This window comes from Shinella pollutisoli (genome assembly GCF_024609765.1).
Taxonomy (GTDB): domain Bacteria; phylum Pseudomonadota; class Alphaproteobacteria; order Rhizobiales; family Rhizobiaceae; genus Shinella; species Shinella pollutisoli.
The window spans coordinates 1-52,927 of the sequence record NZ_JANFDG010000014.1; the positions used below are offsets into that span (position 1 = coordinate 1).

Consider the following 52,927-nt stretch of genomic DNA (forward strand, 5'->3'; position numbering starts at 1 on the left):
TTCGCCATCCGCGAAGGCGGCCGCACCGTCGGCGCCGGCATCGTCGCCTCGATCGTCGAGTAAGACGTAAAGGCTTCAAGCCGCTGAAATAGGAAGGGCAGGGGTCCACCCTGCCCCTCCGGTCTTTGAAAAGAGAGCGGACTGGCCTTTCGGCAATTGTGTTTTCGTGTGCGTTCCGTTATGGGAACCGCCAGAATCAAAGAGCGCGCATTCCCGCAAGAATCGCGCGGATAACGAACTAAGGAATAGTCGTATGAACGGCCAGAACATCCGCATCCGCCTCAAGGCGTTTGACCACCGGATTCTTGACGCCTCCACGCGCGAAATCGTGTCGACGGCCAAGCGCACCGGCGCCAGCGTCCGCGGCCCCGTTCCGCTCCCGACCCGTATTGAGAAGTTCACGGTCAACCGGTCGCCCCACGTCGACAAGAAGAGCCGCGAACAGTTCGAGATGCGCACCCACAAGCGCCTGCTCGACATCGTAGATCCGACGCCCCAGACGGTCGATGCCCTCATGAAGCTCGACCTTGCGGCCGGTGTAGACGTAGAGATCAAACTCTAAGTCCGGCGCAAGCCGAAATAACAAGGAAGGTACGTGGCGAAAGCCGACGTCTTCTGAAAACGGGAAACCCGAGGGCCGAGAGGCCCGAGCGGAATCCTTAAACCAAGAGGCATGACGGGACGTCACGATCCCGCCAGGACTTCTAAGAGGATTGAACCATGCGTTCAGGTGTGATTGCACAGAAAGTAGGGATGACTCGCGTCTACAACGACGCAGGTGAGCACATCCCGGTAACAGTATTGCGACTGGACAACGTCCAGGTCGTGGCCCAGCGCACGCAGGACAAGAACGGCTACACGGCCGTCCAGCTCGGCGCCGGCACCTCCAAGGTGAAGAACACGACGAAGGCCGAGCGCGGCCAGTTCGCCGCGGCAAGCGTCGAGCCGAAGGCGAAGCTCGTCGAGTTCCGCGTCTCCGAGGACAACCTGATCGACGTCGGCGCGGAACTGACCGCCAGCCACTTCGTCGCGGGCCAGCTCGTCGACGTTACCGGCACGACGATCGGCAAGGGGTTCGCGGGCGCCATGAAGCGCCACAACTTCGGCGGTCTGCGCGCCACGCACGGCGTGTCCATCTCGCACCGCTCGCACGGTTCGACCGGCTCCAACCAGGATCCGGGCCGCGTCTGGAAGGGCAAGCGCATGGCCGGCCACATGGGCCAGACCCGCGTCACCACCCAGAACCTCGAAGTCGTCTCCACCGACGAAGAGCGCGGTCTCATCCTCGTCAAGGGCGCGGTTCCGGGTTCCAAGGGTTCCTGGATCGTCGTTCGCGACGCCGTCAAGTCCGGCACCCCGGCCGACGCTCCGCGTCCGGCTGGCGTTCGCGCCGCAGCCAAGTAAGGGAGCCTGATCATGGATCTCAAAGTCACGACCCTCGAGGGCAAGGACGCCGGCAAGGTTTCCCTCTCCGACGCGATCTTCGGCCTGGAGCCGCGCGAGGACATCATCGCCCGCGTCGTCCGCTGGCAGCTCGCCAAGAAGCAGCAGGGCACCCACAAGTCCAAGGGCCGCTCGGAAATCGCCCGCACCGGCTCGAAGATGTACAAGCAGAAGGGCACCGGTCGCGCCCGCCACCATTCGGCCCGCGCTCCGCAGTTCCGCGGCGGCGGCAAGGCCCATGGCCCGGTCGTCCGCAGCCACGCCCACGACCTGCCCAAGCAGGTCCGCGCGCTCGGCCTGCGCCATGCGCTCTCGGCCAAGCTGAAGGCCGATGAGGTGATCATCGTCGACGACCTCGTCGCGGCGGAAGCCAAGACGAAGGCGCTCGCCGGGGCGTTCGCCTCGCTCGGGCTCACCAACGCGCTGATCATCGGCGGCGCCGAGCTCGACGGCAACTTCAAGCTCGCCGCCCGGAACATCCCGAACGTGGACGTTCTGCCGGTCCAGGGCATCAATGTTTACGACATCCTGCGCCGCGGCAAGCTGGTCTTGTCCAAGGCTGCTGTAGAGGCTCTGGAGGAGCGGTTCAAATGACGGATCTTCGCCACTACGATGTGATCGTCTCGCCGGCGATCACCGAAAAGTCGACGCTGGTCTCCGAACAGAACCAGGTCATCTTCAACGTCGCCAAGCGTGCTTCCAAGCCTGAGATCAAGGCTGCCGTCGAAGCGCTGTTCGGCGTCAAGGTCAAGGCCGTCAACACGCTGCTGCGCAAGGGCAAGATCAAGCGTTTCCGCGGCTTCTCCGGCCGGCAGGGAGATGTCAAGAAGGCGATCGTCACGCTTGCCGACGGTCAGTCGATCGACGTCTCCACCGGGCTCTGAGCCTGTAGCCGGACCCAAAAGGGAACAAGAAAATGGCATTGAAACATTTCAATCCGACCACTCCGAGCCAGCGCCAGCTGGTCATCGTCGACCGGTCGAGCCTCTACAAGGGCAAGCCCGTCAAGGCCCTGACCGAAGGCCTTTCGCAGAAGGGCGGCCGCAACAACCTCGGCCGCATCACCGTCCGCTTCCGGGGCGGCGGGGTCAAGCGCACCTATCGTCTGGTGGACTTCAAGCGTCGCAAGTTCGACGTCGAGGCCACCGTCGAGCGGCTCGAATATGACCCGAACCGCACCGCCTACATCGCGCTGATCAGCTATGCCGACGGCGAGCAGGCCTACATCCTGGCGCCGCAGCGCCTGGCCGTCGGCGACAAGGTGATCTCCTCGGACAAGGCCGTCGACGTCAAGCCCGGCAACACCATGCCGCTGCAGTCGATCCCGGTCGGCTCGATCGTGCACAACGTCGAGATGAAGCCGGGCAAGGGCGGCCAGATCGCCCGTTCGGCCGGCACCTTCGTCCAGCTCGTCGGCCGCGACCAGGGCATGGCGATCCTTCGGCTCAACTCGGGCGAGCAGCGCCTCGTGCACGGCTCCTGCCTTGCCACGATCGGCGCCGTCTCCAACCCGGACCACGGCAACATCAACGACGGCAAGGCCGGCCGTTCGCGTTGGCGCGGCAAGCGCCCGCACGTCCGCGGCGTCGTCATGAACCCGGTCGACCACCCGCACGGCGGTGGTGAAGGCCGCACCTCGGGCGGCCGCCATCCGGTCACGCCGTGGGGCAAGCCGACCAAGGGCAAGCGCACGCGTTCGAACAAGTCGACCGACAAGTTCATCATGCGTTCGCGCCATCAGCGCAAGAAGTAAGAGAGGTAGTCAGGAATGGCTCGTTCAGTATGGAAAGGCCCGTTCGTCGACGGCTATCTTCTCAAGAAGGCTGAGAAGGTTCGCGAAGGCGGTCGCAACGAGGTTATCAAGATCTGGAGCCGTCGCTCCACGATCCTGCCGCAGTTCGTCGGTCTCACCTTCGGCGTCTACAACGGCTCCAAGCACATCCCGGTCGCCGTCAACGAAGACATGGTCGGCCACAAGTTCGGTGAATTCGCTCCCACCCGGACCTATTACGGTCACGGTGCGGACAAGAAGGCGAAGAGGAAGTAACGATGGGTAAGGCTAAAGCCGAACGTCGGCTGAAGGATAACGAGGCGCAGGCCGTTGCGCGCACGATCCGCGTCAGCCCCCAGAAGCTCAACCTCCTTGCCGCGCTCATCCGCGGCAAGAAGGTCGACCGCGCTCTCGCCGATCTCGAGTTCTCGCGCAAGCGGGCCGCCGAGACGGTGAAGAAGACGCTCGAATCCGCGATCGCCAACGCCGAGAACAACCACGACCTCGACGTCGACTCGCTCGTCGTCGCCGAGGCCTATGTCGGCAAGTCGATCGTCATGAAGCGTTTCCACGTCCGTGGCCGCGGCCGCGCATCGCGGGTCGAGAAGCCCTTCTCGCACCTGACGATCGTCGTCCGTGAAGTCGAAGCCAAAGGGGAGGCCGCATAATGGGCCAGAAAATCAATCCGATCGGTTTCCGCCTCGGCATCAACCGCACCTGGGACAGCCGCTGGTTCGCCGACAACGCCGAATACGGCCAGCTGCTGCATGAAGACCTGAAGATCCGCACGTTCGTCATGAACGAGCTGAAGCAGGCCGGCATCTCCAAGGTGGTCATCGAGCGTCCGCACAAGAAGTGCCGCGTGACGATCCACTCGGCCCGTCCGGGCCTCATCATCGGCAAGAAGGGCGCCGACATCGAGAAGCTGCGCAAGAAGCTCTCCGAGATGACGCGCTCCGAGACGCACCTCAACATCGTCGAGGTGCGCAAGCCCGAGACCGACGCGACGCTGGTCGCCCAGTCGATCGCCCAGCAGCTCGAGCGCCGCGTGGCCTTCCGCCGCGCGATGAAGCGCGCCGTGCAGTCGGCGATGCGTCTCGGCGCCGAAGGCATCAAGATCACCTGCGCCGGCCGTCTCGGCGGCGCGGAGATCGCCCGGACCGAATGGTATCGTGAAGGCCGCGTTCCGCTGCACACGCTGCGCGCCGACATCGACTACGGCACGGCCGAAGCCGAAACCGCGTTCGGCATCTGCGGCATCAAGGTCTGGATCTTCAAGGGCGAAATCCTTGAGCACGATCCGATGGCCTCCGAGCGCCGCGCGAGCGAAAGTGACAACCAGGGCGGTGGTGGCCGCGATCGCGACCGCGATCGTGATCGTCGTCGCGAAAACGCGTAAACGTCGCGTTTGGCAGCCAATATCGGAGAAGTAAAAAAATGTTGCAGCCAAAGCGTACCAAGTACCGCAAGCAGTTCAAGGGCCGCATCAAGGGCGTCGCCAAGGGCGGCTCCGAGCTCGCCTTCGGCGAGTTCGGCCTGAAGGCTCAGGAACCGAACCGCGTCAACGCCCGCGAGATCGAGGCGGCCCGCCGCGCGATCACCCGCTACATGAAGCGTGCGGGCCGCGTGTGGATCCGCGTGTTCCCCGACGTACCGGTCACGGCCAAGCCCACCGAAGTCCGCATGGGCAAGGGCAAGGGCTCGGTCGAATACTGGGCCTGCAAGGTCAAGCCCGGCCGGATGATGTTCGAGATCGACGGCGTCTCCGAGGAAATCGCGCGTGAAGCGCTGCGCCTCGGCTCGGCCAAGCTCTCGGTCAAGACGCGCTTCGTACAGCGCATTGCAGAGTAAGGAGCAAGACGCGATGAAAGCCGCAGACGTCCGGGCGCTCAGCGCCGACCAGCTCAACGAGGAGCTCGCCAAGCTGAAGAAGGAGCAGTTCAACCTGCGCTTCCAGAAGGCCACCGGCCAGCTCGAAAAGACCTCGCGCATCAACGAAGTCCGCAAGGACATCGCGCGCGTCAAGACCATCGCCCGCCAGAAGGCGGCAGAAGCCAAGGCCTAAAGGAAGAACAACATGCCGAAACGCATTCTGCAGGGCACCGTAGTCAGCGACAAGAACGACAAGACCGTCGTCGTTCGCGTCGAGCGCCGTTTTGCGCACCCGCTGCTTCAGAAGACCGTCCGCCGGTCGAAGAAGTACAAGGCGCATGACGAGAACAACCAGTACAAGGTCGGCGACGTCGTTTCCATCCAGGAATGTGCGCCGATCTCCAAGGACAAGCGCTGGACCGTCGTCTCGGCCCACGCTTAATTCCGACGATTTCCCGCCCGGGCCTTGCGTCCGGCGGGAAAATCTGTATGAAGCAGCGCAAGGACGCTCGGAATCACGAGCGTTCTTTTGCTTTGAGCGCAGGGAAGGTCCGTCGGGGAGCCGACAAGGAAACCACCTTGGCAAGACACCATCCCGCGCGAAAACATGAATTTCCATAAGCTGGAACAGGGGGTTAGCGCCCAACCGGTCCGGTAAAACAAGAAGGCGACCTGACATGATTCAGATGCAGACTAACCTCGACGTCGCGGATAATTCCGGCGCGCGTCGTGTCATGTGCATCAAGGTGCTGGGCGGCTCCAAGCGCAAGTACGCTTCGATCGGCGACATCATCGTCGTCTCGATCAAGGAAGCGATCCCGCGCGGCCGCGTGAAGAAGGGCGACGTGATGAAGGCGGTCGTCGTGCGCACCGCCAAGGACATCCGCCGTCCCGACGGCAGCGTCATCCGTTTCGACAACAATGCTGCCGTCCTGATCGACAACAAGAAAGAGCCCATCGGCACCCGTATCTTCGGACCGGTTCCGCGCGAGCTGCGCGCCAAGAACCACATGAAGATCATCTCGCTGGCTCCGGAAGTACTGTAAGGAGCGATGGCCATGCAGAAGATTCGTAAGGGCGACAAGGTCGTCGTGCTCACCGGCAAGGACAAGGGCCGCACCGGCGAGGTCGTTCAGGTCATGCCGAAGGAAGACCGCGCCGTGGTCAAGGGCGTCAACCTGGTGAAGCGTCACCAGCGCCAGACCCAGAGCCAGGAAGCCGGCATCATCACCAAGGAAGCCCCGATCCATCTCTCCAACCTCGCGATCGCCGACCCCAAGGACGGCAAGCCGACCCGCGTCGGCTTCAAGATCGAGGGGGACAAGAAGGTCCGGGTTGCAAAGCGTTCGGGAGTGTCGATCGATGGCTGACACCAAGTATGAGCCGCGGCTCAAGAAGGAATATGTCGAGCGCATCCGCAAGGCGCTGAAGGAGCAGTTCTCCTACGCCAACGAGATGCAGATCCCGAAGCTCGACAAGATCGTCATCAACATGGGCGTGGGCGAAGCCACGGGCGACTCCAAGAAGCCGACCGTTGCCGCCGCCGACCTCGCCGCGATCTCCGGCCAGAAGCCGGTCATCACGCGCGCCCGCAACTCCATCGCGGGCTTCAAGGTCCGCGAAGGCATGCCGATCGGCGCGAAGGTCACGCTGCGCGGCGCCCGCATGTATGAATTTCTGGATCGCCTCGTGAACATCGCGCTGCCCCGCGTGCGCGACTTCCGCGGTCTGAACCCGAAGTCCTTCGATGGCCGCGGCAACTTCGCCATGGGCATCAAGGAGCACATTGTGTTCCCGGAGATCAACTACGACAAGGTTGATCAGATGTGGGGCATGGACATCATCGTTTGCACGACGGCAAACACGGACGACGAAGCCCGGGCTCTTTTGAAAGAGTTCAACTTCCCGTTCCGCCAGTGATCCGTAACGACAAGCGTAAAGAAGGATAACTGTTATGGCGAAAACGAGCGCAGTCGAAAAGAACAAGCGCCGCCGCAAACTGGTCGCCAGCCAGGCCGCCAAGCGTGCCGCCCTGAAGGCGATCATCCAGAACCAGGCTCTTCCGATCGAAGAGCGCTTCAAGGCGACCTTGAAGCTTGCCGCCCTGCCGCGCAACGGTTCCAAGACCCGCATCCGCAACCGTTGCGAAGTCACCGGTCGCCCGCGCGCCTTTTATCGCAAACTCAAGATGTCGCGTATTGCGCTTCGCGAACTGGGCAACCTCGGCAAGGTGCCGGGCGTCGTCAAGTCGAGCTGGTAAGGAGACGGGCACATGGCAATGACTGATCCTTTGGGCGATATGCTCACCCGCATCCGCAACGGTGCCGCCCGCCGCAAGTCCAGCGTCTCGACGCCGGCCTCCAAGCTGCGCGCGCGCGTTCTCGATGTCCTTCAGGCCGAAGGCTACATCCGCGGTTATTCCGAGGTCGAATTCGACAACGGCAAGTCCGAGCTGTCGATCGAGCTCAAGTACTACGAAGGCGCGTCCGTGATCCGCAAGATCGACCGCGTCTCCAAGCCGGGCCGCCGGGTCTATGTCTCGGTGAAGTCCATCCCGCAGGTCGCGAACGGCCTCGGCATCACCATCCTTTCGACCCCGAAGGGCGTGATGGCCGATCACCAGGCACGCGAACAGAACGTTGGTGGCGAGGTTCTTTGCTCCGTCTTCTAAGACAGGGCAGGGATCTCCATAACGAACAGACAGGATAAAACAATGTCTCGTATCGGTAAGAAGCCCGTTCCGGTTCCCGCTGGCGTCACCGCGACCGTCGACGGTCAGAAGGTCACCGCGAAGGGTCCGAAGGGCGAACTCTTCTTCGTCGCCAATGACGAAGTCTCGATCAAGCTCGAAGACAACGCCGTCGTCGTGACCCCGGTCAACGACTCCAAGGACGCCCGCTCGAAGTGGGGCATGTCCCGCACGATGATCGAGGGCATCCTCAAGGGCGTCAAGGACGGCTACGAGCGCAAGCTCGAGATCAACGGCGTCGGCTACCGCGCGTCCATGCAGGGCAGGAACCTGCAGCTGGCGCTCGGCTTCAGCCACGACGTCGTCTACCAGACGCCGGAAGGCATCTCGATCGCCGTTCCGAAGCCGACGGAAATCGTCGTCTCCGGCATCAACAAGCAGCAGGTCGGCCAGGTCGCTGCGGAAATCCGCGAATACCGTGGCCCCGAGCCCTACAAGGGCAAGGGCGTCAAGTATGCGGAAGAACGCATCGTCCGCAAGGAAGGCAAGAAGAAGTAAGGAACACGCGATATGGCCAGCAAGAAAGAAGCTCTCGCGCGCCGCGCCAACCGCGTGCGCCGCTCCCTCAAGGCGGTGGCCAACGGCCGTCCGCGCCTGTCGGTTCATCGCTCGTCGAAGAACATCTACGTACAGGTCATCGATGACGTCGCCGGCAAGACCCTTGCCGCCGCGTCCACGCTCGACGCCGATCTGCGCTCGTCGCTGAAGACCGGCGCCGACACGGCGGCTGCGGCCGCCGTCGGCAAGCTCATTGCCGAACGAGCCGTCAAGGCCGGCGTCAAGGAGGTCGTCTTCGACCGTGGCGCCTTCCTCTATCACGGTCGCGTCAAGGCTCTCGCCGAGGCCGCCCGCGAAGGCGGTCTGAACTTCTGATCCCCGGTCGGGCGCTTCGGCGCCCGCCGGCAAGCTCAGCAGGGTATCCGTCGCTTCCGTTCCCCGGAATGGAAGCGGCTTTCGTCAATCTGCCGATTGCACCCGGAAAAGAAAAAGGAAAAGGACAATGGCACAGGAAAAGCGCGGTTCCCGTGAGGACCGCCAGAACCGCGAAGAGCGTGACAGCGAGTTTGTCGACAAGCTCGTCGCGATCAACCGCGTCGCGAAGGTCGTCAAGGGCGGCCGTCGTTTCGGCTTCGCCGCTCTCGTCGTCGTCGGCGACCAGAAGGGCCGCGTCGGCTTCGGCCACGGCAAGGCCCGTGAGGTTCCGGAAGCGATCCGCAAGGCCACCGAGGCCGCCAAGCGCGACCTGATCTTCGTACCGCTGCGCTCCGGCCGCACGCTGCACCACGACGTGCACGGCCGCCACGGCGCCGGCAAGGTGCTGCTGCGCGCCGCCAAGCCCGGTACCGGCATCATCGCCGGCGGCCCGATGCGCGCTGTCTTCGAGACGCTCGGCATGCACGACGTCGTCGCCAAGTCGACGGGTTCCTCGAACCCGTACAACATGGTCCGCGCCACCTTCGACGCGCTGAAGAACCAGATGCACCCGAAGGACATCGCAGCGCAGCGCGGCCTCAAGTACGCCACGCTCCAGGCTCGTCGCGCGTCCGCCGGCGTCGGCTCCGAAGAATAAGGGAGACGGATATGGCCAAGAAGGAAACCGCCAAGAAGACGATCACTGTCGAGCAGATCGGCAGCCCGATCCGCCGCCCGGCCGTCCAGCGCCAGACGCTGATCGGCCTGGGTCTCAACAAGATGCACCGGGTCCGCACGCTGGAGGACACCCCGTCCGTCCGCGGCATGATCCGTGCCGTCCAGCACCTCGTCCGCGTCGTCGACGAGAAGTGAGGGGATAAAGATCATGAAACTGAATGACATCAGGGACAACGAAGGTTCGTCCAAGGACCGCAAGCGCGTCGGTCGCGGCATCGGCTCCGGCAAGGGCAAGACCGGCGGTCGCGGCGTCAAGGGCCAGAAGGCCCGCTCCGGCGTCGCCATCAACGGCTTCGAAGGCGGCCAGATGCCCATCTACCGCCGCCTGCCGAAGCGCGGCTTCAACAACATCTTCGCCTCCGACTTCGTCGAAGTCTCGCTGAAGCGCGTGCAGACGGCGATCGACGCCGGCAAGCTCGACGCCAAGGCGACGGTCGACGCGGCCGCGCTGAAGGCCGCCGGCGTCATCCGCCGGGTCAAGGACGGCGTCCGCCTCCTTTCGGACGGCGAACTGAAGGCCAAGGTGACGTTCGAGGTCGCCGGCGCCTCCAAGCCGGCCATCGAGAAGATCGAGAAGGCCGGCGGTTCGGTGAAGGTTCTCACCGCCGCCGCGGAATAATCCGAAAATCGTCGCCCGGTGTGCTTCACACCGGGCGATTTTGCTCCCATATGTGAGCCTCACAGCGACGACCTGCCCCATGCGGCAAGCTGTCATCCGGAAGAAAAGCCAGGGTGAGGCCGGGATTGCTTGACAATCCGCGTTTCAACCGGTTTAGGCTCCATCCGCCAGGTTTGCCGCAACGGCAGGCCGGCACGACGAATTTCAGCATCCGCCGGCGGGTCCGAGGAGGGCCGGCCGCAGGTGCCAACGGATCAGCCGTTCCGGCAGGCCGGGCCCCCCGCCGCCGGACCGGCTTCGCGGAGAAATGCATGGCTTCGGCAGCGGAACAACTCGCCTCTAATCTCAACTTCTCGACCTTCGCGAAGGCGGAAGACCTGAAGAAACGCCTCTGGTTCACGCTGGGCGCGCTCCTGGTCTATCGGCTGGGGACCTACATCCCGCTTCCGGGCCTCAACCCGGAGGCCTTCGCGCAGGCCTTCCGCGGCCAGTCGGGCGGCATTCTCGGCCTCTTCAACATGTTCGCCGGCGGCGCCGTCGAGCGCATGGCGATCTTCGCGCTCGGCATCATGCCGTATATTTCCGCGTCGATCATCGTGCAGCTCATGACCTCGGTCGTTCCCTCGCTGGAGCAGCTGAAGAAGGAAGGCGAGCAGGGCCGCAAGATCATCAACCAGTACACCCGCTATGGCACGGTGCTGCTCGGCGCGCTGCAGGCCTACGGCATCGCCGTCGGCCTGGAGAGCGGGGCGGGGCTCGTCAACGATCCGGGCTGGTTCTTCCGCATCTCCACCGTCATCTCGCTGCTCGGCGGCACGATGTTCCTGATGTGGCTCGGCGAGCAGATCACCTCGCGCGGCATCGGCAACGGCATCTCGCTGATCATCTATGCGGGCATCGTCGCGGCGATGCCTTCGGCGCTCGCCGGCACGCTGGAGCTCGGCCGCACGGGCGCGCTGTCGATCGGCGTCATCCTCATGGTGATCGTCATGGCCGTCGGCGTCGTGGCGCTCATCGTCTTCGTCGAGCGCGCGCAGCGCCGCCTGCTGATCCAGTATCCGAAGCGCCAGGTCGGCAACCGCATGTTCCAGGGCGACACCTCGCACCTGCCGCTGAAGCTCAACACATCGGGCGTGATCCCGGCGATCTTCGCCTCGTCGCTGCTGCTGCTGCCCGCCACGCTCGCCGGCTTCTCCAACACGGCCGAGCTTCCCGCCTGGGCGACGGCGGTGATCGCCGCGCTCGGCCACGGCCAGCCGCTCTACATGCTGTTCTACGGCGGCATGATCGCCTTCTTCGCCTTCTTCTACACGGCCATCGTCTTCAATCCGAAGGACACGGCCGACAACCTGAAGAAGCACGGCGGCTTCATCCCCGGCATCCGCCCGGGCGAGCGCACCGCCGAGTACATCGATTACGTGCTGACCCGCATCACGGTGACCGGCGCGATCTACCTCGTCTTCGTCTGCATCCTTCCCGAAATCCTCATCGCTCAGACCGGCGTGCCCTTCTACCTTGGTGGTACATCGCTTTTGATCGTTGTCAGCGTGACCCTGGATACGGTAGCACAGATACAAGGCCACCTGATTGCCCAGCAATACGAGGGGCTGATCAAGAAGTCGAAGCTGCGCGGAGGAAAGAGGGGACGATGAGATTGATATTTTTGGGCCCGCCGGGCGCCGGCAAGGGCACGCAGGCCAAGCTGCTGACGGACAAGCACGGCATTCCGCAGCTCTCCACGGGGGACATGCTGCGGGCGGCCGTCGCCGCCGGCACGGATGTCGGCCGGCGTGCCAAGGCCGTGATGGATGCGGGCCAGCTCGTCTCCGACGCGATCGTCAACGAGATCGTCTCCGACCGGATCGATTCCCCGGACTGTGCGAAGGGCTTCATCCTCGACGGCTATCCGCGCACCGTGCCGCAGGCCGAGGCCCTCGATTCGATTCTCGCCGGCAAGGGCATCGCGCTCGATGCCGTCATCGAGCTGAAGGTCGACGAGGAGGCGCTGGTCCGGCGCATGGAGAATCGCGTCGCCGAGACGATCGCCGCCGGCGGCTCCGTCCGCTCCGACGACAATCCGGAGGCCTTCAAGCGCCGTCTCGCCGAATATCGCGAGAAGACGGCGCCGCTGTCGAGCTACTACGCCTTGACCGGCAAGCTGAAGACCGTGGACGGCATGGCGAACGTCGATGCCGTCACCGCGGAGATCGACGGAATCCTGGAACGGGCCTGACGCCCGCCAAAAAGGATCCGCCGGGGAGTTGACTTTTTCGGTCGATTCCCCTTAAGACAGCGCCAACTCGCGACACATGAGTGCGATCGGCGCGGATTTCGAAGAACGAAGTCCGGGTGCGGTCGTTTTCGACGTGTCCCGAACCTCGATTGAGCACGCGGCCTCAAGGTCGTACCGAACGAAGAAGACCACTTGCCGGACGGCAACTGGAAGCAAGGAGAACAGGCGTGGCACGTATTGCTGGCGTCAACATCCCGACGGCGAAGCGCGTCGTTATCGCGCTGCGTTACATTCACGGGATCGGCCCGAAGTTTGCGCAGGAAATCATCGAGAAGGTCGGCATCCCGGCCGATCGCCGCGTGCATCAGCTCACGGATGCGGAGATCCTGCAGATCCGCGAAGCGATCGACCGCGACTACCAGGTCGAAGGCGACCTGCGCCGCGAGACCTCGATGAACATCAAGCGCCTGATGGACCTCGGCTGCTACCGCGGCCTGCGCCATCGTCGCGGCCTTCCGGTCCGCGGCCAGCGCACGCACACCAACGCCCGCACCCGCAAGGGTCCGGCCAAGGCCATCGCGGGCAAGAAGAAGTAATTTTCGGGCGAATAGCGAATAGCGAGTAGCGAATAGAGGGAGACCTTCTATTCGCTACTCGCGATTTCGCTATTCGCTTCGAAGGTGGAGCTGCTGGCATTACGGCAGTGACGATATCGCCGCACGCATCGCGCTTTTCGCATGCGTGCACATGTTTGTCAGGGCGGGGCTCTCAAGCCCGCCCGGTGGAGCCGCTGGAACTACGGCGGTGTCGAGATCAACGAAAGGACTATCCATGGCCAAGGAAGCCGCACGCGTCCGCCGTCGCGAACGCAAGAACATCACCTCGGGTGTTGCTCACGTCAATTCTTCGTTCAACAACACGATGATCACCATCACCGACGCGCAGGGCAACGCGATCGCCTGGTCGTCGGCCGGCGCCAAGGGGTTCAAGGGCTCGCGCAAGTCGACCCCCTTCGCCGCCCAGATCGCCGCCGAGGACTGCGCCAAGAAGGCCCAGGAGCACGGCATGAAGTCGCTGGAAGTCGAAGTCTGCGGCCCGGGTTCCGGCCGCGAATCGGCCCTTCGCGCCCTGCAGGCCGCCGGCTTCATGATCACGTCGATTCGCGACGTGACGCCGATCCCGCACAACGGCTGCCGTCCGCGCAAGAAGCGCCGCGTCTGATCGCAGGCATTCGAACTGCCGCGGGGGCCGGTTCCGGCCGTCGCGGATCTTCAGGGCTCGGCCGCCACGATTGGATGGTGGCGGCGAACGGAAGGCAAAACACATGATCCAGAAAAACTGGCAGGAACTGATCAAGCCGAACAAGGTGGAATTCACCTCCTCCGGCCGCACCAAGGCAAGCCTGGTCGCGGAGCCGCTGGAGCGTGGCTTCGGCCTGACGCTCGGCAACGCGCTGCGCCGCGTGCTCCTGTCGTCGCTGCGCGGTGCGGCTGTCACCGCCGTGCAGATCGACGGCGTGCTGCATGAGTTCTCGTCCATTCCGGGCGTCCGGGAAGACGTGACGGACATCGTGCTCAACATCAAGGAAATCGCCATCAAGATGGATGGCGACGACGCCAAGCGCATGGTCGTGCGCAAGCAGGGCCCGGGCGTCGTCACCGCCGGCGACATCCAGACGGTCGGCGACATCGAGATCCTGAACCCGAACCATGTCATCTGCACCCTCGACGAGGGCGCGGAGATCCGCATGGAGTTCACGGTCAACAACGGCAAGGGCTACGTGCCGGCCGAGCGCAACCGCTCGGAAGACGCGCCGATCGGCCTCATCCCGGTCGACAGCCTCTACTCGCCGGTCAAGAAGGTGTCCTACAAGGTGGAGAACACCCGCGAAGGCCAGGTTCTCGACTACGACAAGCTGACGATGACCATCGAGACGGACGGCTCCGTCACCGGCGAGGACGCGATCGCCTTCGCCGCCCGCATCCTCCAGGACCAGCTCTCGGTCTTCGTCAACTTCGACGAGCCGCAGAAGGAAACCGAGGAAGAATCGGTCACCGAGCTCGCCTTCAACCCGGCGCTCCTCAAGAAGGTCGACGAGCTGGAACTGTCCGTCCGCTCGGCGAACTGCCTGAAGAACGACAACATCGTCTATATCGGCGACCTCATCCAGAAGACCGAAGCCGAAATGCTTCGCACGCCGAACTTCGGTCGCAAGTCGCTGAACGAGATCAAGGAAGTTCTCGCGTCCATGGGCCTGCATCTCGGCATGGAAGTGCCGGCCTGGCCGCCCGAGAACATCGAAGACCTCGCCAAGCGTTACGAAGACCAGTACTAAGGCCGCACGCGCCCCTCAGGGGCGCGTAAAGCTGGCCTTGGCATTTACAACTGCGCATGGACCTTTGTCCCGAAAAGCGGGACGGACATGCGCCACCATCAAACGGCAGGCGACTGCCTGCAAGTGAAGGAGAACAGAGATGCGCCACCAGAAAGCCGGCCGCAAGCTCAACCGGACCGCCAGCCACCGCAAGGCGATGTTCGCCAACATGGCGGCCTCGCTCATCGAGCATGAGCAGATCGTCACCACGCTTCCCAAGGCGAAGGAAATCCGTCCGATCGTCGAGAAGCTCGTCACCCTCGGCAAGCGCGGCGACCTGCACGCCCGCCGCCAGGCGATCTCTCAGATCCGCGACGTCGCCGTCGTCGGCAAGCTGTTCGACGCCATCGCCACCCGCTACGCCAACCGCAACGGCGGCTACCTTCGCATCATGAAGGCCGGCTTCCGGCACGGCGACAACGCGCCGCTCGCGGTCATCGAGTTCGTCGATCGCGACGTGAATGCCAAGGGCGCCAAGGATCACGCCCGCACGGAAGCCGAAGAGCAGGCCGAAGCCGCCTGATCCTTCGAGGGCAGGGACCGAATTGGAAAGGCCGGGAGAGCGATCTCCCGGCCTTTTCGCGTCGGCATGCGCCCCTCATCCGGGCTGCCGGGACCTCTCTCCGCAAGCGGGGAGAAGGAGGATGCCGCCCTGTATTCCCGACAAAGGGAAACCGGTGCCACTTTCCCCTTCTCCCCGCTTGCGGGGAGAAGGTGGCGGCAGCCGGATGAGGGCGGTTGAAACTTCTACGCCTCGTTGAGCCGCGCCCGGCCGCCGCCGCGTTTCCATCGGTTGAAGCGCGGCCGCACGGGCCGCCAGGCGACCAGGGCCGCCACCAGCGCGACATACATCCATTGCTCCGGCCCGACGACCTTCACCGACAGGGCGAAATGCAGGGCGCCGGCGGCGGCGATGACGTAGACGAGCCGGTGCAGCTTGCCCCAGCGCGGGCCGAGCCTGCGGATCGACCAGGCGTTGGAGGTGAGCGCCAGCGGGATCAGCAGCACGAAGCCGGCCATGCCGATGGTGATGAAGGGGCGCTTGGCGATGTCGGCGAGGACGGCGGAGACATTCAGGACCTGGTCGAGCAGCATGTAGGTCGAAAAATGCATCAGCACGTACCAGAAGGCGAGCAGCCCCAGCGCACGGCGATAGCGCAGCCAGTTGACGCCGAGGAGGTCGCGGAGCGGCGTGATCGCCAGCGTCGCCACGAGGAAGCGCAGCGCCCACAGGCCGAGCAGGTGCTCGAATTCCTTGACCGGATTGCCCGGCAGCCGGCCGGTCGCACCGAGCCAGAAGCCCCAGGCGGCCGGCACGAGGCCGACGATATAGAGCAGCCAGACCGAGGCCGCGTGATACTTGCGGGGCAGGGCGGGCAGGGGCGGCATCAATAGTTCACCCGGAGATCCATGCCGGCATAGAGGCCGGCCACCTCCTCGCCGTAACCGTTGAAGGGCAGCGTCGGCCGGCGGTTGGCGCCGAAGAAGCCGCCTTCGCCGATGCGGTTCTCGCTCGCCTGGCTCCAGCGCGGATGGTCGACCTCCGGGTTGACGTTGGCGTAGAAGCCATATTCCTGCGGCGCACTGACGTTCCAGGTCGACGGCGGCTCCTTGTCGGTCAGCGTGATCCTGACGATCGACTTGATGCCCTTGAAGCCGTATTTCCACGGCACGACGAGGCGGACCGGCGCGCCGTTCTGGTTCGGCAGCGTCTTGCCGTAGACGCCGACCGAGAGGATCGTCAGCGGGTGGCGCGCCTCGTCGAGCCTGAGCCCCTCGACATAGGGCCAGGGCAGCGGCTGGAAGAAGCCGGACTGGCCGGGCATCTGCCGCGGCCGCACCACCGTCTCGAAGGCGACGTATTTCGCGTCTCCGAGCGGCTCCACCCTGTCGAGCAGGCTTGCGAGCGGAAAGCCGATCCAGGGAATGACCATCGACCAGGCCTCGACGCAGCGCATGCGGTAGATGCGCTCCTCCAGGGGGAAGGCGAGAAGCTCCTCCAGCCCGAAGGTCTTCGGCTTCGCTACCAGCCCGCCGACCGCGACCGACCAGGGCTCCGGCTCGAAGGCGCCGGAATTGGCGGCCGGATCCCCCTTGCCCGTGCCGAATTCGTAGAAATTGTTGTAGCCGGTCACGTCCTTTTCCGGCGTCAGCGCCTCGTCGAGCACGTAGCGGCCCGGCGCGGCGTCGAGGGGCGCGGCGAAAGCCGGCGTCCCTGCCGCCGCAAGGAGGCCGCCGGCGGTCGCCGCCAGGAAGGTCCGGCGGTCGAGGAAGACGGATTCGGGCGTGATCTCATGGGCAGAGATATGCGGCGGGCGGTAGGCGGACATGGCGGTGCCCCGATCTGTTTCTGTCCTATAGGTAAACGAGGCGGCGGCCGATTCAAGGACGGCGGAGATTTGCCGCGGCCACTTTTTCGTGCGCGGGCGTGACGCCGCCGTGAGGTCGCCGTTTGCCTTTTTTGCCGCGAAATCCTATCTGAACGTGGCGCAGAAACGAAGGAGCCTCCTCCATGCCGATCGTCCGCTTCAGCCTCGCCCTCCCGCTCGCCCTCCCGCTCGCGCTTGCGCTCGCGCTCGCCGTCCCCGCCGCGGCCCAGCAGCAGCAGGTCGTGCCCGGTTCGCGGGCGGAGATGCAGCTCTCCTTCGCGCCGCTCGTGCGCCAGGTCTCCAACACGGTCGTCAACGTCTATGCCGAGCGCGTGGTCGAGCGCCGCTCGATCTTCGACGGCGACCCCTTCTTCGAGGAGTTCTTCGGCCAGCGCATGCCCAACCGCAGCGAGAAGCAGTCCTCGCTCGGCTCCGGCGTCATCGTCGGGACAAGCGGCATCGTCGTCACCAACAACCACGTCATCGAGGGCGCGAGCGACATCAAGGTGGCGCTCGCCGACGGGCGCGAGTTCGAGAGCAAGGTGGTGCTGAAGGACGAGCGCGTCGACCTTGCGGTGCTGAAGATCGAGGCGAAGGAGACCTTCGAGACCCTGCCGCTCGGCGACAGCGACGCCGTGCAGGTGGGCGACCTGGTGCTGGCGATCGGCAACCCGTTCGGCGTCGGCCAGACGGTGACGAGCGGCATCGTCTCGGCGCTCGCCCGCAACCAGGTGCGCAACGGCGATTTCGGCTTCTTCATCCAGACGGATGCGGCGATCAACCCCGGCAATTCCGGCGGCGCGCTCATCGACATGAACGGCCATCTCATCGGCATCAACACGGCGATCTTCTCGCGCGGCGGCGGCTCCAACGGCGTCGGCTTCGCCATTCCCTCCAACCTCGTGCGCAGCTTCGTCGCCAGCGCCGAAAGCGGCAGCCCCAGCTTCGACCGGCCCTTCGTCGGCGCGACCTTCGACGCGGTGACGTCGGACGTCGCCGAGGCGCTGGGGCTTTCGCGGGCGCGCGGCGCGCTGGTCTCGCGCGTGCTGCCCGGCAGTCCCGCGGAAAAGGCCGGGCTGAAGCCGGGGCAGGTGGTGCTCGCCGTCAACGGCGTCGAGGTCGAGCATCCGGACGCGCTCGGCTACCGGCTCGCCACCGTCGGCATCGGCGGCACGGCGCACCTGACGGTGAGTGCCGGCGGCAAGGCGCAGGAGCTGACGCTGGCGCTCGACCGTGCCCCGGAGACGACGCCGCGCGACGAGCGGCTGATCGAGGGGCGCAACCCCTTCGCCGGCGCCGTCGTCGCCAATCTCTCGCCGCGCGTTGCCGAGGAGCTGCGCATGCCGGCGAGTTCCGTCGGCGTGGTGGTGGTGGAGGTCAACCGCGGCTCGCCCGCCGCCCGCATCGGCCTGCAGCCGCGCGACATCGTCGTGGAGCTGAACGGCACGCAGGTCGCGACGACGGAGATCCTCGCAAGGCTCGCCGCCGAGAACCCGTCGATCTGGCGCGTCGAGATCGAGCGTGACGGCCAGCGCATCCGACAGTTCTTCCGATGAGCGACCTCTTCGCCCCGCGCGAGCCCGAGGAGATGGCGGCCAAGCGTCCGCTCGCCGACCGGCTGCGCCCGCAGACGCTGAAGGAGGTCACCGGCCAGGAGCACCTGACCGGGCCGGACGGCGTGCTGACCCGCATGATCGCCTCCGGCTCGCTCGGCTCGATGATCTTCTGGGGGCCGCCCGGCACCGGCAAGACGACCGTGGCGCGGCTCCTCTCCGGCGATTCCGGGCTCGCCTTCGAGCAGATCTCGGCGATCTTCTCCGGCGTCGCCGACCTGAAGAAGGTGTTCGAGGCCGCCCGCCAGCGCCGCATGGGCGGCCGCCAGACGCTGCTCTTCGTCGACGAGATCCACCGCTTCAACCGCGCCCAGCAGGACAGTTTCCTGCCGGTGATGGAGGACGGCACCATCGTTCTGGTCGGCGCCACCACGGAAAACCCGTCCTTCGAGCTCAACGCCGCGCTTCTCTCCCGCGCCCGCGTGCTTACCTTCAAGCCGCATGACGAGGAGAGCCTGGAGGAACTGCTAAAGCGCGCCGAGGCGGCGGAGGAGAAGCCCCTGCCGCTCGACGAGGAGGCGCGGCTTTCCCTCCTGCGCATGGCCGACGGCGACGGCCGCGCGGTGCTGACGCTCGCCGAAGAAGTATGGCGCGCCGCCCGGCCCGACGAGATTTTCGGCCAGGACGACCTCTTCCGCATCGTCCAGCGCCGCGCCCCGGTCTACGACAAGTCGCAGGACGGCCACTACAATCTCATCTCCGCGCTGCACAAGTCCGTGCGCGGCTCCGATCCCGACGCCGCCCTCTACTATCTCTCGCGCATGCTCGACGCCGGCGAGGACCCGCTGTTCATCGGCCGCAGGCTGGTGCGCATGGCGGTGGAGGACATCGGCCTTGCCGACCCGCAGGCGCTCGTCGTCTGCAACGCGGCGAAGGACGCCTACGACTTCCTCGGCTCGCCCGAGGGCGAGCTGGCGCTGGCGCAGGCCTGCGTCTACGTCGCGACGGCACCGAAGTCGAACGCCGTCTACACCGCCTACAAGTCGGCCATGCGCGCGGCGAAGGAGCACGGCTCGCTCCTGCCACCCAAGCACATCCTCAACGCGCCGACCAAGCTGATGAAGGGCGAGGGCTACAGCGAGGGCTATCGCTACGACCACGACGAGCCCGACGCCTTTTCCGGCCAGGACTATTTCCCTGAGAAGATGGGCCGCAGGACCTTCTACGATCCGCCCGAGCGCGGCTTCGAGCGGGAGCTGCGCAAGCGGCTCGACTGGTGGGCGAAGCTCCGGCGCGAGCGCGGCTGATCAGGAGGCTGCGTTGAAGCGCGGCGCCGGCTGGGGCGGCGCCTGCGGCACCAGCTTGATCGACGAATCCGCCTTGCCCGCGTGCCCCTCCATGTCGACGACAACGTGCCAGTGGCCGTTCTCCGGTATCTGCAGGCGGATCGGCGATTTCTTCGCGACGCCGCCGAGGAACTTGTGCTGGCGGGCGTTGCGGAACAGGTCGAAATTGGTGTTCGTCATCAGCCGAACGTTGGCGACCGCGGAAAGCGTGACCTCGATCACCGTGCCGCCGCGCTGCAGTTTCAGGTCGTAATGGGTATAGGGAAAGCTGATCCGGGCCATGGTCGTCCGCAAACGTATGTCGTGCGATGCTAATGTTCGCATGGCCGGGTTAACGATCCCTTGTCCGCCGGGCACGGCCGAATTTTAAATAGGCAAATTGTTCCAATGCTTTACGGCGGAAGCCGGAATCGGCCCGGCAAGGACGTGAATCGATTTGCGAGGGCCTTCGTCCTTCGCCTCAGCGCGCAAGCGTCCCGCTCCAGGCCCTCACGGCCGCGGCCATGGCGGCGAGGTGATCGGCGGCGGAAAAGCCGGAAACGCTCTTGCGCGGCTTCAGGTCATGGTCGCCGTCCTCCAGCCAGAGGAGGCGGATGCGTGCGGGCAGGCCGTAGCCCTCCACCTCCGTGCGCGTGCCGAAGGGATCGCGCGTGCCCTGGCAGATGAGCGTCGGCGTTTCGATCCGCAGCAGATGCGCGGTGCGAAGCTGTGCCGGCTTCTCCGGCGGATGGAAGGGATAGCCGAGGCAGAGGAGGCCGTCGACGCGCCGCCCGGCATGGAGCTCGTCCGCCGCCATGCTCGCCACGCGGCCGCCCATCGACTTGCCGCCGATGACGAGCGGCCCTGCGGCACCGAGCGCGTCGACGGCGGCGCGGAATTCCGGGACGAGCGTCTCGGCCTTCGGCGGTGGCCGGCGGCTTCCGTCGCTGCGCCGCGCCGCCATGTAGGAGAACTCGAAGCGGGCGACGCGCAGGCCTTCCCCGGCGAGGGCGGCCGTCGCGGCGCTCATCGCCGGCGAATCCATCGGCGCGCCGCTGCCATGCGCGAGAAGCAGGGTGACGGGCGCGTCCTGCGGCCCGTCGAGGAGAAAGGAAACGTCCATCGGTCCCGTACGCCTTGGGCAATACCAGCGGCCTTGCGCGCGGAATTGCGTGGAAACAAAGAGACGGATCGTTTTCGCGATCCGGGGAAAGCGGAAACGACCTAGTGATCCTTCACTTCGCCCGGCGCGATCGGGTCGCTCGCCGGAAAGGTCTCCTCCAGCGCCTCTTCCAGATAGTCGTCCTGCTCGGCCTTCTCGCTCTTCTTCGTCTGCCGGGCGCGCTCCTTCTCGAGCGATTCCCTCGGCGTGTCCTTCGGTGCGGTCATGTCGGCCTCCTTCTGCGGTCCCCTGAAGATAGGCTGTTTTGCCGTCTCCCGCGATAGGGCAGGCGGGCCTTGCCGGATGGCGACCCCCATTCGCCGTCGGAGGGAGTTGAAAATTCTACCTTTCGGCCCTTCCGGCCGCAACATTGGCATCGCATTCCACACTGCGGCTTGCTCGGAAAGGAACGCGGTCATAGGTCTGCCCCGAAAGGATGCGGACATGAACATCATCGAGACACCGGACATGTGGGTGCTGTGCATGAGGCGGCGGCTCCGCATTCCCGAGATCGGGCAGGCCGCCGCCGAATGCGCCCTCGTGATCGACGGGGAGATCCGCGGCCGGGGCCTTGCGGTCTCCGGCCCGTGGACCTTCATCGCGCACGGCCTGCCGAAGGACGGAAGGACGCCGTTCGACTGGCAGATCTGCCGTCCGGTGGCGGAGCCGCGAGGATATGACGGCCCGCTGGAGCTGCGCCATCTCGAACCGGCCGTCATGGCCTCCCGGGTCCACCAGAGATCGCTGCGCACGCTCTTCACGCAGGGCTACGCGCCGCTGGTCGCGGAGATCGAGATGTCGCGCCACGTGTTGTCCGGCGAGAGCCGCGAGGTCTATCACGGCTGGAACGGCCCCGGCGCGCCCTATCACAGGATCGAGATCCAGTTCGGCCTGTCCCGATGAAGAAGAAGCCCGGGGATCGCTCCCCGGGGCTTCGCAAGTCCGTATCGTGCCGAAGCCGGCTCGCGGTCAGGAGCAGCCGCTCGTCGCGCCGCAGGTGTCGCACTTCTCGCAGGTGCCGTTCCTCACCATCGTGAAGTTCTGGCACTCGGAGCACATGTTGCCGGTATAGCCCTGGGCGATCGAGCGCATGCGGCGCTCCTGCTCAACCTTCTTGGCGTCGGCCTTGGCGCTGGCGGCGTCCGCGGCGGCCTTGTCAGAGAAGAGGGCGGTGATCGCGGGATCGGCGTCGCTCTCGCCCTCGTCGGCGATCTCCTCGGCAAGCTCGGCGGCGCGCTCCTCGTAGTCGCGCTTGAAGGCGACGATCTCGGAGCTGGCGATGGCCGTCGCCGGCTCCAGCTTGCGCGCGGCACTGCCGGCAAACGAGGTGACGTTGCCGACGCTGGAGGCCTTGGCGGGCGCTGCGGTCGCGGAGCCCTTCGGCTCGGACAGCGCGCGCTCGCCGGTCTGGCCGCCCTGGACGAGCGTCGGCTTGTGGCCGCGCGTCCAGCCGGTGGAGATCAGGTTGGTCTTGCCCTCCTTGATGCCCTTGCCGAGCGCCGTGTTGCCGAAATCGGACGTGTCGATATGGGCGAGGTCGTGGCGGCCGAGATAGGAGACGGCGAGCTCGCGGAACACGTAGTCGAGGATCGACGTGGCGTTCTTGATCGCGTCGTTGCCCACCACGATGCCGGCCGGCTCGAACTTGGTGAAGGTGAAGGCCTCCACATATTCCTCCAGCGGCACGCCGTACTGGAGGCCGAGCGAGATGGCGATGGCGAAATTGTTCATCATTGCGCGGAAGGCGGCGCCTTCCTTGTGCATGTCGATGAAGATCTCGCCGAGGCGGCCGTCGCCGAACTCGCCGGTGCGCAAGTAGACCTTGTGTCCGCCGATCACGGCCTTCTGGGTATAGCCCTGGCGGCGGTTCGGCAGCTTCTCGCGCTCGCGCACGATGCGCTCGACGATCCTCTCGATGATCTTCTCGGTGACCTGGACGGCCTGGGCGGCGGCGGGGCTTGCCGCCAGTGCCTCGACGGCATCGTCCTCGTCCTCCTCGTCCTCGATCAGCGAGGCGTTGAGCGGCTGGGAGAGCTTCGAGCCGTCGCGGTAGAGGGCGTTCGCCTTCAGCGCCAGCTTCCAGGAGAGCATGTAGGCGTTCTTGCAGTCCTCGACGGTCGCCTCGTTCGGCATGTTGATCGTCTTGGAGATGGCGCCCGAGATGAAGGGCTGGGCGGCCGCCATCATGCGGATGTGGCTTTCCACCGAGAGGTAGCGCTTGCCGATCTTGCCGCAGGGATTGGCGCAATCGAACACCGGCAGGTGCTCCGGCTTGAGGAAGGGCGCGCCTTCGAGCGTCATCGCGCCGCAGATGTGGATGTTGGCGGCCTCGACGTCCTTCCGTGTGAAGCCGATATGCTCCAGGAGGTTGAAGGACATGTCGGAAAGCTGCGCATCCGAGACCTTCAGCACGTCCTTCAGGAAGTCGGCGCCGAGCGTCCACTGGTTGAAGGCGAACTTGATGTCGAAGGCGGACTTGAGGCCGGCATTGACGGCCTCGATCTTCTCGTCGGTGAAGCCGCGCGCCTTGAGCGTCGACGGGTTGATCGCCGGCGCCTGGTTCATGTTGCCGTGGCCGACGGCATAGGCCTCGATCTCGGCGATCTGGCTTTCCGAATAGCCGAGCGTGCGCAGCGCCTCCGGCACGGCGCGGTTGATGATCTTGAAATAGCCGCCGCCGGCGAGCTTCTTGAACTTAACCAGCGCGAAATCGGGCTCGATGCCGGTCGTGTCGCAGTCCATGACGAGGCCGATCGTGCCGGTCGGCGCGATCACGGTCGTCTGGGCGTTGCGGTAGCCGTGCTTCTCGCCGAGTTCCACGGCCCTGTCCCAGGCCGCCTTGGCATGCTCGACGAGCGCCGGATCGGAGCAATCGGCGTGGACGAGGGCGACCGGATTGACCGACAGCGCCTCGTAGCCGGCGGCCTCGCCATAGGCCGCGCGGCGATGGTTGCGCATGACGCGCAGCATGTTGTCGCGGTTCGGTGCGAAGCCCGGGAAGGGGCCGAGCTCGCCGGCCATCTCGGCCGACGTCGCATAGGCGACGCCGGTCATGATGGCGGTGAGGCTGCCGGCGATGGCGCGGCCCTCGGCCGAATCGTACGGGATGCCGGAGGACATCAGCAGGCCGCCGATATTCGCATAGCCGAGGCCGAGCGTGCGGTATTCGTAGGAGAGCTCGGCGATCTGGCGCGACGGGAACTGCGCCATCATCACCGAGATTTCCAGCACGATCGTCCAGAGACGGACGGCGTGCTCGTAGTCGGCGATGTCGATCCTCTTCGTCTTCGCGTCCTTGAACTGCAGGAGGTTCAGCGAGGCGAGGTTGCAGGCCGTGTCGTCGAGGAACATGTATTCCGAGCACGGGTTCGACGCGCGGATGGGGCCGGCGGCCGGGCAGGTGTGCCAGTCGTTCATCGTCGTGTTGAAGTGCAGCCCCGGGTCGGCCGACGCCCAGGCGGCGTAGGAGATCGATTCCCACAGGTCGCGCGCCTTCAGCGTCTTCATCACCTTGCCGTCCTTGCGGGCGGTCAGGTGCCAGTCGCCGTCATTCTCGACGGCGCGCAGGAAGTCGTCCTTCAGCGAGACGGAATTGTTGGAGTTCTGGCCGGAGACCGTGAGGTAGGCTTCCGAATCCCAGTCCGTGTCGTAGGTCTTGAACTCGATGTCCTTGTAGCCCTGCCTGGCGAACTGGATGACGCGCTTGATGTAGTTTTCCGGAACCTGGTCCTTCTTGGCGGCGCGGATCTCGCGCTTCAGCGCCGGGTTCTCGGCCGGGTCGAAGCACTGGTCGCCATCGGCCGAGCAATTGATGCAGGCCTTCATGATGGCCTTGAGGTGGCGGGCGACGATCTTCGAGCCGGTGACGAGCGCGGCCACCTTCTGCTCTTCCTTGACCTTCCAGTTGATGTATTCCTCGATGTCCGGATGGTCGATGTCGACCACGACCATCTTGGCCGCGCGCCGCGTCGTGCCGCCCGACTTGATGGCGCCGGCCGCCCGGTCGCCGATCTTCAGGAAGCTCATGAGGCCCGAGGAGCGGCCGCCGCCGGACAGCTTCTCGCCCTCGCCGCGCAGGTGCGAGAAGTTCGAGCCGGTGCCGGAGCCGTACTTGAACAGGCGCGCCTCGCGCACCCACAGGTCCATGATGCCGTTCTCGTTGACGAGGTCGTCCTCGACGGACTGGATGAAGCAGGCGTGCGGCTGCGGATGCTCGTAGGCGGACTTGGACTTCGTCAGCTTGCCGGTGAAGGGGTCGACGTAGAAATGGCCCTGGCCGGGGCCGTCGATGCCGTAGGCCCAGTGCAGGCCGGTGTTGAACCACTGCGGCGAGTTCGGCGCGACGCGCTGCGTGGCGAGCATGTAGGCGAGCTCGTCCCTGAAGGCGGCGGCGTCTTCCTCGGAGGCGAAATAGCCGCCCTTCCAGCCCCAATAGGTCCAGGTGCCGGCGAGCCGGTCGAAGACCTGGCGCGCGTCGATCTCAGATCCGGTGCGCTCGTTTTCCGGCAGCGCCTTCAGCGCCTCGGTGTCGGGGACGGAACGCCACAGGAAGGAGGGGACGTCGTTCTCCTCGACCTTCTTCAGCCGCGCGGGCACGCCGGCCTTGCGGAAATATTTCTGCGCCAGGATGTCGGCGGCGACCTGGGAGAACTGCGCGGGGACATCGATGTCGGCGAGCCGGAAGACGATGGAGCCGTCCGGATTGCGGATTTCGCTGGTGGCCTTGCGGAATTCGATCTCCGCATAGGCCGACTGGCCAGGTTTGGTGAAACGACGTTCTATGCGCATTGTCCGTTGTCCTTTGCTGCCGCATCCGCCCTCGCGAAAGGGCGCAATCATCCCGTCCGGCCCCGTCCCCGCAGCCAGCCCCGATCCCTTGTTCGTCTGGAAACCCGTTCGAAGGGATCCATTATCTTGTGCTAAGTCTGGCTGCAAATACTAAATATAGTATCAACACAGATTTTTTCCAGCCCGAGGGTCGCATTGGCGCATCGGGAAATTTCGCGCGCAGGTCCGCATCCGGCGGACGGTTTCGAACCGGCCGGCCGCCTGTGCGTTATCGCGCGATTTCCTGAAGGGACCCGGCCTCGTGACACTCCGGTCCAGTCGCCGCCGCAACTTGGATTTCATTAACGCTATCGACGGCGATTCCGTCAAGGGCTGGTTCGGGCCGATCTGTCCGACGCTATATGTTGTGCCCGCGGCTGTGGAAAATGGGGACACCGCACGAATCCTGAAAAATCAGGACCTTCCCGCCGAAAGGCGAGACGGCGCTTCGCTTGCCTGTGGAAAAGACGAAAAAATCACGGGTAAAAACAGGGGGGATTTCCACCTCCCGAATATCCGGGAATGGTCATCCGTAGGAAGTTGTGATCGGTGGAAAAAGTGATTCTCGATCTGCCTCGGAGGGACCCGCGAGGGCCGTCGGGGCGGCATTTCATGCACGCGTAAATGAAGGCAATTCTTTCGGCATGGCCTGCCTCGGGGATGGGGGCAGCGGCCCGCAGCACCTCGAGGGGGAGGATATCATGGCGCTTACCGATGCCGTCGACTGGAACGACTATACCGCTTCCAAGCATGTCATGAACGTATTCTTCGGCGGCGCGGGCGTCGCCGTGAACGACGGCACGAGCTTCACCACCACCGGCTGGGATGCGGCGGAGATCGCGGCCGCGAAGAAGGCGCTGGCCAACTTCTCGGCGGTCGCCAACATAAAGTTCAATTTCGTCAACAGCATAGCCGCCGCCGATTACGTATTGCTCGAAAGCCCCAACCAGGGCTACGCCGTCGGCAACCTCGGTTACTGGGGCGTCGGCGGCGGAAGCATAACCTACGGCGGGGCGAGCCATGCCGTGGAGGGCTGGGGCGTCTTCAACAGCCAGGATCCCTCCTGGACGCCCGCCAATCTCGCCGTCGGCGCCTACGGCTACGTCACGCTGATCCACGAGATCGGCCACGGCCTCGGCCTGTCGCACCCGCACGACAACGGCTCCGTCGTGATGCAGGGCGTGAGCGCCGCCTTCGGCGACTACGGCGATTTCAACCTCAACCAGGGCATCTACACGACGATGTCCTACAATGACGGCTGGCACACCGCCCCGCACGTGCCGGAACTCAACCCGTCGGCCTCGACCTACGGCTTCGGCTGGCAGGGCACGCTGATGGCGCTCGACATCGCCGTGCTGCAGGAGAAGTACGGCGCCAACATGACCTACCGCAAGGGCAACGACACCTATACCCTGCCGTCCGCCAATGCGCCCGGAACCTTCTACCAGTGTCTTTGGGACGCCGGCGGCAACGACACGATCCGCCACGCCGGCGCGGCCAAGGCCGTGATCGACCTCAGGGCCGCGACGCTCGACTATTCGGCGACCGGCGGCGGCGTGGTCTCCTATGTCCAGGGCATCTACGGCGGCTTCACCATCGCCCACGGCGTGGTGATCGAGAATGCGATCGGCGGCGCCGGCGACGACACGATCAGCGGCAACGGCGCGCGGAACCGGCTGAGCGGCGCGGGCGGCCGGGATACGATCGACGGCGCCGGCGGGGACGACGTGCTGGTCGGCGGCGCCGGCGGCGACAACCTCCGGGGCGGCGCGGGATCGGACACCGCGTCCTACGAGGGCGCGTCGAAGGGCGTGGTGGCAAGCCTCGCGGCGCCGTCGGTCAACAGCAACGACGCGGCGGGCGACAGCTATTCGTCGATCGAGAACCTGACCGGCTCGAATCATGCCGACAGGCTCACCGGCAATGCCGGCGCCAATGTCCTGGCCGGCGGGGCGGGCGCGGACACGTTGGGCAGCGGCGCCGGCAATGACAAGCTCTACGGCGGGGCGGGCAAGGATGTCCTTGCCGGCGGTGCGGGGCGCGACGCGCTTTCCGGCGGCACGGGCAACGACGTGCTTTCCGGCGGCACCGGCGGCGACAGGCTCTCCGGCGGCACGGGCAGCGACAGGCTTTCCGGCGGGACCGGCAACGACGTGCTGGAGGGCGGCGCCAGCGGCGACGTGCTCTCCGGCGACGCGGGCAACGACAGGCTTTCCGGCGGAACCGGCAGCGACAGGCTTTCCGGCGGCGCGGGACGCGATACGCTTTCCGGCGGAACCGGCAACGACCTGCTTGCCGGCGGCACGGGGCGGGACGTGCTCTCGGGCGGCGCCGGCCGTGACATCTTCCTCTTCGACACGAAGCCGGGCGCGTCCAACGTCGACCGGATCACCGACTTCAACGTCCGCGACGACGCCATCCGGCTGGAGAACGGCATCTTCAAGGCCTTCGAGGATACGGGCAGGCTCGCGGCCTCGATGTTCGTGTCGAACAAGACCGGCAAGGCGCAGGACGACGACGACCACATCGTCTACCGCAAGACGACGGGCGACCTGTTCTACGATTCGAACGGGGACGGGCGGGGGGGCTCGGTGCTGATCGCGGAGCTGAGCAAGAACCTGTCGCTCACCCACAACGATTTCTTCATCGTGTGAGGGCGCCCGGCGGCGGCGGGACCCGTCGTCAGCCGCGCGAGCCCTTGGCGATCGGTTCCTGGTAGGTGAAGCCCAGGTCCCAGGGGAAGTAGATCCAGGTGTCCTGGCTCACCTCGGTGACGAAGGTGTCGACCATCGGCCGGCCCTTCGGCTTGGCGTAGACGGCGGCGAAATGGGCCTTCGGCAGCATCGCGCGCACCTCGGCGGCCGTCTTGCCGGTGTCCGTCAGGTCGTCGATGATGAGGATGCCTTCGCCCTCGTGCTGGCGCAGCTCGGGGGCGATGCCCTTCAGCACGTGCATCTCGCCCTGCGAGACGTAGTCGTGATAGGAGGCGACGCAGACCGTCTCGATCAGCCGCACGTTGAGCTCGCGGGCGATGATGGCGGCGGGGACGAGGCCGCCGCGCGTGATGCAGACGATCGCCTTCCATTCGCGGTCGTTGTCGGCGAGCCGCCAGGCGAGCGCCCGGGCGTCGCGGTGGAACTGATCCCAGGATACGGGAAAGGCTTTGTCGGGAAGCGACATCGGGGAGCTCCTGCTCTGACGGAGAAAGTCCGGGTTTTTCTCTCTAGAGCAGTTTGCCCGCCAAGGAAATCGTCGCCCGGAGCGGGGCTCCGGGCGATCCACAGGCTAGAGCCGATCAGCGCGACATCAGCACGGGCACGCGCGTGTCGCGCATCATCGCGCTCGTCACGCCGCCGAACAGCCGCTGGCGCAGCCGCGAATGGCTGTAGGCGCCCATGACGATGAGGCCGGCGCCCGTCTCGCTCGCCCGGCGGTTCAAAAGCACCTCGATGGACTGGCCCCTGGAGGCGACCGGCGACACCGTGACCTTGACGCCGTGGCGCGAGAGGCTCGCGGCGATGTCGGCACCGGACATGTCGGCCGACTGGAGCGCGGTTTCCGGCGGGTCGACGCTGTAGATCTCGACCTCGCGCGCGGCGAGCAGGAAGGGCAGGGCGTCGAAGGTCGCGCGCGCCGATTCGCGCGAGCCGTTCCAGGCGACGAGCACGCGCTCGATCTCCGCCGGGCCCGCCGGCGCGTTGGAGACGAGGTAGAGCGGCCGGCCGCTCTCGTAGAGCAGGTCCTCGATGTCGGCGCGCGTCGGGCCGTCGAAGTCCGGGTCGAACTGGCCGGCGACGACGAGGTCGGCGCTGCGCGCGCTCTCGATCACGCCGATCGAGGCATAGCCGGCGGTGCCGGTGAAGAGGCGCCACTCGTAGGGGATGTCGTCGCGCTCGCAAAGGCTGCGGAAGACCTTCTCGACCTCCTTCGTCTGCAGGCGCGCCCGCTCCTGCAGGGCGATCACGGCGCTCGGGTCCGGATATTCCATCGGCGCGACGAGCGTCATGAACACCGGCACCTCGGCATGGATGCCGATGAGATGCGCCCCGCAGGTGCGCGCGAGCGCCAGCGCGTGCTCCGTCACTTTCGCCGTGTCTTCCGCGGCACTCAGCACCGCGACGATGGTCTTGTAGGTCATGTCGGTCTCCTGTCACCGGACGTTTGCTCAAGAATGCGTCCGCTGCCCGCGCCCGGCCTTGATTAGGATCAAGACGCGGCCTTGGCGGCGGCGATTTCGGCGATCATCGAAAGTATATCACGCTCCGCCGCCACGGCCGGCGCCTCCTCGCGGCTGCGGATGACGATTTCGGTGGAGAAACGGTTGCCGTCGAAGCGCGGGTAGGAGCCGATGCTGGTCTCGGGATGGTTCTTCTGGATCGCCGTCAGCGCCGTGCCGATGTCGCCCTCGCCGAAGGGCGAGGCGACGCTGCGCGACAGCATCGGCACGCCGCCCGCAAGCGTCGGCACGACCGCGCTCAGCATGGCGGTGAAGACCTGCGGCACGCCGGCCATCACATGCACGTTGCCGATGACGAAGCCGGGGGCGGTGGAGACGGAATTCGGGATATGCGTCGCGCCCACGGGCATGCGCGCCATGCGCTGGCGCGCCTCGTTGAACTCCATGCCGCGCCGGTCGTACATCGCGCCGAGAAGCGCCATCGCCTCCGGATCGTGCCGGCAGGGCACGCCGAAGGCCTTCGCCACCGCGTCCGCCGTGATGTCGTCGTGCGTCGGCCCGATGCCGCCGGAGGTGAAGACGTAGGTATAGCGCGCCCGCAGCGCGTTCAGCGCCTCGACGATCGCCGCCTCGTCGTCGCCGACGATGCGCACTTCCTTGAGGTCGATGCCGGCGATGGACAGCACGTCCGCGAGCTGGCCGATGTTCTTGTCCTTGGTGCGGCCGGACAGGAGTTCGTCGCCGATGGCGAGCATGGCGGCGGTGGCGATGGGCGGGGAACTCATGGGTGGCCTTTTGCATTCGCGTGAAATGGCGACCGGAGCGGCCGGCATTGTCAATGGCGGGTGAACAGTCTGTCGACCGGCCGGCTTGTGACCGGGCCGCTCCAAAGTGCTACATCCAGACGACAGCCGCGATCAAGCGGAAAGGCTTCACGCGAAAAGGAGAGAGCGATGGCGAAAGTGCTGGTTCTTTATTACTCGGCCTACGGCCATATCGAGGCGATGGCCTATGCCGTGGCGGAAGGCGCGAAGTCGGCCGGCGCCGAGGTGACGGTCAAGCGCGTGCCGGAGCTGGTGCCGGACGAGGTCGCCAGGGCTTCGCACTACAAGACGGACCAGAAGGCGCCGATCGCCACCGTCGACGAGCTTGCCGACTACGACGCGATCATCGTCGGCGCCGGCACGCGCTACGGCACGGTCGCCTCGCAGATGCGCAATTTCTGGGACCAGACGGGCGGCCTGTGGGCGGCCGGCAAGCTGGTCGGCAAGGTCGGCTCCGCCTTCACCTCCTCTGCCACCCAGCACGGCGGCCAGGAATCGACGATCCTCGGCTTCATCCCGACCTTCTTCCACCACGGCCTCGTCGTCGTCGGCCTTCCCTATGCCTTCCAGGGCCAGATGGGCGTCGACGAGATCAAGGGCGGCTCGCCCTACGGCGCCTCGACGATCACCGGCGGCGACGGCTCGCGCCAGCCCTCCGAGGTCGAGCTTGAGGCCGCCCGCTACCAGGGCGCCCACGTCGCGCGGATCGCGGCGAAGGTTTCGGCCTGACCTCTCCGGCAAGGCTGAAAAGCAAGGGTGCGGCCTGCGTCAGGGCCGTACCCTTTTTCGTCCGCAAGGCCCCTTGATCGCATCCGCCGCGTCGGCTACCCACGAGGGGCGTGCGGACGTGGCGAAACTGGTAGACGCAAGAGACTTAAAATCTCTCGGCCTTCGGCCGTGCGGGTTCGATCCCCGCCGTCCGCACCATGCCGGCCCTTCTTCTTGATGCAAGTCAAGGGACGGGTGCGGGCAGGGTGATAGCGCTGGGGCGGATTTCGCCTCAACCGGAGACGTTTCGTGGTCACGCTGGCATTCCTCACGACATCCCTCGTCCTGCTGCTGACGCCGGGGCCGACGAACACGCTGCTTGCCGCCTACGGCGCGGCGTTCGGCTGGCGGTCCGGTGCGGTCATGGTGCTGGCCGAGGCGCTCGGCTATGCGGTGGCGGTCTCCTTCTTCGCCTCGATCGCCGGCGTCCTCACCGGCCTGCCCGCGGGGCTTTCGGTCCTGAAGCTCGCCGCGGCGGCCTGGCTGCTGTTTTCCGCCGTCCAGCTCTGGCGCTCGCGGATCGCGGAGAAGGTCGAGCCGCCGGCGCACGCCTTCGCGCGCGTGCTGGCGACGACGCTCCTCAACCCGAAGGCCATGATCGTCGGCGTCGTCCTCATCCCCGGCGGCGGCTCGGCCGAGCTTTCGCTGTGGATCGGCGCCTACGTGCTCCTGTCGATGACGGCGGGGCTCGCCTGGGTGCTCGCCGGCTCGCTGCTGCCGCGCGGCGTGCGCAAACATGCCTATCAGGGCGCGGCCGTCGTCCTCAGCGGCTTCTCGCTCGCCGCCGTCGCCTCGGTCGTCGGCTGACCCTGCCCGTCAGGGTACAGTCAGGGCACGATGCTGAAGGGCTGCTCGCTCATCGCGACGGCGCCGCTCGCCGCATCCTTGAAGCGGTAGCGCAGCACGTAGTCGCCGGCCGGCGGGCCGGTGAGGTTCAGCGTCAGCTTGGCGAAGACCTCCTGGTTGCGCACGCTGCCCTTGAAGGCGAAGGAGCCGAAGGCCTTCTGCTCGGCGAGAACCGTGCCCTTCGTGTCGAGGAGTTCGAGGTCGACGGTGAACTGCGATTCGAGCGCGCCGGGATCGCCGCGCCAGGTGAGGCCGACCGGCTCCACGTAGGAGATCAGCGGCTCGCCGGCCTTGAACCTCGCATCGGGCCGCGTGGCGTACATGCCGTAGCCTTCCGGCGGCGCGGAGACGAAGACGGCCTTGCCGATGGTGAAGGGGAGCGTGGCGGCGAAATTGCCGAAGGCGTCGCGGATCGTGTCGTGCGCGCCGACCGTGTTGCCGGCCGCCGCCAGCTCCTCGGCCTTCTTCGCGGCCTCGACCAGCGGGCCGGCGGCGGTGGCGGAGGCGGCGAGCGCGCCCAGCAGAGCGACGGGCAAGAGCAGGGGCTTCGACACGGACATGTGGGCCTTCCTCCATCGGGACGGAGGAAGGATGCGGAGAAGCTTGCCGACAGTCAAGAACGCTCAGCTCTTCCAGAACAGCGGCGTGAAGACCACGAGCACGGTCAGGATCTCGAGACGGCCGAGCAGCATCAGGAAGGACAGCACGTAGAGGGCCGCGTCGGAGAAGATGGCGAAGGTGCCGGCCGGGCCGATCGCCTCCGTGACGCCGGGGCCGACGTTGGAGAGCGACGTCGCGGCCGCCGAGATCGCCGTCAGCACGTCGTAGCCGAGCAGCCCGAGCACGATCGCGCCCAGCGCCGACAGCGCGACATAGGTGAGGAAGAACAGGAAGACGCCGCGCTGCACCTCCAGGTCGACCGTCCGCTGGCCGTAGCGCACGGCATGCACGCCGTCCGGATAGATCAGGCGGTAGAGGCCGCTGCGCAGGAAGTTGAACAGGATGATCAGCCGGTAGGCCTTTATGCCGCCGGAGGTCGAGCCCGAGCAGCCGCCCATGAAGGTGGCGACGAAGGCGAGGGCGACGATGAAATGGCCCCATTGCGTGTAGTCGTCGCTGGCAAAGCCCGTGGTGGAGAGGATCGAGGACACCGTGAAGAAGGAATGGGCGAGCGCCTCGTGGAAGTCGATGCCGCTGGTGAGCCGCAGGTAGATGCTGGCGGCGATCGAGAACAGCACGAGATAGGCGAGGAAGACGCGGATCTGCGGATCGCGCAGCGCATCGAAGCGGCGGCGCACGACGAAGACGATGAGCACGGAGAAGGGCAGGCTGCTCAGCGTCATGAAGAAGGTCGCCGCCCACAGCAGCGGCAGGCTCTTGAAATGGCCGAAGGAGGCGTCGTGGGTGGACAGCCCGCCGGTCGCGACCGTCGACATGGCATGGTTCAGCGCATCGAAGCGGCTCATGCCGAGCGCGGCGTAGACGATGGCGCAGACGAGCGTGATGGCGACGTAGATGGCGATGAAGGCGCGCGTGTAGCTGGCGATCCGCGCGAAGGGCTTGTCGCCGATGTCGGAGGATTCCAGCTTGAAGAAGGACATGCCGCCGACGCGCAGGTACGGCATGATGAAGAGGCCGAGCGCGAGGATCCCGATGCCGCCGAGCCAGTGCAGCATCGAGCGCCACATCAGGATGCCGGGCGGCGCGTCGTCGAGCCCGACGATGACGGTGGCGCCGGTGGTGGAGACTGCCGAGACCGATTCGAACAGCGCCTGGCCGAAGGTGAGGTCGATCGACGACAGCCACAGCGGCACCGCGCCGATCAGGCAGGCGACGATCCAGAGCAGGTTGACGACGAGGAAGCCGAGCCGCTTGTTGAAGGGCGGCGGCCCGGCGCGCGTGGCGGCGGCGGTGATCAGCGAGAGGCCGCCCGTCATGAAGGCCGACAGCAGGAAGATCGTCGAATCGGGATTGCCGAAATAGACGTCGATCGCCGCCGGGATCAGCATCGCCAGCGAGAGATAGATGCCGCTGATCGCGGCGATGTTGATGGCGGACCGGAAGATCGTCGCGTTCAACGGAGGTCGTCCTCGTGTGCCGGCTCGGCCTTTTGCTCTCTCGGAAAGGCCGCGTGGCCGGGACGGGTGGTCTCCGTCGCTGCGATATGCAATAGCCTTTGCAGGATCCAAACTCAAGGATGGCATCAAGAGGCATGAAACCGGACGTCGACGCCGCCTGCGAGGCGATGCGCGGGCTTTTTCCCGAAACGCCGCTGCAACCGAACGAGCACCTTTCCGCCCGCTACGGCGCGGAGATCTACCTCAAGCGCGAGGACCTCTCGCCGGTGCGCTCCTACAAGATTCGCGGCGCCTTCAACTTCTTCCGCAAGGTGCTGGCGCGGCCGGACGGCGCGCGCCGCTTCGTCTGCGCCTCGGCCGGCAACCATGCGCAGGGCTTCGCCTTCGTCTGCCGCCATTTCGGCGTGCCGGGCGTCGTCTTCATGCCGGTGACGACGCCGCAGCAGAAGATCGACAAGACCCGCATGTTCGGCGGCGACTTCGTGACGATCCGCCTTTTCGGCGACTTCTTCGACCAGTGCTACCAGGCCGCCCGCGACCATGCCGAGGAGACCGGCGCGCTGATGGTGCCGCCCTTCGACCATGAGGACATCATCGAGGGGCAGGCGACGGTGGCCGCCGAGATCGTCGCCCAGCTCGGCGAGGGCAGGGCGCCGGACCTCGTCGTGCTGCCGGTCGGCGGCGGCGGGCTCTCGGCCGGCGTGACCGGCTATCTCGAACCGTCGATCGGCCCGTCGGGCTTCCTCTTCTGCGAGCCGCTCGGCGCGCCCAGCCTGAAGCGCAGCCTCGAAAGCGGCGCCGTCGTCACCCTCGACCAGGTCGACAACTTCGTCGACGGCGCCGCCGTCGGCCGCATCGGCGACCTCAATTTCGCGGCACTGCGCCATTTCTCCGCCGACCAGGTGATGCTGCTGTCGGAAAACGCGATCTGCGTGACGATGATCGACATGCTGAACGTCGAGGGCGTGGTGCTGGAGCCGGCGGGAGCGCTCGCGCTCTCCGCCCTCGAAGCGCTCGGCCGCGAGGCGCTGGAGGGCAAGGTGGTCGTCGCCGTCGTCTCCGGCGGCAATTTCGACTTCGAGCGGCTGCCGGACGTCAAGGAGCGGGCGATGCGGCATGCGGGGCTGAAGAAATACTTCATCCTGCGGCTCGCCCAGCGCCCGGGGGCGCTGCGCGACTTCCTGAACCTGCTCGGCCCGGACGACGACATCGCCCGATTCGAGTACCTGAAGAAGTCGGCGCGCAATTTCGGCTCCATCCTGATCGGCATCGAGACGAAGGCGCCGGAGAATTTCGCGGCGCTGAAGAAGGCCTTCGACGGGGCGGGGCTGCGCTACCAGGACATCACCGACAACGAGATCCTCGCCAATCTCATCATCTGACGGAAACGGTTCGCCTCGTCCTGCAGGCTTGGAGGGCGGCGCGGCCTGTGCTAGCAATCGGCCATGGCATCGTTCTTTTCGAAACTCTTCGGTCGCGGCGGCGATTCGGCTTCTTCTCCCAAGGCGACGACGGAGGAGACCGAGGCCTACAACGACCTCGTGCTCGTCGCCGCTCCCATCCAGGAGGGCGCGCAGTTCCGTCTTGCCGGGCGCATCGAGAAGCGCGACGGCGAGCGGGTGCTCTCGCGCAGCTTCATCCGCGCCGACCTGTTCTCCTCGCGGGACGACGCGGTTGCGACGGCCTTCCGCAAGGCGCGGCAGATCGTCGACCAGACGGGGCCGTCGCTCTTTGCCGACGGGGCCGAAAGCCGGCAGGTCTGACCCTGTCGGCGGGGGGCGGCGAAGGACATGATCGCAGGCCGCCGGACCCGTTCGGCGGCAAAGGGCTTACGTGCATCGCGGATTGGATATGGGTATCGAGAATCTGATCCTGCTTCTCGCCGAGGCCGGCTTCTACTTCGTCTTCATGGTGGGGCTCCTGCACCTGCGCCACCAGCTCGGCATCGGCGTCTTCGTCGCCGCCCTCGGCGTCATGCATTTCCTGGAGACCTATCTCGCGGCGGTCTTCTATGTCGAGCTGCCCTTCGGCGTCATCTCGCCGGGCTCCTCGATCCTCTTTTCCGGCAAGCTGATGATGATCCTCCTCCTCTACGTGAAGGAGGACGCCGCCGTGGTGCGCGCGCCGATCTACGGCCTGCTCGCCGGCAATTTCCTGACCGTCGGCCTTGGCCTGTTCCTGCAGCACCACAAGACGATCGGCGTCGTGCCGGGGCGGGTCGCCGACCTCGCCTTCATCGACGAGATGGGCTGGCTGATGCTCTGGGGCACGATGCTGCTCTATGTCGATTCGCTCGCCATCATCCTGCTCTACGAGCGGCTCGGCCGGCGCTTCAAGCAGAGCACGACGCTGCGCTTCTTCGTCGCCGGCGTCGCCGTGCTCACCTTCGACCAGCTCGGCTTCTTCGCCGCGCTCCATCTCCTGAACGGCGCGCCCGTCCAGGTCTTCTGGGGCGGCTGGATCGCCAAGATGCTGGCGGCGGTGATCTATGCGGTGCTGATCGCCGCCTATCTGAGCTACTCGCGCATCACCGCGCTGCCGGTCTCCGCCCGGCCGATCGCCGACATCTTCAACGACCTCACCTTCCGCGAGCGCTACGAGGACCTGCTCGACCGCTCCGGCCGCGACGCGCTGACGGGCGTCTTCGACCGCAGCCGGCTCGAGTTCGAGGCGCCGCGCGCGCTTTCGGCCATGCTCGCCGCCGGCAAGCCGATGGCCCTGATGATCATCGACGTGGACCGCTTCAAGTCGGTCAACGACCGCTTCGGCCATCTCGCCGGCGACCAGGTGCTGAAGGATATCGTCGGCTGCACGGGGCGCGTGCTCGGGGCCGACGACCGGATCTTCCGGTTCGGGGGCGAGGAATTCGTGGTGATCTGCGAGGACCTCTCGCCGGCGGCCGCCCGCGAGCGCGCCGAGGCGCTGCGCAAGGCCGTGGAGGACGAGGTCCGCCAGCCGGACGGGCGCCCCGTCACCGTCAGCATCGGCCTTGCCAACAGCTTCGCCGACGGCACGACGCTGAACGCGCTCATCTCCACCGCCGACGCGCGCCTCTACGCCGCCAAGAACGCCGGACGCAACCGCGTCGAGTCGTGAACCGGTCTCACACCCCGATGCTCGGCCGGTCGATCACCTCGCGCAGCGCGAAGCTCGAATTGATCTTCACCACGTGCGGCAGCGCCGACAGCCAGTCGCGGTGGATGCGCTCGTAGTCCTCCAGGTCCTTTGCCGCGATGCGCAGGATATAGTCGTATTCGCCGGACATCAGGTAGCAGACGAGCACGTTCGGGCAGAGCTTCACCGCCGCCTCGAATTCCGCCAGCGTCTTGGCGAACTGGCCGGACAGCGAGATGTGGACGATGGCGATCATCCGGTAGTCCAGCGCCTTCGGCGAGATGCGCGCGTAGTAGCCGCTGACGACGCCGGATTTCTCCAGGATGTCGAGCCGGCGCGAGCAGGCGGACGGCGACAGGCCGACGCGCTGGGCAAGGTCGGCGTTGGAAATCCGGCCGTTCTGCTGGATCGCCCGCAGGATCGCAGTATCGATGGCATCGAGCGGCTGCATTCGAATTTCCTTCGAGAAAATGCGTGGAAACCGAAGAATATTCGACAACGGGCGGGAAGGCAAAGCCGCTTTGCAAGGACATTGCGTGTTTCCTCTGCTTCGATTGTCCATCCGCCGAGGGGGCGGGACATGAACAACAACGACGAACTGGGAAAGGAACGCGAATATGCGTGTCGGTTGTCCGAAGGAAATCAAGAACCATGAATACCGGGTGGGCCTCACGCCCGGTGCCGTGCGCGAATACGTTGCCCACGGGCACGAGGTCCTGATCGAGACGAAGGCCGGCGCCGGGATCGGCGCCGACGACGATGCCTACCGCGCCGCCGGCGCAAAGATCGTTCAGACCGCGAACGACATCTTCCTCAAGTCCGACATGGTGGTCAAGGTGAAGGAACCGCAGCCTTCCGAATGGACCCAGTTGCGCGACGGACAGATCCTCTACACCTACCTGCATCTCGCCCCCGATCCCGAACAGACGAAGGGGCTCCTCGCCTCCGGCGTCACGGCCGTCGCCTACGAGACGGTGACGGACGAGCGCGGCGGCCTGCCGCTGCTCGCGCCGATGTCGGAGGTCGCGGGCCGGCTTTCCATCCAGGCGGGCGCGACCGCGCTGCAGAAGGCGAACGGCGGGCGCGGCATCCTGCTCGGCGGCGTGCCGGGCGTGCCGCCGGCCAGGGTCGCCATCATCGGCGGCGGCGTCGTCGGCCTGCATGCCGCGCGCATGGCGGCGGGGCTCGGCGCGGACGTCTGCGTCCTCGACCGCTCGATCCCGCGCCTGCGCCAGCTCGACGACATCTTCGGCGGCCGGGTCCACACCCGCTATGCGACCATCGACGCGCTGGAGGAGGAGGTCTTCGCCGCCGACCTCGTCATCGGCGCCGTGCTGATCCCCGGGGCGGCGGCACCGAAGCTCGTCACGCGAGAGATGCTCTCCGGCATGAAGAAGGGGGCCGTCGTCGTCGACGTCGCCATCGACCAGGGCGGCTGCTTCGAGACCTCGCATGCGACCACCCATTCCGACCCGACCTTCGAGGTCGACGGCGTGGTGCACTATTGCGTCGCCAACATGCCGGGCGCGGTGCCGGTCACCTCGGCGCACGCCCTCAACAACGCGACGATGCACTACGGCCTGCAGCTTGCCGACAAGGGGCTGAAGGCGATCGCCGAGGACCGCCACCTGCGCGCCGGCCTCAACGTGCACCGCGGCCGCGTCACCAGCCGTCCGGTGGCCGAGGCGCTCGGCTACGAGGCCTACGCGCCCGAGGCTGCGCTCGCCGTCGCCTGAGCCCGACAGGAAAAGGCCCCTCCGTCGCGGGACGGAGGGGCCTTTATCATGGTGCGCGTGCGGCGGTCAGCGAACGAATTCGTCGATCCGGCGCAGCGTCACGCGGCGGTTGCGCCATTCCTCGTTCTGGGTCGGCACGAGCAGGTACTGCTCGCCGTAGCCGACGGTTTCGAGCGCGCGGGCCGGAATGCGGAATTCCTGCACCAGCACCCATTTCAGCGATTCGGCGCGGCGCTCCGACAGGATCTGGTTGGAGGCCTCCGAGCCCACCGCGTCGGTATGGCCCTCGATGAGGAAGACCGCGCGGCCGCGCCGGCGCAGGAGCTGTTCCATGGCGCGGGCGATCTGGCGCACCTTGCGGTATTCCGAGCGCGGGATCTCGGCCGAGCCGAAGGCGAAGTTGATCGACTGGATGTCGATCGACGGCGCGGCGCGGCGCAGATCCGGACGGCGCTTCAGCTCGCGCACGGTCACGCGCTCGCTGTCGCGCAGGCGGCGGGCGGGTGCGGCGTCCAGCCGGCGATAGATCATGTCCTCGGAGGGCGTTTCCTGCGCAAGGGCAAGGCCGGGGGCGGCGAGCGTGGCGGCAAGCGCGGTCAGGAAGGCGCGGCGTTGCATGGGCGATGTCTCCTTCTGTCTGTCATGTGAGCTGCGTTCGAGGCGCAACCTGCCACGGGCGACATGAAAGGAGGATGAACCGGCCGTTCGATCCCGGTTCAGACTGGTAAACGGCCGGGCGGCGGCAGACAGTCGCGCTTGGCGAGCGCCAGCAGCTCCGCGTCGGAGAGCGGCACGACCGCGCCGTCCGTCGTGCCGACGGGCGAGAAGCCGAACATCTGGTAGAGCTGCAGCGCGCGGGGGTGGTCGAGGCTGTTGGTGGTGACCGTCACGCGCTTCGGCCCGGACGCCCAGGCGGCATAGAGCGCCTGCAGCAGGAACCACTTGCCGATGCCGATGCCGAGCGCATGCTCGAACAGGCCGAAATGGGAGAGCTCCACCGTCTCCGTGTCGACCTGGAACAGCTCGAAGAAGCCGCCCGGCGCGCCGTTCACGTAGAGCACGCTCACCGCGTTGCGCTTGTCGTGCAGTGTCGCGGTAAGCGCGGCGTCGTCCAGGCGCAGCCGGTCGACCCAGTGCCAGCGGCTGCCGACCTGCCGGTAGAGGAAGCGGTAATAGGCGAGCGGGATGTCCGGCGCGGCGAGGATCGCCGTGTGCACGTTGACGGGCACCGGCAGGCTCTGGCGCGGCGGCGCCGTCATCTCCAGCGCGGTGACATGGACCGGGATCGGTGCGGCAGTCGTCTTCTTCGCCATGGGCCTAGTCTTTTCCGGTGACGACCGGCGTGTCGTCGCGCCCGCCCCATTCCGACCAGGAGCCGTCGTAGAGCGTGTTGTCCTCGTGGCCGAGCGAATGGAGCGCGAGCGTGATGATCGCCGCCGTCACGCCGGAGCCGCAGCTTGTCACCACCGGCCTGCCGAGGTCGATCCCCGCATCGTCGAAGAGTTGGCGCAATTCGGAAAGGTCCTTGAAGCGGCCGTCGGCCGAGAAGATGCCGGAGGGCATGTTTCTGGCGCCCGGCATGTGGCCCGAGCGCATGCCGGCGCGCGGCTCCGCCTCCTCGCCGGTGAAGCGGCCGGCCCCGCGCGCGTCGGCGATCTGCCGCGCGCCGGTGGTGACGATGCCGCGCATCTCCTCGAAGGAGGTGACGGCATAGGGGTTGAAATTGGTGTGGAAGACGGCGGGCGCCGGCTCCGGCAGGTCGGTCTCGAGCGGCCGGCCCTCCTTCCTCCAGCCGTCGATGCCGCCGTCCATGACGAAGACGGATCTCGCCCCCATGGTGCGGAACAGCCACCACACGCGCGGCGCGGTGAAGATGCCGGGCCCGTCGTAGACGACGATCGTGTCGGTGTCGGAAATGCCGAGCTTGCCGACCTCGGCGGCGAAGAATTCCGGCGAGGGGATCGTGTGCGGCAGGCCGCTCGCATGGTCGGCGATCACGTCCTGGTCGAAGAACACCGCGCCCGGGACATGGCCGGCGGCATATTCGGCGGCGCCGTTGCGGTTTTGCGCGGGAAGATACCACGAGGCGTCGACGATGCGGAATTCCGGCGCGCCGAGCTGCTTTTCCACCCAGTCCGCCGAGACGACGAACCTGCTCTTCTCGTTTGCCATGGGCTTCTCCCTGTCAGGCGTCGGGCGAACCGGGCGCGCCGAAGCGGATGCGGAACCGGCGGTTCTCCTTGCCCTTCTTCTCGATCTTGGCGATGTGGATGGCGCCGACCTCCTGCGTCTCGGAGACGTGGGTGCCGCCGCAGGGCTGGCTGTCGATTGTCGAACCCTCGCCGATGCACACGAGGCTGACGCGGCCGAGCCCCACGGGCGGGCGCACGTTCTTCGACTTGACGATGCCGGGATTGGCGGCGAGCTCCGCGTCGGTGATCCACTGCACGAAGACCGGATGGTTCTCCTCGACGAGCTTCATCAGCTTCTCCGTCACCGCGTCCTTGTCGATCGTCTCGCTCATGTCGAAGTCGACGCGGCTGTCCTCCTCGCCGACGGCCGCACCCGTGATCGGGTAGGGGCAGACGACGGAGAGCAGGTGGCAGGCCGTGTGCATGCGCATCAGCCGGTAGCGCCGCGCCCAGTCGATATGGGCGACGATCGTCTCGCCGACCACGGGCAGCGCCTCGCCGTCGAGCGGCCTGTGCAGGATGACGTCCTTGCTCGCGCCCGTCACCGCCGGGCCGAGCGCGATGCGCGAGCCGTCGCCACGCTCCAGGAAGCCGGTGTCGCCCGGCTGTCCGCCGGACGTGGCGTAGAAGCAGGTCCGTTCGAGCTCGACGCTGCCGTCGGCATGCACCGCCGTCACAACCGCCTCGCATGTCGAAAGATAGAAATCGTCACGGAAGAGGGCGGCGGTGGGAGAGGGCATGGAGACTATTCGACCGGCTGATAGGGGACCTTGATCCTCGATTTCGCCGTCAGCCAGCCCGGGACGGGCAGGTTCTTCGAATCGAGGAAGTCCGCGTTGAAGAGTTTGGACTGGTAGCGGTTAGCATAGTCGCAGAGGATCGTCACGATCGTATGGCCGGGGCCGAGATCCCTCGCCAGCCGGATCGCGCCGGCGATGTTGATGCCCGACGAGCCGCCGACGGCGATGCCCTCGTTCTCGATCAGGTCGAAGACCAGCGGCACGGCTTCCGAATCGGGGATGTTGTAGGCGTAGTCCGGGGTGAAACCCTCCAGATTGGCGGTGATGCGGCCCTGGCCGATGCCCTCGGTGATGGAGCTTCCCTCGGCCTTGAGCTCGCCGTGCGCATAGTAGTTGTAGAGGGCGGCGCCGTCCGGGTCGGCAAGCGCGATCCTGATGTCCGGGTTCTTCGCTCTCAGGCCCGCCGCGACGCCGGCGAGCGTGCCGCCCGAGCCGACGGCCGAGACGAAGCCGTCCACCTTGCCGCCGGTGTCGCGCCAGATCTCCGGCGCGGTCGTCTCGATATGGGCGTCGCGGTTGGCGACGTTGTCGAACTGGTTGGCCCAGATCGCGCCGTTCGGCTCGCTCTTCGCGAGCTCGGCGGCGAGCCGGCCGGAGAGCTTCACGTAGTTGTTCGGGTTCTTGTAGGGGACGGCAGGCACCTCGACCAGCTCGGCGCCGAGGCTGCGGATGGCGTCCTTCTTCTCCTGGCTCTGGGTCTCCGGGATGACGATGACCGCGCGGTAGCCGAGCGCCCTCGCGACGAGGGCGAGGCCGATGCCGGTGTTGCCGGCCGTGCCCTCGACGATCGCGCCGCCGGGACGCAGATCGCCAGAGCGTTCCGCCGCGCGGATGATCGACAGCGCCGCGCGGTCCTTCACCGACTGGCCCGGATTGAGGAACTCCGCCTTGCCGAGGATCTCGCAGCCCGTCGCCTCCGACGCACCTTTGAGCCGGATCAGCGGCGTGTTGCCGATTGCATCCAGAACGGACGGAAGAATGGACATGGAACCTGTGCCTCGCGCTTTCAAAACCAGATTATGCGGCGTCTTTTCGACCTGCAAGCAGGGCTTGGCAAGGAATCGTGTTCCCCGTCGGGCGCAACCGGAAGGATTATTTATCCGGCGGCGGAACAGCGATCGTTAATCGGCTGTTAAGCGGCATGGTTAATTTTGCGTCTATACGCCGCCCCTCGGTCGGGGCGGGCAAGGAGGTGCCAGATGCTTTTCGGTCTTTTCCAGAACGCCCCCGTCGAGAGCGACGAGGACACCGCCACCGGCACCTATGCGGACGGCGCCGTGGGCACCCCCGCCGCCGACCGCTCGGCCTATGCCGAGAGCCGGGCGTTCCGCCGGACCGCCCACGAGCGCGACTACGGCAGGACGCGCGCCCTCATGCCCGCAGGCGCCGGGCTCACAGCCTGAAGATGCCGGAAAAGCAGAAGGGCCGCGCCTGAGACGCAGCCCTTCGAAAATCTGGCTCCCCGGGTCGGATTCGAACCGACGACCTATCGATTAACAGTCGAGTGCTCTACCGCTGAGCTACCAGGGATCATCCGCTCGTCGCGGAGTGAGCGCGTCATACAAACGCCCGGCCGATTTGCCAAGCGCTTTTTTGACAAAAAATTGCGCGAGGGTTGATTGGCTGTGGAGAAGGCTCCACCTGATGGACGGAGCGAACGGGTTTCAGGTGTCGATGACGACGGAAAAGAAGAAGGTGCGTTTCGGGGTCGATTCCCGCACGCGGGAAATCGTGATCGGGACCTTCCGCGCCCGGCTGCCGGAATCGCGGCTGCTGCGCTGCGTGATCGGCATCCTGCTCATCGTCGGCGGCATTCTCGGCTTCCTGCCGGTGCTCGGCTTCTGGATGGTGCCGCTCGGCCTTCTCGTGCTGTCGCACGATTCCCATTTCGTGCGCCGCCAGCGCCGCCGCCTCGCGGTCTGGTGGGCGAGCCGCAGGACGCGCGGCAACCCGCGCTGACGTCCGCGTCCCGCCCGATTGCATCGCCGCCCGCGACCTGCTCTAACGCGAGGGAGAGACAGGGGGGAAGGCGAATGGCGGTGCTTTTGGCGAAGGGCATCCTGATCGGCGCGGGCGCGACCGTGCTCATGGACCTGTGGGCGATCGTGCTGTGGCGGTTCTTCGGCCACCCGAAGCCGAACTGGGCGCCGGTCGGGCGCTGGTTCTGGCATCTCGGCCGGGGCAAGGTCTTCCACGACGACATCGGCGCCGCCGCGCCCTATGCCTACGAGCACGCGCTCGGCTGGATCGGCCACTATGCCGTCGGCATCCTCTACGGCGTGACCCTCGTGCTCATGACCGGGCCGCAATGGCTGGCGGCGCCGACGTTCCTGCCGGCCTTCGTCCTCGGCATCGTCACGGTGGGGGCGGGCTGGTTCCTGCTGCAGCCGGGCCTCGGCCTCGGCGTCGCCGCCGCCAGGCTGCCGAACGCCGGCACGGTGCGCCTCCTCAACCTCGTCGCCCACACGGTCTTCGCGATCGGCCTCTACGGCACGGCGCTGTTCCTGCGCTGAGGCGGAACCTTTCGGCGGACGGGGCGTTGAAGCGCGAAGCTCGGGGAGGAATCCATGGCTCATGCACGAATGCTGGCGGCGCTCGCCCTTTCCGCCGCGGTCCTTGCGGGCTGCTCGACCTCCTCGACCACGCTCGAGCCCATTCCCGGCAGCATCATCTATGGCGGCCAGCCGCGCACGAAACTGACGAAGTCGCCGGTCGGCAGCACGTTCGAGCATCGCTTCCGCGATCCGCGCGGGCACGAATATATCGAGAGATACCGGATACGGCCGGACCGGTCGCTGGAGATCGTCTACCGACGCCGCATCGACCTGCTGGCGGGTTTCAACGGCTGGCGCTGAGGCCGATCCGCAAACCCGGCTTGCAGGTTTCGCAAGAGGACGATTTTCGGAGATTCCCTCTTGCGGTTTCGAGGGGATCATTCTAAACGCTCGCCACGGCTCGTTTATCCGGGCCCGTGAGGCCTCGTGGCGGAGTGGTTACGCAGAGGACTGCAAATCCTTGCACCCGAGTTCGATTCTCGGCGAGGCCTCCATCCTGTCTTCCCCGATCCGACGGCACGGCGCCGGCGCTACTGCGCCGGGGCGCCCTCCAGGCCGACGAGCGCGATCTTGGCGTAGCCGGCCGCGCGCAGCAGGTTCATCACGTCCATCACGTTGCCGTAGTCGACCGCCTTGTCGGCGCGCAGCAGGATGCGCGTCTCCTTGTTGCCCTCGGTCACGGCGTCGAGCTCGGGGCCGAAATTGTCGCGCGCGATCTGGCCGTTGCCGATCGAGACCGTGAGGTCCTTCTTCAGCGTCATGAAGACCGGCTTGTCGTCGCGCGGCGTCGGCTGCGCGACGGAGGAGGGCAGATCGACATTGATGTCGACGGTGGCGAGCGGTGCCGCGACCATGAAGATGATGAGAAGGACGAGCATGACGTCGATGAAGGGCGTCACGTTGATCTCGCTGTTCTCCTCCAGGTCGTCGCCCAGTCCTTCCCTGATCTTGCTGGCCATGGCGTCACCCGATCTTCAGCACGGAGCCGCCGGCGCGCTCGCCGCGCTGGGCGATCCTCAGCGAGCGGCGCACGTCGAGGTCGCGGCTCGCCAGCCGCTCGATGGCGGCCGACGCGTCGGCGAGGCTGTGGCGGTAGCCGGCGATGGCGCGCGCGAGGAAATTGTAGATGACGACGGCGGGGATGGCGGCGACGAGGCCGATGGCGGTGGCGAGCAGCGCCTCGGCGATGCCGGGGGCGACGATGGCGAGGTTGGTCGTCTGCGCCTTCGAGATGCCGATGAACGAGTTCATGATGCCCCAGACCGTGCCGAACAGGCCGACGAAGGGCGCCGTGGAGCCGATCGTGGCAAGCAGGCCCGTACCCTTGGCGATCTGCCGGCCGGCATGCATCTCCATGCGCGTCAGCCTGGAGGCGATGCGCTCCTTCACGCCGCTGTCGGACACGTGGTCGAGCACGGCGTCGGAGGCCTCCATCTCGGCGCGCGCGGCGCGCGTCATGCGGGCGACGGTGCCGTTGCCGCGGGCGAGAGCGGCTTCCCCGTCCTCCAGGCCGCGCGCCTCGTTGAGCCGGCGCACGGCGCGGCGGGCCGAGCGCTGCACGGCGCCGAGCTCCACGAGCTTGGCGATCAGCACCGTCCAGGTGACGACCGAGGCGAAGGCGAGGCCCGCCATCACGGCCTTGACGACGATGTCCGCCGCCATGAACATGCCCCAGGGCGAGAGGTCGTGCGGCAGGCCGGGCTGGCGCTCGGCGGCCGCCGGCATCGCATCGTCGAGCGCATCGAGCTCGGTCGCCTCCTCGCCGGCGCCGGCATCGTCGGCCGGAGCCGCATCGGCATCGGCGTCCGCTTCCGGCGTGGCCGCCGCGGCGGGGGCGGTGTCCGTCGTCTCGTCGGTGCGCTGGATGTCGGTCGGGGTCGATGGCGTCTCCTGCGCCGGCACGGCGGTCGGCAGCAGCGCCGCCAGGAGGATCACAAAGAGCAGTCGGGACCGTTTCGCCACGGCGCATTCCTTCATGTATTCTGTCTGTTCAACGGACCCGCCGGCAGGCGGCGGGCAGGGGCACAGGCCTTGCGGCGGTGCGAAAACCTGGGTGCTCCATACGACATTCCCTGTACAAGTGGCAATAATATGTTGAGTAACATATTCAGGATAAGCCCTTGCGGTTCCGGCGGCGGCGCGGTTTTTGCGCGCAATCCGCCGGGGCCTATGGACACCCGGGCCGAAACCGAACTAAGACAATCCGCGACGTATCCGGCACCGCGACCGGGCCCTCGCGCCGGTCCGGTCCGCTTCATTCACAGGGCTAGAGATGATTGACTACAAAGCAGCGCGCACGAAGATGGTGGACAACCAGATCCGCACGACGGACGTGACGTCCCACGCCGTCCTCGACGCCTTCCTGACCGTCGCGCGCGAGGAGTTCGTGCCCGCGGCGCTGAAGCCGCTCGCCTATATCGACAACGACGTCCAGCTCTCGCCCGGCCGCTACCTGATGGAGCCGTCGCCGCTCGCCAAGCTCATCCAGCTTGCCGACGTCGCCGAGGGCGACGTGGTGCTGGAGGTCGGCTGCGGCACCGGCTACGCCTCGGCGATCCTGTCGCGGCTCGGCAGCTCGGTCGTGGCGCTGGAAAGCGATGCGGCGCTCGCGGCGACCGCCACGGAGACGCTCGCCCGCCTCGGCTACGACAATGTCGCGGTCGTCGTCGGCGATCTCGAGCAGGGCTATGCGGCGGAAGCGCCCTACGACGTCATCTTCGTGCACGGTGCGGTGGAGGTCGTTCCCGAGGCGCTGTTCGCGCAGCTTCGCGACGGCGGCCGCCTCGTCGTCGTCGAAGGCTACGGCAACGCCTCGCAGGCCCGCCTCTACGTGAAGGAGGGCGGCAAGACCTCCGAGCGCAACGTCTTCAACACCTCCGTCAAGCCTCTTCCCGGCTTCCGCAAGGCGCGGGAATTCGTGTTCTGACCAACGCCGGCCGGCTGGGACCATTGTTGCGGATCGGCAACTAGGGTCCCGCTTTCGGATTGGACGGGGCTCGGAGACCTTCTTTTCGCGGCTGAACCGCCCCGGCCTTGTGTGCTGTATTGCGCCGGGCCCGGAGCCTTGCGCCCCGCGCGGACGCTTCGGCCGGTGAAAACGTTTCGCGACGGACGCCCCGCGGCCGGCGTCCGCCAATCTGGAGTATCGTGCAGTGTCCATTCTCCGCAGGCTCGCCTTCGCGCTCACCGTCGCGCCCGTCTTGTTCGTCCTGCCGCAGGCCGCGGGCGCCGAAACGCTCGCCGGCGCCATGGCGAAGGCCTACAAGAACAATCCGGACCTCAACGCCGCCCGCGCCATGCTGCGCGCCGTCGACGAGAACGTGACGATCGCCAAGGCCGGCATGCGCCCGCGCGTCAACGGCGTCGCCGAGGCGGAGGCGTCCCGCGTCACGCTCGACAAGGCGCCCGTCAGCCTCTTCGGCACCGGCCCGCGCCGCAGCGACGTCACGACCACCAGCTTCGGCATCACGATCACCCAGCAGATCTTCGACGGCTTCCAGACGCTGAACCGCGTGAAGGCGGCCGAGGCGAACGTGCTCGCCAACCGGGAATCGCTGCGCGCCAACGAGATCTCGATCCTGCTCGCCGCCGTCGAATCCTACGCCAACATCGCCCGCGACCAGCAGGTCGTGGCGATCCGCAAACAGAACCTCGCCTTCCTGCGCGAGCAGCTCAACGCGGCCAATGCGCGGCTCGACGTGGGCGAGGGCACCCGCACCGACGTGAGCATCGCCGAAGCCGAGCTCGCCGCCGCCCAGGCGCTGCTGACGACCGCCGTCTCGCAGCTCAAGCAGAGCGAGGCGGCCTATGTGCAGATCGTCGGCGAGGCGCCGCAGGGCATCAAGCAGCCGGCGCCCGCCAGCAGGGCGATGCCGCGCACGCTCGACCAGGCGGTCGCAGCCGGCATGCGCGAGAACCCGACGATCCTCGCCGCCCAGCGCGGCGTCGACGCGGCGGGCTACAACGTCAAGGCGGCGGAGGGCTCGATGCTGCCCGGCGTCTCGCTGCAGGGCGACCTCTACAAGATGGGCCACGATTCGAACGATTCCGGCAACAACGTCACCGGCTCGATCTCTGCCCGCCTCGTCGTGCCGATCTACCAGGGCGGCGCGGAATACGGCCAGATCCGCCAGGCGAAGGAGCGGCTCGGCGAAAGCAGGCTGCTCGTCGATTCGGCGCGCCTGGAGGTGCAGCGCACGATCATCGCCGCGCACGCCCAGTACGAGGCCGCCCGCGCGGCGATCAGCGCCAACCAGGCGCAGATCTCCGCCGCCAGGATGGCCCTCGACGGGGTGATCGAGGAGCGCAACGTCGGCCAGCGCACGACGCTCGACGTCCTGAACGCCCAGCAGAGCGTGCTCGACGCGCGCGAAAACCTGGTCGCGTCGCAGCGCGCGGCGGTGGTCGCGAGCTACTCGCTGCTTGCCGCCACCGGCCAGCTGACGGTGCGCAGCCAGGGCCTGCAGGTCGCCGAGTACCGCGCCGAGGAGCACTACGAGGCGGTCAAGGACAAGTGGTTCGGCCTGAGGACCGTCGACGGCCGCTGACGCGCCGCCTTGGCACGGCCAACAAATCTGTGCATCACTTCCAGGAACCGATTCGCGGCAATTCAGTTCGCGTCGCAACTCGCCTAGTGTTTCCGCGAGGTCCCGCCGGTTTCGTCCGGCAAGACGCGGATGCCAGAGAGAACGGGGATAGAAATGGCTCAGCCAAATGTCGCGCGTGAACCGTCCATGGATGAGATCCTGGCGTCCATCCGCAGGATCATCGAGAACAACGAGGCACAGCCGGAACCGGCGGGTTTCGGCCGCGGGCCGGAGGCTTTCCGCGCTATGCCCGATGCCGGCGCCGACCTGCTGAGCGATCCCGCGACCGTCGCCGCCTTCCACGTCGAGGAGGCGGGCAGCATCGAGATCGAACCCCTGCACCGGCCCGAGCCGCTTCCTCGCGTCGAGCTCCGGCACCGCGATGAGCCCCTGCATCGCGACGAACCCTCGCATCGCGCCGAGCCTGCGCAGCCCGCCGCCCAGCCGGCGCTGTCGCTCGCGGATGTCGCGGCGCGCGTGCGCGCGGCCTCCGAGCGGCACGTCGCAAGCCGCGTCGCCCCCGCACCGGAGCCGGTCGCGGATGCCGTCGAGGCGGAGGCGCCTGCCGAGGAGCCGGTCGCGGCGGTGGAGATCGCCGCCGACGAGCCGGCCGAGGCGCCGCACGAGGGCGCAGCACTCGTCTCGCCCGACGTCGGCGCGCGCGTGGCGCAGTCCTTCGGCGCGCTCGCCGAGGCGCTCGATGCCGGTCCCCGCCGCTCCTTCGACGAGATCGCCGAGGACATGCTGCGGCCGATGCTGCGCGCGTGGCTGGACGACAACCTGCCGACGCTGGTCGAGCGGCTGGTGCGCGAGGAGATCGAGCGCGTGGCGCGCGGCCCGCGCCGCTGACCGCCGCATCCCGACAGATCCGGACCGTCCGAGGCCGCGCCGGTTTCCGGGGCGGCTTTTCGTCTGGTATTGTTGACTTCATCCCGGCCATCCGGTTTAGACATCCTCGAAACGAACAGCGGGCCTGGCACGAAAATGCTTGAAAAGAACTACGATTCCGCAGCCGTCGAGCCGCGTATCGCCAAGATGTGGGAAGAGGCGGACGCGTTCCGCGCGGGCGCCGGCGCAAAGCCGGGCGCGGAGACCTTCACGATCGTCATCCCGCCGCCGAACGTCACCGGCTCGCTGCACATGGGCCATGCGCTCAACAACACGCTGCAGGACATCATGGTCCGCTTCGAGCGCATGCGCGGCAAGGACGTGCTGTGGCAGCCCGGCATGGACCATGCCGGCATCGCCACCCAGATGGTGGTCGAGCGCAAGCTCGCCGCCGAGAAGCAGCCGGGCCGCCGCGACATGGGCCGCGAGGCCTTCGTCGAGAAGGTCTGGGAATGGAAGGCGGAATCGGGCGGGCTGATCTTCAACCAGCTGAAGCGCCTCGGCGCCTCCTGCGACTGGTCGCGCGAGCGCTTCACCATGGACGAGGGTCTGTCCGAGGCGGTCCTCGAGGTCTTCGTCTCGCTCTACAAGGAAGGCCTGATCTACAAGGACAAGCGCCTCGTCAACTGGGATCCGAAGCTGCTCACCGCGATCTCGGACCTGGAGGTCGAGCAGGTCGAGGTCAACGGCAATCTCTGGCACCTGCGCTATCCGCTGGAGCCGGGCGTCACCTACGAGCATCCCGTCGCCTTCGACGAGGAGGGCAACGCGACCGGATGGGAGACGCGCGACTATCTCGTCGTCGCCACCACGCGGCCGGAGACGATGCTCGGCGACACCGGCGTCGCCGTCCATCCGGACGACGAGCGCTACAAGGGCATCGTCGGCAGGCACGTGATCCTGCCGATCGTCGGCCGCAAGATCCCGATCGTCGCCGACGAATATCCGGATCCCGACGCCGGCACCGGCGTCGTCAAGATGACGCCCGCCCACGATTTCAACGACTTCGAGGTCGGCAAGCGGCACGGTCTCGCCCAGGTGAGCGTGCTCACCGTCGACGGCCGCGTCACCATCGCCGGCAACGAGGATTTCCTCGAAGGGCTTTCGCCGACCGACATGCAGCGCGGCCTCTGGGACCAGCTCGAGGGCATGGACCGCTTCGAGGCGCGCAAGCTGATCGTCAGGGTCTTCGAGGAGGGCGGCTTCCTCGACCGGGTCGAGCCGCACAAGCATACCGTCCCGCACGGCGACCGCGGCGGCGTGCCGATCGAGCCGCGGCTCACCGAGCAGTGGTACGTCGACGCCGCGACGCTGGCGAAGCCGGCGATCGCCGCCGTGCGCGAGGGCCGCACGAAATTCGTGCCGAAGAACTGGGAAAAGACCTATTTCGAGTGGATGGAGAACATCCAGCCCTGGTGCGTCTCGCGCCAGCTCTGGTGGGGTCACCAGATTCCCGCCTGGTACGGCCCGGACGGCCAGGTCTTCGTCGAGAAGACCGAGGAGGAGGCGCTGCACGCCGCCATCCAGCATTACATCGCCCATGAAGGCCCCTGGAAGGCCTGGGTCGAGGAGAAGCTGGAGAATTTCGCGCCCGGCGAGATCCTGACGCGCGACGAGGATGTGCTCGACACCTGGTTCTCCTCGGCGCTCTGGCCCTTCTCGACGCTCGGCTGGCCGGAACAGACGCCGGAGCTCGAAAAATACTACCAGACCGACGTGCTCGTCACCGGCTTCGACATCATCTTCTTCTGGGTCGCCCGGATGATGATGATGGGCATGCATTTCATGAAGGACGAGTACGGCACGCCGATCGAGCCCTTCCACACCGTCTATGTCCACGCGCTGGTCCGCGACAAGAACGGGCAGAAGATGTCGAAGTCGAAGGGCAACGTCATCGACCCGCTCGACCTGATCGACGAATACGGCGCCGACGCGCTGCGCTTCACGCTGGCGATCATGGCCGCGCAGGGCCGCGACGTGAAGCTCGACCCGGCCCGCATCGCCGGCTACCGCAATTTCGGCACCAAGCTCTGGAACGCCACCCGCTTCGCCGCGATGAACGGGGTCGCGGCCGATCCGAAATTCGTGCCCGAGGCGGCGGCGCTCACCATCAACCGCTGGATCCTGACCGAACTCGCCCGCACCGCGCGCGACGTGACGGAGGCGATCGAGACCTACCGCTTCAACGACGCGGCGGGCACGCTCTACCGCTTCGTCTGGAACCAGTTCTGCGACTGGTACCTCGAACTGCTGAAGCCGGTCTTCAACGGCGAGGACGAGGCGGCCAAGGCGGAATCGCAGGCCTGCGCGGCCTATGTGCTGGAGGAGACCTACAAGCTCCTCCATCCGTTCATGCCCTTCATGACGGAGGAGCTATGGCAGCAGACCGCGGGCGAGGGCGAGGCGCGCGAGACCC

Annotated in this window: 64 protein-coding genes and 3 tRNA genes (1 of these 67 cut by a window edge); 47 read left to right on the forward strand and 20 right to left on the reverse strand. The window is 66.6% G+C overall.

Going from position 1 to position 52,927, the window contains the following annotated elements:
• The first annotated feature begins 253 nt into the window (after positions 1-253).
• The 27 genes from rpsJ (at position 254) to rplQ (ending at position 15,234) form a co-directional block, all read left to right on the forward strand.
• Positions 254-562, forward strand: a complete 309-nt coding sequence (gene rpsJ / locus NNZ72_RS12605; RefSeq protein ID WP_003507767.1) for a 30S ribosomal protein S10 — start codon at positions 254-256, stop codon at positions 560-562.
• Between the two features lie 158 nt (positions 563-720).
• Positions 721-1,404, forward strand: coding sequence for a 50S ribosomal protein L3 (gene rplC, locus NNZ72_RS12610; protein ID WP_257315675.1), 684 nt, complete (start codon positions 721-723; stop codon positions 1,402-1,404).
• A gap of 12 nt (positions 1,405-1,416) precedes the next feature.
• The gene (rplD, locus tag NNZ72_RS12615) at positions 1,417-2,037 is read left to right on the forward strand and encodes a 50S ribosomal protein L4 (RefSeq protein ID WP_257315676.1); all 621 of its coding nucleotides are present in this window, start codon (positions 1,417-1,419) and stop codon (positions 2,035-2,037) included.
• Entirely contained in the window at positions 2,034-2,327 is a 294-nt protein-coding gene (locus NNZ72_RS12620; RefSeq protein WP_257315677.1) for a 50S ribosomal protein L23, read from the forward strand. Before rplD ends, NNZ72_RS12620 begins: the two co-directional genes overlap by 4 nt.
• Positions 2,328-2,359: 32 nt before the next feature.
• Positions 2,360-3,196, forward strand: a complete 837-nt coding sequence (gene rplB, locus NNZ72_RS12625; protein WP_257315678.1) for a 50S ribosomal protein L2 — start codon at positions 2,360-2,362, stop codon at positions 3,194-3,196.
• A gap of 15 nt (positions 3,197-3,211) precedes the next feature.
• Positions 3,212-3,490, forward strand: a complete 279-nt coding sequence (rpsS, locus tag NNZ72_RS12630) for a 30S ribosomal protein S19 (protein ID WP_257315679.1) — start codon at positions 3,212-3,214, stop codon at positions 3,488-3,490.
• A gap of 2 nt (positions 3,491-3,492) precedes the next feature.
• Positions 3,493-3,882: a 50S ribosomal protein L22 gene (gene rplV / locus NNZ72_RS12635; protein ID WP_257315680.1), complete on the forward strand. Its 390-nt coding sequence runs from the start codon at positions 3,493-3,495 to the stop codon at positions 3,880-3,882.
• Complete coding sequence (gene rpsC, locus NNZ72_RS12640; RefSeq protein WP_257315681.1) at positions 3,882-4,613, forward strand: 30S ribosomal protein S3; 732 nt, start codon at positions 3,882-3,884, stop codon at positions 4,611-4,613. The genes rplV and rpsC overlap by 1 nt, the downstream gene beginning before the upstream one ends.
• A gap of 38 nt (positions 4,614-4,651) precedes the next feature.
• Positions 4,652-5,065, forward strand: a complete 414-nt coding sequence (rplP, locus tag NNZ72_RS12645; RefSeq protein ID WP_108001321.1) for a 50S ribosomal protein L16 — start codon at positions 4,652-4,654, stop codon at positions 5,063-5,065.
• A 13-nt stretch (positions 5,066-5,078) separates the two neighbouring features.
• Complete coding sequence (rpmC, locus tag NNZ72_RS12650) at positions 5,079-5,279, forward strand: 50S ribosomal protein L29 (protein WP_203422962.1); 201 nt, start codon at positions 5,079-5,081, stop codon at positions 5,277-5,279.
• 12 nt (positions 5,280-5,291) lie between these two features.
• A complete protein-coding gene (gene rpsQ, locus NNZ72_RS12655; protein WP_257315682.1) occupies positions 5,292-5,528 on the forward strand; it encodes a 30S ribosomal protein S17 in 237 nt (78 codons plus the stop codon).
• A 235-nt stretch (positions 5,529-5,763) separates the two neighbouring features.
• Positions 5,764-6,132 (forward strand): 50S ribosomal protein L14, encoded by a 369-nt coding sequence (gene rplN / locus NNZ72_RS12660; protein ID WP_007770138.1) that lies wholly within the window; start codon positions 5,764-5,766, stop codon positions 6,130-6,132.
• 12 nt (positions 6,133-6,144) lie between these two features.
• Positions 6,145-6,456: a 50S ribosomal protein L24 gene (rplX, locus tag NNZ72_RS12665; RefSeq protein WP_257315683.1), complete on the forward strand. Its 312-nt coding sequence runs from the start codon at positions 6,145-6,147 to the stop codon at positions 6,454-6,456.
• Positions 6,449-7,006, forward strand: a complete 558-nt coding sequence (gene rplE / locus NNZ72_RS12670) for a 50S ribosomal protein L5 (RefSeq protein ID WP_257315807.1) — start codon at positions 6,449-6,451, stop codon at positions 7,004-7,006. Before rplX ends, rplE begins: the two co-directional genes overlap by 8 nt.
• Before the next feature lie 34 nt (positions 7,007-7,040).
• Positions 7,041-7,346, forward strand: a complete 306-nt coding sequence (rpsN, locus tag NNZ72_RS12675; RefSeq protein ID WP_257315684.1) for a 30S ribosomal protein S14 — start codon at positions 7,041-7,043, stop codon at positions 7,344-7,346.
• Positions 7,347-7,358: 12 nt separating this feature from the next.
• Positions 7,359-7,757, forward strand: a complete 399-nt coding sequence (gene rpsH, locus NNZ72_RS12680) for a 30S ribosomal protein S8 (RefSeq protein WP_257315685.1) — start codon at positions 7,359-7,361, stop codon at positions 7,755-7,757.
• A gap of 42 nt (positions 7,758-7,799) precedes the next feature.
• Positions 7,800-8,333 carry a 50S ribosomal protein L6 gene (gene rplF / locus NNZ72_RS12685; RefSeq protein ID WP_257315686.1) on the forward strand — a complete coding sequence of 178 codons (534 nt, stop codon included), beginning with the start codon at positions 7,800-7,802 and terminating at the stop codon, positions 8,331-8,333.
• Between the two features lie 12 nt (positions 8,334-8,345).
• A complete protein-coding gene (gene rplR / locus NNZ72_RS12690) occupies positions 8,346-8,708 on the forward strand; it encodes a 50S ribosomal protein L18 (protein WP_257315687.1) in 363 nt (120 codons plus the stop codon).
• A gap of 127 nt (positions 8,709-8,835) precedes the next feature.
• Positions 8,836-9,405, forward strand: coding sequence for a 30S ribosomal protein S5 (rpsE, locus tag NNZ72_RS12695; RefSeq protein WP_257315688.1), 570 nt, complete (start codon positions 8,836-8,838; stop codon positions 9,403-9,405).
• Positions 9,406-9,416: 11 nt separating this feature from the next.
• Positions 9,417-9,620 carry a 50S ribosomal protein L30 gene (gene rpmD, locus NNZ72_RS12700; protein WP_257315689.1) on the forward strand — a complete coding sequence of 68 codons (204 nt, stop codon included), beginning with the start codon at positions 9,417-9,419 and terminating at the stop codon, positions 9,618-9,620.
• Between the two features lie 13 nt (positions 9,621-9,633).
• On the forward strand, positions 9,634-10,104 hold the full coding sequence (rplO, locus tag NNZ72_RS12705) for a 50S ribosomal protein L15 (RefSeq protein ID WP_257315690.1): 471 nt from the start codon (positions 9,634-9,636) through the stop codon (positions 10,102-10,104).
• Positions 10,105-10,415: 311 nt separating this feature from the next.
• Positions 10,416-11,756, forward strand: coding sequence for a preprotein translocase subunit SecY (secY, locus tag NNZ72_RS12710; RefSeq protein ID WP_257315691.1), 1,341 nt, complete (start codon positions 10,416-10,418; stop codon positions 11,754-11,756).
• Positions 11,753-12,337, forward strand: a complete 585-nt coding sequence (locus NNZ72_RS12715) for an adenylate kinase (RefSeq protein ID WP_257315692.1) — start codon at positions 11,753-11,755, stop codon at positions 12,335-12,337. The genes secY and NNZ72_RS12715 overlap by 4 nt, the downstream gene beginning before the upstream one ends.
• Before the next feature lie 227 nt (positions 12,338-12,564).
• Positions 12,565-12,933, forward strand: coding sequence for a 30S ribosomal protein S13 (gene rpsM, locus NNZ72_RS12720; protein ID WP_064329867.1), 369 nt, complete (start codon positions 12,565-12,567; stop codon positions 12,931-12,933).
• A gap of 235 nt (positions 12,934-13,168) precedes the next feature.
• Positions 13,169-13,558, forward strand: a complete 390-nt coding sequence (rpsK, locus tag NNZ72_RS12725) for a 30S ribosomal protein S11 (protein ID WP_023513823.1) — start codon at positions 13,169-13,171, stop codon at positions 13,556-13,558.
• A 103-nt stretch (positions 13,559-13,661) separates the two neighbouring features.
• Positions 13,662-14,672, forward strand: a complete 1,011-nt coding sequence (locus tag NNZ72_RS12730; protein WP_257315693.1) for a DNA-directed RNA polymerase subunit alpha — start codon at positions 13,662-13,664, stop codon at positions 14,670-14,672.
• A gap of 139 nt (positions 14,673-14,811) precedes the next feature.
• A complete protein-coding gene (gene rplQ, locus NNZ72_RS12735; protein ID WP_257315694.1) occupies positions 14,812-15,234 on the forward strand; it encodes a 50S ribosomal protein L17 in 423 nt (140 codons plus the stop codon).
• Between the two features lie 224 nt (positions 15,235-15,458).
• On the opposite strand, the gene msrQ is transcribed toward rplQ, so the two are convergent.
• Positions 15,459-16,100 (reverse strand): protein-methionine-sulfoxide reductase heme-binding subunit MsrQ, encoded by a 642-nt coding sequence (gene msrQ / locus NNZ72_RS12740; RefSeq protein WP_257315695.1) that lies wholly within the window; start codon positions 16,098-16,100, stop codon positions 15,459-15,461.
• Positions 16,100-17,041 (reverse strand): protein-methionine-sulfoxide reductase catalytic subunit MsrP, encoded by a 942-nt coding sequence (gene msrP, locus NNZ72_RS12745; RefSeq protein ID WP_257315696.1) that lies wholly within the window; start codon positions 17,039-17,041, stop codon positions 16,100-16,102. The genes msrQ and msrP overlap by 1 nt, the downstream gene beginning before the upstream one ends.
• Positions 17,042-17,223: 182 nt before the next feature.
• On the opposite strand from msrP, the gene NNZ72_RS12750 reads away from it, so the two are divergent.
• Both NNZ72_RS12750 and NNZ72_RS12755 read left to right on the forward strand, forming a co-directional pair.
• Positions 17,224-18,636 (forward strand): DegQ family serine endoprotease, encoded by a 1,413-nt coding sequence (locus tag NNZ72_RS12750; RefSeq protein WP_257315697.1) that lies wholly within the window; start codon positions 17,224-17,226, stop codon positions 18,634-18,636.
• Positions 18,633-19,940 carry a replication-associated recombination protein A gene (locus NNZ72_RS12755; RefSeq protein WP_257315698.1) on the forward strand — a complete coding sequence of 436 codons (1,308 nt, stop codon included), beginning with the start codon at positions 18,633-18,635 and terminating at the stop codon, positions 19,938-19,940. The genes NNZ72_RS12750 and NNZ72_RS12755 overlap by 4 nt, the downstream gene beginning before the upstream one ends.
• Here the strand turns inward: NNZ72_RS12755 and NNZ72_RS12760 are convergent, their stop codons facing one another.
• The 3 genes from NNZ72_RS12760 to NNZ72_RS12770 form a co-directional block, all read right to left on the reverse strand.
• Entirely contained in the window at positions 19,941-20,261 is a 321-nt protein-coding gene (locus NNZ72_RS12760) for a DUF1883 domain-containing protein (protein WP_257315699.1), read from the reverse strand.
• Between the two features lie 178 nt (positions 20,262-20,439).
• Positions 20,440-21,081 (reverse strand): alpha/beta family hydrolase, encoded by a 642-nt coding sequence (locus NNZ72_RS12765; protein ID WP_257315700.1) that lies wholly within the window; start codon positions 21,079-21,081, stop codon positions 20,440-20,442.
• Positions 21,082-21,182: 101 nt separating this feature from the next.
• Positions 21,183-21,347 carry a hypothetical protein gene (locus NNZ72_RS12770; RefSeq protein ID WP_257315701.1) on the reverse strand — a complete coding sequence of 55 codons (165 nt, stop codon included), beginning with the start codon at positions 21,345-21,347 and terminating at the stop codon, positions 21,183-21,185.
• Positions 21,348-21,564: 217 nt separating this feature from the next.
• On the opposite strand from NNZ72_RS12770, the gene NNZ72_RS12775 reads away from it, so the two are divergent.
• A complete protein-coding gene (locus tag NNZ72_RS12775; RefSeq protein WP_257315702.1) occupies positions 21,565-22,023 on the forward strand; it encodes a GyrI-like domain-containing protein in 459 nt (152 codons plus the stop codon).
• Positions 22,024-22,089: 66 nt separating this feature from the next.
• Here the strand turns inward: NNZ72_RS12775 and NNZ72_RS12780 are convergent, their stop codons facing one another.
• Positions 22,090-25,908 carry a vitamin B12-dependent ribonucleotide reductase gene (locus NNZ72_RS12780; protein ID WP_257315703.1) on the reverse strand — a complete coding sequence of 1,273 codons (3,819 nt, stop codon included), beginning with the start codon at positions 25,906-25,908 and terminating at the stop codon, positions 22,090-22,092.
• Between the two features lie 740 nt (positions 25,909-26,648).
• Here NNZ72_RS12780 and NNZ72_RS12785 point away from each other — a divergent pair.
• Positions 26,649-28,601: a M10 family metallopeptidase C-terminal domain-containing protein gene (locus NNZ72_RS12785; protein WP_257315704.1), complete on the forward strand. Its 1,953-nt coding sequence runs from the start codon at positions 26,649-26,651 to the stop codon at positions 28,599-28,601.
• A gap of 28 nt (positions 28,602-28,629) precedes the next feature.
• Here the strand turns inward: NNZ72_RS12785 and gpt are convergent, their stop codons facing one another.
• From gpt to NNZ72_RS12800, 3 genes are all read right to left on the reverse strand, one after another.
• The gene (gene gpt / locus NNZ72_RS12790; RefSeq protein ID WP_257315705.1) at positions 28,630-29,127 is read right to left on the reverse strand and encodes a xanthine phosphoribosyltransferase; all 498 of its coding nucleotides are present in this window, start codon (positions 29,125-29,127) and stop codon (positions 28,630-28,632) included.
• Between the two features lie 115 nt (positions 29,128-29,242).
• Positions 29,243-30,085: a universal stress protein gene (locus NNZ72_RS12795; protein ID WP_257315706.1), complete on the reverse strand. Its 843-nt coding sequence runs from the start codon at positions 30,083-30,085 to the stop codon at positions 29,243-29,245.
• A 68-nt stretch (positions 30,086-30,153) separates the two neighbouring features.
• Positions 30,154-30,909 carry a competence/damage-inducible protein A gene (locus tag NNZ72_RS12800; protein WP_257315707.1) on the reverse strand — a complete coding sequence of 252 codons (756 nt, stop codon included), beginning with the start codon at positions 30,907-30,909 and terminating at the stop codon, positions 30,154-30,156.
• Positions 30,910-31,077: 168 nt separating this feature from the next.
• Between NNZ72_RS12800 and wrbA the strand changes: the two genes are divergently transcribed.
• The 3 genes from wrbA (at position 31,078) to NNZ72_RS12815 (ending at position 32,523) form a co-directional block, all read left to right on the forward strand.
• Positions 31,078-31,677: an NAD(P)H:quinone oxidoreductase type IV gene (gene wrbA / locus NNZ72_RS12805; RefSeq protein WP_257315708.1), complete on the forward strand. Its 600-nt coding sequence runs from the start codon at positions 31,078-31,080 to the stop codon at positions 31,675-31,677.
• A gap of 112 nt (positions 31,678-31,789) precedes the next feature.
• A tRNA-Leu gene (locus NNZ72_RS12810) sits at positions 31,790-31,875 on the forward strand.
• A gap of 90 nt (positions 31,876-31,965) precedes the next feature.
• Positions 31,966-32,523, forward strand: a complete 558-nt coding sequence (locus NNZ72_RS12815; RefSeq protein WP_257315709.1) for a LysE family transporter — start codon at positions 31,966-31,968, stop codon at positions 32,521-32,523.
• Positions 32,524-32,543: 20 nt separating this feature from the next.
• On the opposite strand, the gene NNZ72_RS12820 is transcribed toward NNZ72_RS12815, so the two are convergent.
• Complete coding sequence (locus NNZ72_RS12820) at positions 32,544-33,116, reverse strand: hypothetical protein (RefSeq protein WP_371747755.1); 573 nt, start codon at positions 33,114-33,116, stop codon at positions 32,544-32,546.
• Positions 33,117-33,185: 69 nt separating this feature from the next.
• The gene (locus NNZ72_RS12825; protein WP_257315711.1) at positions 33,186-34,640 is read right to left on the reverse strand and encodes a TrkH family potassium uptake protein; all 1,455 of its coding nucleotides are present in this window, start codon (positions 34,638-34,640) and stop codon (positions 33,186-33,188) included.
• A 134-nt stretch (positions 34,641-34,774) separates the two neighbouring features.
• Here NNZ72_RS12825 and ilvA point away from each other — a divergent pair, with 134 nt between their 5' ends.
• The 3 genes from ilvA (at position 34,775) to NNZ72_RS12840 (ending at position 37,736) form a co-directional block, all read left to right on the forward strand.
• Positions 34,775-36,022: a threonine ammonia-lyase gene (gene ilvA / locus NNZ72_RS12830; protein WP_257315712.1), complete on the forward strand. Its 1,248-nt coding sequence runs from the start codon at positions 34,775-34,777 to the stop codon at positions 36,020-36,022.
• A 63-nt stretch (positions 36,023-36,085) separates the two neighbouring features.
• Positions 36,086-36,403, forward strand: coding sequence for an HlyU family transcriptional regulator (locus NNZ72_RS12835; protein ID WP_257315713.1), 318 nt, complete (start codon positions 36,086-36,088; stop codon positions 36,401-36,403).
• An 88-nt stretch (positions 36,404-36,491) separates the two neighbouring features.
• A complete protein-coding gene (locus NNZ72_RS12840) occupies positions 36,492-37,736 on the forward strand; it encodes a GGDEF domain-containing protein (protein ID WP_257315714.1) in 1,245 nt (414 codons plus the stop codon).
• 7 nt (positions 37,737-37,743) lie between these two features.
• On the opposite strand, the gene NNZ72_RS12845 is transcribed toward NNZ72_RS12840, so the two are convergent.
• Positions 37,744-38,205 (reverse strand): Lrp/AsnC family transcriptional regulator, encoded by a 462-nt coding sequence (locus NNZ72_RS12845; protein ID WP_257315715.1) that lies wholly within the window; start codon positions 38,203-38,205, stop codon positions 37,744-37,746.
• A 166-nt stretch (positions 38,206-38,371) separates the two neighbouring features.
• On the opposite strand from NNZ72_RS12845, the gene ald reads away from it, so the two are divergent.
• The gene (gene ald / locus NNZ72_RS12850) at positions 38,372-39,490 is read left to right on the forward strand and encodes an alanine dehydrogenase (RefSeq protein ID WP_257315716.1); all 1,119 of its coding nucleotides are present in this window, start codon (positions 38,372-38,374) and stop codon (positions 39,488-39,490) included.
• 66 nt (positions 39,491-39,556) lie between these two features.
• On the opposite strand, the gene NNZ72_RS12855 is transcribed toward ald, so the two are convergent.
• The 5 genes from NNZ72_RS12855 to NNZ72_RS12875 form a co-directional block, all read right to left on the reverse strand.
• Entirely contained in the window at positions 39,557-40,108 is a 552-nt protein-coding gene (locus NNZ72_RS12855; RefSeq protein ID WP_257315717.1) for an OmpA family protein, read from the reverse strand.
• A 98-nt stretch (positions 40,109-40,206) separates the two neighbouring features.
• Entirely contained in the window at positions 40,207-40,803 is a 597-nt protein-coding gene (locus tag NNZ72_RS12860; RefSeq protein ID WP_257315718.1) for a GNAT family N-acetyltransferase, read from the reverse strand.
• A 4-nt stretch (positions 40,804-40,807) separates the two neighbouring features.
• Positions 40,808-41,662, reverse strand: a complete 855-nt coding sequence (gene sseA, locus NNZ72_RS12865; RefSeq protein ID WP_257315719.1) for a 3-mercaptopyruvate sulfurtransferase — start codon at positions 41,660-41,662, stop codon at positions 40,808-40,810.
• A 13-nt stretch (positions 41,663-41,675) separates the two neighbouring features.
• Entirely contained in the window at positions 41,676-42,422 is a 747-nt protein-coding gene (locus NNZ72_RS12870; protein WP_257315720.1) for an alanyl-tRNA editing protein, read from the reverse strand.
• Positions 42,423-42,427: 5 nt separating this feature from the next.
• Positions 42,428-43,468: a cysteine synthase A gene (locus tag NNZ72_RS12875; RefSeq protein WP_257315721.1), complete on the reverse strand. Its 1,041-nt coding sequence runs from the start codon at positions 43,466-43,468 to the stop codon at positions 42,428-42,430.
• A gap of 213 nt (positions 43,469-43,681) precedes the next feature.
• Between NNZ72_RS12875 and NNZ72_RS12880 the strand changes: the two genes are divergently transcribed.
• Positions 43,682-43,885 (forward strand): hypothetical protein, encoded by a 204-nt coding sequence (locus tag NNZ72_RS12880; RefSeq protein ID WP_257315722.1) that lies wholly within the window; start codon positions 43,682-43,684, stop codon positions 43,883-43,885.
• A 52-nt stretch (positions 43,886-43,937) separates the two neighbouring features.
• Here the strand turns inward: NNZ72_RS12880 and NNZ72_RS12885 are convergent.
• A tRNA-Asn gene (locus tag NNZ72_RS12885) sits at positions 43,938-44,012 on the reverse strand.
• A 144-nt stretch (positions 44,013-44,156) separates the two neighbouring features.
• On the opposite strand from NNZ72_RS12885, the gene NNZ72_RS12890 reads away from it, so the two are divergent.
• The 4 genes from NNZ72_RS12890 to NNZ72_RS12905 all read left to right on the forward strand — a co-directional run bounded on the left by NNZ72_RS12890 (position 44,157) and on the right by NNZ72_RS12905 (position 45,531).
• Positions 44,157-44,441: a hypothetical protein gene (locus tag NNZ72_RS12890; RefSeq protein WP_257315808.1), complete on the forward strand. Its 285-nt coding sequence runs from the start codon at positions 44,157-44,159 to the stop codon at positions 44,439-44,441.
• 74 nt (positions 44,442-44,515) lie between these two features.
• Positions 44,516-44,995 (forward strand): DUF2938 domain-containing protein, encoded by a 480-nt coding sequence (locus tag NNZ72_RS12895; RefSeq protein ID WP_257315723.1) that lies wholly within the window; start codon positions 44,516-44,518, stop codon positions 44,993-44,995.
• 54 nt (positions 44,996-45,049) lie between these two features.
• Positions 45,050-45,337 carry a hypothetical protein gene (locus NNZ72_RS12900; protein WP_257315724.1) on the forward strand — a complete coding sequence of 96 codons (288 nt, stop codon included), beginning with the start codon at positions 45,050-45,052 and terminating at the stop codon, positions 45,335-45,337.
• Positions 45,338-45,457: 120 nt separating this feature from the next.
• Positions 45,458-45,531: transfer RNA gene (locus NNZ72_RS12905), tRNA-Cys, on the forward strand.
• A gap of 36 nt (positions 45,532-45,567) precedes the next feature.
• On the opposite strand, the gene exbD is transcribed toward NNZ72_RS12905, so the two are convergent.
• Positions 45,568-45,996: a TonB system transport protein ExbD gene (gene exbD / locus NNZ72_RS12910; RefSeq protein WP_257315725.1), complete on the reverse strand. Its 429-nt coding sequence runs from the start codon at positions 45,994-45,996 to the stop codon at positions 45,568-45,570.
• Between the two features lie 4 nt (positions 45,997-46,000).
• A complete protein-coding gene (exbB, locus tag NNZ72_RS12915; protein ID WP_257315726.1) occupies positions 46,001-46,999 on the reverse strand; it encodes a tonB-system energizer ExbB in 999 nt (332 codons plus the stop codon).
• A gap of 313 nt (positions 47,000-47,312) precedes the next feature.
• Between exbB and NNZ72_RS12920 the strand changes: the two genes are divergently transcribed.
• From NNZ72_RS12920 to NNZ72_RS12935, 4 genes are all read left to right on the forward strand, one after another.
• Entirely contained in the window at positions 47,313-47,963 is a 651-nt protein-coding gene (locus NNZ72_RS12920; protein ID WP_257315809.1) for a protein-L-isoaspartate O-methyltransferase family protein, read from the forward strand.
• A 226-nt stretch (positions 47,964-48,189) separates the two neighbouring features.
• Positions 48,190-49,584, forward strand: a complete 1,395-nt coding sequence (locus NNZ72_RS12925; protein ID WP_257315727.1) for a TolC family outer membrane protein — start codon at positions 48,190-48,192, stop codon at positions 49,582-49,584.
• Between the two features lie 153 nt (positions 49,585-49,737).
• On the forward strand, positions 49,738-50,472 hold the full coding sequence (locus tag NNZ72_RS12930; RefSeq protein WP_257315728.1) for a PopZ family protein: 735 nt from the start codon (positions 49,738-49,740) through the stop codon (positions 50,470-50,472).
• A 135-nt stretch (positions 50,473-50,607) separates the two neighbouring features.
• Positions 50,608-52,927, forward strand: the 5' portion of a protein-coding gene (locus NNZ72_RS12935; RefSeq protein ID WP_257315729.1) for a valine--tRNA ligase. The gene runs 524 nt beyond the window's last position; 2,320 of the gene's 2,844 nt are visible here — the first part of the coding sequence; the start codon lies at positions 50,608-50,610; its stop codon lies beyond the right edge, outside the window.

What these genes read in the sequence shown, in the direction of transcription:
- rpsJ (WP_003507767.1), top strand. Translation starts at nt 254, where the DNA reads ATGAACGGCCAGAACATCCGCATCCGCCTCAAGGCGTTTGACCACCGG.
- rplC (WP_257315675.1), top strand. Translation starts at nt 721, where the DNA reads ATGCGTTCAGGTGTGATTGCACAGAAAGTAGGGATGACTCGCGTCTAC.
- rplD (WP_257315676.1), top strand. Translation starts at nt 1,417, where the DNA reads ATGGATCTCAAAGTCACGACCCTCGAGGGCAAGGACGCCGGCAAGGTT.
- NNZ72_RS12620 (WP_257315677.1), top strand. Translation starts at nt 2,034, where the DNA reads ATGACGGATCTTCGCCACTACGATGTGATCGTCTCGCCGGCGATCACC.
- rplB (WP_257315678.1), top strand. Translation starts at nt 2,360, where the DNA reads ATGGCATTGAAACATTTCAATCCGACCACTCCGAGCCAGCGCCAGCTG.
- rpsS (WP_257315679.1), top strand. Translation starts at nt 3,212, where the DNA reads ATGGCTCGTTCAGTATGGAAAGGCCCGTTCGTCGACGGCTATCTTCTC.
- rplV (WP_257315680.1), top strand. Translation starts at nt 3,493, where the DNA reads ATGGGTAAGGCTAAAGCCGAACGTCGGCTGAAGGATAACGAGGCGCAG.
- rpsC (WP_257315681.1), top strand. Translation starts at nt 3,882, where the DNA reads ATGGGCCAGAAAATCAATCCGATCGGTTTCCGCCTCGGCATCAACCGC.
- rplP (WP_108001321.1), top strand. Translation starts at nt 4,652, where the DNA reads ATGTTGCAGCCAAAGCGTACCAAGTACCGCAAGCAGTTCAAGGGCCGC.
- rpmC (WP_203422962.1), top strand. Translation starts at nt 5,079, where the DNA reads ATGAAAGCCGCAGACGTCCGGGCGCTCAGCGCCGACCAGCTCAACGAG.
- rpsQ (WP_257315682.1), top strand. Translation starts at nt 5,292, where the DNA reads ATGCCGAAACGCATTCTGCAGGGCACCGTAGTCAGCGACAAGAACGAC.
- rplN (WP_007770138.1), top strand. Translation starts at nt 5,764, where the DNA reads ATGATTCAGATGCAGACTAACCTCGACGTCGCGGATAATTCCGGCGCG.
- rplX (WP_257315683.1), top strand. Translation starts at nt 6,145, where the DNA reads ATGCAGAAGATTCGTAAGGGCGACAAGGTCGTCGTGCTCACCGGCAAG.
- rplE (WP_257315807.1), top strand. Translation starts at nt 6,449, where the DNA reads ATGGCTGACACCAAGTATGAGCCGCGGCTCAAGAAGGAATATGTCGAG.
- rpsN (WP_257315684.1), top strand. Translation starts at nt 7,041, where the DNA reads ATGGCGAAAACGAGCGCAGTCGAAAAGAACAAGCGCCGCCGCAAACTG.
- rpsH (WP_257315685.1), top strand. Translation starts at nt 7,359, where the DNA reads ATGGCAATGACTGATCCTTTGGGCGATATGCTCACCCGCATCCGCAAC.
- rplF (WP_257315686.1), top strand. Translation starts at nt 7,800, where the DNA reads ATGTCTCGTATCGGTAAGAAGCCCGTTCCGGTTCCCGCTGGCGTCACC.
- rplR (WP_257315687.1), top strand. Translation starts at nt 8,346, where the DNA reads ATGGCCAGCAAGAAAGAAGCTCTCGCGCGCCGCGCCAACCGCGTGCGC.
- rpsE (WP_257315688.1), top strand. Translation starts at nt 8,836, where the DNA reads ATGGCACAGGAAAAGCGCGGTTCCCGTGAGGACCGCCAGAACCGCGAA.
- rpmD (WP_257315689.1), top strand. Translation starts at nt 9,417, where the DNA reads ATGGCCAAGAAGGAAACCGCCAAGAAGACGATCACTGTCGAGCAGATC.
- rplO (WP_257315690.1), top strand. Translation starts at nt 9,634, where the DNA reads ATGAAACTGAATGACATCAGGGACAACGAAGGTTCGTCCAAGGACCGC.
- secY (WP_257315691.1), top strand. Translation starts at nt 10,416, where the DNA reads ATGGCTTCGGCAGCGGAACAACTCGCCTCTAATCTCAACTTCTCGACC.
- NNZ72_RS12715 (WP_257315692.1), top strand. Translation starts at nt 11,753, where the DNA reads ATGAGATTGATATTTTTGGGCCCGCCGGGCGCCGGCAAGGGCACGCAG.
- rpsK (WP_023513823.1), top strand. Translation starts at nt 13,169, where the DNA reads ATGGCCAAGGAAGCCGCACGCGTCCGCCGTCGCGAACGCAAGAACATC.
- NNZ72_RS12730 (WP_257315693.1), top strand. Translation starts at nt 13,662, where the DNA reads ATGATCCAGAAAAACTGGCAGGAACTGATCAAGCCGAACAAGGTGGAA.
- rplQ (WP_257315694.1), top strand. Translation starts at nt 14,812, where the DNA reads ATGCGCCACCAGAAAGCCGGCCGCAAGCTCAACCGGACCGCCAGCCAC.
- msrQ (WP_257315695.1), bottom strand. Translation starts at nt 16,100, where the DNA reads ATGCCGCCCCTGCCCGCCCTGCCCCGCAAGTATCACGCGGCCTCGGTC.
- msrP (WP_257315696.1), bottom strand. Translation starts at nt 17,041, where the DNA reads ATGTCCGCCTACCGCCCGCCGCATATCTCTGCCCATGAGATCACGCCC.
- NNZ72_RS12750 (WP_257315697.1), top strand. Translation starts at nt 17,224, where the DNA reads ATGCCGATCGTCCGCTTCAGCCTCGCCCTCCCGCTCGCCCTCCCGCTC.
- NNZ72_RS12755 (WP_257315698.1), top strand. Translation starts at nt 18,633, where the DNA reads ATGAGCGACCTCTTCGCCCCGCGCGAGCCCGAGGAGATGGCGGCCAAG.
- NNZ72_RS12760 (WP_257315699.1), bottom strand. Translation starts at nt 20,261, where the DNA reads ATGGCCCGGATCAGCTTTCCCTATACCCATTACGACCTGAAACTGCAG.
- NNZ72_RS12765 (WP_257315700.1), bottom strand. Translation starts at nt 21,081, where the DNA reads ATGGACGTTTCCTTTCTCCTCGACGGGCCGCAGGACGCGCCCGTCACC.
- NNZ72_RS12770 (WP_257315701.1), bottom strand. Translation starts at nt 21,347, where the DNA reads ATGACCGCACCGAAGGACACGCCGAGGGAATCGCTCGAGAAGGAGCGC.
- NNZ72_RS12775 (WP_257315702.1), top strand. Translation starts at nt 21,565, where the DNA reads ATGAACATCATCGAGACACCGGACATGTGGGTGCTGTGCATGAGGCGG.
- NNZ72_RS12780 (WP_257315703.1), bottom strand. Translation starts at nt 25,908, where the DNA reads ATGCGCATAGAACGTCGTTTCACCAAACCTGGCCAGTCGGCCTATGCG.
- NNZ72_RS12785 (WP_257315704.1), top strand. Translation starts at nt 26,649, where the DNA reads ATGGCGCTTACCGATGCCGTCGACTGGAACGACTATACCGCTTCCAAG.
- gpt (WP_257315705.1), bottom strand. Translation starts at nt 29,127, where the DNA reads ATGTCGCTTCCCGACAAAGCCTTTCCCGTATCCTGGGATCAGTTCCAC.
- NNZ72_RS12795 (WP_257315706.1), bottom strand. Translation starts at nt 30,085, where the DNA reads ATGACCTACAAGACCATCGTCGCGGTGCTGAGTGCCGCGGAAGACACG.
- NNZ72_RS12800 (WP_257315707.1), bottom strand. Translation starts at nt 30,909, where the DNA reads ATGAGTTCCCCGCCCATCGCCACCGCCGCCATGCTCGCCATCGGCGAC.
- wrbA (WP_257315708.1), top strand. Translation starts at nt 31,078, where the DNA reads ATGGCGAAAGTGCTGGTTCTTTATTACTCGGCCTACGGCCATATCGAG.
- ilvA (WP_257315712.1), top strand. Translation starts at nt 34,775, where the DNA reads ATGAAACCGGACGTCGACGCCGCCTGCGAGGCGATGCGCGGGCTTTTT.
- NNZ72_RS12835 (WP_257315713.1), top strand. Translation starts at nt 36,086, where the DNA reads ATGGCATCGTTCTTTTCGAAACTCTTCGGTCGCGGCGGCGATTCGGCT.
- NNZ72_RS12840 (WP_257315714.1), top strand. Translation starts at nt 36,492, where the DNA reads ATGGGTATCGAGAATCTGATCCTGCTTCTCGCCGAGGCCGGCTTCTAC.
- NNZ72_RS12845 (WP_257315715.1), bottom strand. Translation starts at nt 38,205, where the DNA reads ATGCAGCCGCTCGATGCCATCGATACTGCGATCCTGCGGGCGATCCAG.
- ald (WP_257315716.1), top strand. Translation starts at nt 38,372, where the DNA reads ATGCGTGTCGGTTGTCCGAAGGAAATCAAGAACCATGAATACCGGGTG.
- NNZ72_RS12855 (WP_257315717.1), bottom strand. Translation starts at nt 40,108, where the DNA reads ATGCAACGCCGCGCCTTCCTGACCGCGCTTGCCGCCACGCTCGCCGCC.
- NNZ72_RS12860 (WP_257315718.1), bottom strand. Translation starts at nt 40,803, where the DNA reads ATGGCGAAGAAGACGACTGCCGCACCGATCCCGGTCCATGTCACCGCG.
- sseA (WP_257315719.1), bottom strand. Translation starts at nt 41,662, where the DNA reads ATGGCAAACGAGAAGAGCAGGTTCGTCGTCTCGGCGGACTGGGTGGAA.
- NNZ72_RS12870 (WP_257315720.1), bottom strand. Translation starts at nt 42,422, where the DNA reads ATGCCCTCTCCCACCGCCGCCCTCTTCCGTGACGATTTCTATCTTTCG.
- NNZ72_RS12875 (WP_257315721.1), bottom strand. Translation starts at nt 43,468, where the DNA reads ATGTCCATTCTTCCGTCCGTTCTGGATGCAATCGGCAACACGCCGCTG.
- NNZ72_RS12880 (WP_257315722.1), top strand. Translation starts at nt 43,682, where the DNA reads ATGCTTTTCGGTCTTTTCCAGAACGCCCCCGTCGAGAGCGACGAGGAC.
- NNZ72_RS12890 (WP_257315808.1), top strand. Translation starts at nt 44,157, where the DNA reads ATGACGACGGAAAAGAAGAAGGTGCGTTTCGGGGTCGATTCCCGCACG.
- NNZ72_RS12895 (WP_257315723.1), top strand. Translation starts at nt 44,516, where the DNA reads ATGGCGGTGCTTTTGGCGAAGGGCATCCTGATCGGCGCGGGCGCGACC.
- NNZ72_RS12900 (WP_257315724.1), top strand. Translation starts at nt 45,050, where the DNA reads ATGGCTCATGCACGAATGCTGGCGGCGCTCGCCCTTTCCGCCGCGGTC.
- exbD (WP_257315725.1), bottom strand. Translation starts at nt 45,996, where the DNA reads ATGGCCAGCAAGATCAGGGAAGGACTGGGCGACGACCTGGAGGAGAAC.
- NNZ72_RS12930 (WP_257315728.1), top strand. Translation starts at nt 49,738, where the DNA reads ATGGCTCAGCCAAATGTCGCGCGTGAACCGTCCATGGATGAGATCCTG.